Origin of the sequence: Acinetobacter sp. SCLZS86 (assembly GCF_021560715.1) — a bacterium.
GTDB classification, from domain to species: Bacteria; Pseudomonadota; Gammaproteobacteria; order Pseudomonadales; family Moraxellaceae; genus Acinetobacter; species Acinetobacter towneri_A.
Genome location: NZ_CP090864.1, coordinates 1,785,930 through 1,843,600, shown reverse-complemented (window position 1 = coordinate 1,843,600; position 57,671 = coordinate 1,785,930). Strand labels below are relative to the sequence as shown.

Annotated in this window: 52 protein-coding genes and 3 pseudogenes (2 of these 55 cut by a window edge); 20 read left to right on the top strand and 35 right to left on the bottom strand. The window is 40.9% G+C overall.

Going from position 1 to position 57,671, the window contains the following annotated elements:
* The 3 genes from purD to fis form a co-directional block, all read right to left on the bottom strand.
* Nucleotides 1-1,116: the 5' portion of a phosphoribosylamine--glycine ligase gene (gene purD / locus LZP46_RS08865; protein WP_236093614.1), read on the bottom strand. It extends 168 nt beyond the left edge of the window; the window shows 1,116 of its 1,284 coding nt (coding positions 1-1,116); its start codon is at nucleotides 1,114-1,116; its stop codon lies beyond the left edge, outside the window.
* 171 nt (nucleotides 1,117-1,287) lie between these two features.
* A complete protein-coding gene (purH, locus tag LZP46_RS08860) occupies nucleotides 1,288-2,862 on the bottom strand; it encodes a bifunctional phosphoribosylaminoimidazolecarboxamide formyltransferase/IMP cyclohydrolase (RefSeq protein WP_236093613.1) in 1,575 nt (524 codons plus the stop codon).
* Between the two features lie 92 nt (nucleotides 2,863-2,954).
* Nucleotides 2,955-3,224 (bottom strand): DNA-binding transcriptional regulator Fis, encoded by a 270-nt coding sequence (gene fis / locus LZP46_RS08855; protein ID WP_001086304.1) that lies wholly within the window; start codon nucleotides 3,222-3,224, stop codon nucleotides 2,955-2,957.
* 424 nt (nucleotides 3,225-3,648) lie between these two features.
* Here fis and LZP46_RS08850 point away from each other — a divergent pair.
* Nucleotides 3,649-4,739 (top strand): IS4-like element ISAba1 family transposase gene (locus LZP46_RS08850; RefSeq protein WP_085940413.1). Its coding sequence is split into 2 segments (ribosomal slippage): nucleotides 3,649-4,189 and nucleotides 4,189-4,739, totalling 1,092 coding nucleotides; the frame shifts between segments, so codons are not numbered across the junction.
* A gap of 64 nt (nucleotides 4,740-4,803) precedes the next feature.
* Here LZP46_RS08850 and LZP46_RS08845 read toward each other — a convergent pair.
* From LZP46_RS08845 to LZP46_RS08825, 5 genes are all read right to left on the bottom strand, one after another.
* Nucleotides 4,804-5,658 carry a DUF3426 domain-containing protein gene (locus LZP46_RS08845; RefSeq protein WP_236093612.1) on the bottom strand — a complete coding sequence of 285 codons (855 nt, stop codon included), beginning with the start codon at nucleotides 5,656-5,658 and terminating at the stop codon, nucleotides 4,804-4,806.
* A gap of 16 nt (nucleotides 5,659-5,674) precedes the next feature.
* On the bottom strand, nucleotides 5,675-6,577 hold the full coding sequence (gene prmA, locus LZP46_RS08840) for a 50S ribosomal protein L11 methyltransferase (protein ID WP_236093611.1): 903 nt from the start codon (nucleotides 6,575-6,577) through the stop codon (nucleotides 5,675-5,677).
* Nucleotides 6,578-6,832: 255 nt separating this feature from the next.
* A complete protein-coding gene (locus LZP46_RS08835; RefSeq protein ID WP_236093610.1) occupies nucleotides 6,833-7,714 on the bottom strand; it encodes a bile acid:sodium symporter family protein in 882 nt (293 codons plus the stop codon).
* An 88-nt stretch (nucleotides 7,715-7,802) separates the two neighbouring features.
* Entirely contained in the window at nucleotides 7,803-8,714 is a 912-nt protein-coding gene (locus LZP46_RS08830) for a bile acid:sodium symporter family protein (RefSeq protein WP_236093609.1), read from the bottom strand.
* 182 nt (nucleotides 8,715-8,896) lie between these two features.
* A complete protein-coding gene (locus LZP46_RS08825; RefSeq protein WP_236093608.1) occupies nucleotides 8,897-9,253 on the bottom strand; it encodes a hypothetical protein in 357 nt (118 codons plus the stop codon).
* A 242-nt stretch (nucleotides 9,254-9,495) separates the two neighbouring features.
* Here LZP46_RS08825 and mnmG point away from each other — a divergent pair, with 242 nt between their 5' ends.
* Nucleotides 9,496-11,376, top strand: coding sequence for a tRNA uridine-5-carboxymethylaminomethyl(34) synthesis enzyme MnmG (gene mnmG, locus LZP46_RS08820; protein ID WP_236093607.1), 1,881 nt, complete (start codon nucleotides 9,496-9,498; stop codon nucleotides 11,374-11,376).
* A 344-nt stretch (nucleotides 11,377-11,720) separates the two neighbouring features.
* Here the strand turns inward: mnmG and LZP46_RS08815 are convergent, their stop codons facing one another.
* The gene (locus tag LZP46_RS08815) at nucleotides 11,721-12,719 is read right to left on the bottom strand and encodes a helix-turn-helix transcriptional regulator (RefSeq protein WP_236093606.1); all 999 of its coding nucleotides are present in this window, start codon (nucleotides 12,717-12,719) and stop codon (nucleotides 11,721-11,723) included.
* 398 nt (nucleotides 12,720-13,117) lie between these two features.
* Here LZP46_RS08815 and LZP46_RS08810 point away from each other — a divergent pair, with 398 nt between their 5' ends.
* A complete protein-coding gene (locus LZP46_RS08810) occupies nucleotides 13,118-13,717 on the top strand; it encodes a hypothetical protein (RefSeq protein ID WP_236093605.1) in 600 nt (199 codons plus the stop codon).
* A gap of 167 nt (nucleotides 13,718-13,884) precedes the next feature.
* On the opposite strand, the gene LZP46_RS08805 is transcribed toward LZP46_RS08810, so the two are convergent.
* The 4 genes and pseudogenes from LZP46_RS08805 to phbB form a co-directional block, all read right to left on the bottom strand.
* Nucleotides 13,885-15,063, bottom strand: coding sequence for an acetyl-CoA C-acetyltransferase (locus LZP46_RS08805; protein ID WP_236093604.1), 1,179 nt, complete (start codon nucleotides 15,061-15,063; stop codon nucleotides 13,885-13,887).
* 82 nt (nucleotides 15,064-15,145) lie between these two features.
* Nucleotides 15,146-16,918 (bottom strand): class I poly(R)-hydroxyalkanoic acid synthase, encoded by a 1,773-nt coding sequence (locus LZP46_RS08800; RefSeq protein WP_236093603.1) that lies wholly within the window; start codon nucleotides 16,916-16,918, stop codon nucleotides 15,146-15,148.
* A gap of 125 nt (nucleotides 16,919-17,043) precedes the next feature.
* Nucleotides 17,044-17,361, bottom strand: coding sequence for a phasin family protein (locus LZP46_RS08795; RefSeq protein ID WP_236093602.1), 318 nt, complete (start codon nucleotides 17,359-17,361; stop codon nucleotides 17,044-17,046).
* A 78-nt stretch (nucleotides 17,362-17,439) separates the two neighbouring features.
* Nucleotides 17,440-18,012, bottom strand: a pseudogene (gene phbB, locus LZP46_RS08790) (acetoacetyl-CoA reductase); the annotation flags it as partial.
* A gap of 83 nt (nucleotides 18,013-18,095) precedes the next feature.
* Here phbB and tnpA point away from each other — a divergent pair.
* The 3 genes from tnpA (at nucleotide 18,096) to tnpC (ending at nucleotide 20,511) form a co-directional block, all read left to right on the top strand.
* Complete coding sequence (gene tnpA, locus LZP46_RS08785) at nucleotides 18,096-18,479, top strand: IS66-like element accessory protein TnpA (protein ID WP_236093601.1); 384 nt, start codon at nucleotides 18,096-18,098, stop codon at nucleotides 18,477-18,479.
* Entirely contained in the window at nucleotides 18,476-18,811 is a 336-nt protein-coding gene (gene tnpB / locus LZP46_RS08780) for an IS66 family insertion sequence element accessory protein TnpB (protein ID WP_236093600.1), read from the top strand. Before tnpA ends, tnpB begins: the two co-directional genes overlap by 4 nt.
* A 74-nt stretch (nucleotides 18,812-18,885) precedes the next feature.
* Entirely contained in the window at nucleotides 18,886-20,511 is a 1,626-nt protein-coding gene (tnpC, locus tag LZP46_RS08775; RefSeq protein ID WP_236093599.1) for an IS66 family transposase, read from the top strand.
* Nucleotides 20,512-20,541: 30 nt separating this feature from the next.
* Here tnpC and LZP46_RS08770 read toward each other — a convergent pair.
* Nucleotides 20,542-20,727: pseudogene (locus LZP46_RS08770) on the bottom strand (SDR family NAD(P)-dependent oxidoreductase); the annotation flags it as partial.
* 530 nt (nucleotides 20,728-21,257) lie between these two features.
* Nucleotides 21,258-22,334 (bottom strand): alanine racemase, encoded by a 1,077-nt coding sequence (gene alr, locus LZP46_RS08765; RefSeq protein WP_236093598.1) that lies wholly within the window; start codon nucleotides 22,332-22,334, stop codon nucleotides 21,258-21,260.
* Nucleotides 22,335-22,800: 466 nt separating this feature from the next.
* On the opposite strand from alr, the gene LZP46_RS08760 reads away from it, so the two are divergent.
* Both LZP46_RS08760 and LZP46_RS08755 read left to right on the top strand, forming a co-directional pair.
* Complete coding sequence (locus LZP46_RS08760) at nucleotides 22,801-23,367, top strand: hypothetical protein (protein ID WP_236095197.1); 567 nt, start codon at nucleotides 22,801-22,803, stop codon at nucleotides 23,365-23,367.
* 108 nt (nucleotides 23,368-23,475) lie between these two features.
* A pseudogene (locus LZP46_RS08755) lies at nucleotides 23,476-24,438 on the top strand (IS30 family transposase).
* Between the two features lie 27 nt (nucleotides 24,439-24,465).
* Here the strand turns inward: LZP46_RS08755 and dnaB are convergent.
* The 11 genes from dnaB to ppsA all read right to left on the bottom strand — a co-directional run bounded on the left by dnaB (nucleotide 24,466) and on the right by ppsA (nucleotide 36,036).
* Entirely contained in the window at nucleotides 24,466-25,911 is a 1,446-nt protein-coding gene (dnaB, locus tag LZP46_RS08750) for a replicative DNA helicase (RefSeq protein ID WP_004973149.1), read from the bottom strand.
* A 233-nt stretch (nucleotides 25,912-26,144) separates the two neighbouring features.
* Complete coding sequence (gene rplI, locus LZP46_RS08745; protein ID WP_004973150.1) at nucleotides 26,145-26,591, bottom strand: 50S ribosomal protein L9; 447 nt, start codon at nucleotides 26,589-26,591, stop codon at nucleotides 26,145-26,147.
* 9 nt (nucleotides 26,592-26,600) lie between these two features.
* Nucleotides 26,601-26,828: a 30S ribosomal protein S18 gene (rpsR, locus tag LZP46_RS08740; protein ID WP_004719336.1), complete on the bottom strand. Its 228-nt coding sequence runs from the start codon at nucleotides 26,826-26,828 to the stop codon at nucleotides 26,601-26,603.
* Between the two features lie 11 nt (nucleotides 26,829-26,839).
* On the bottom strand, nucleotides 26,840-27,229 hold the full coding sequence (rpsF, locus tag LZP46_RS08735) for a 30S ribosomal protein S6 (RefSeq protein ID WP_004973153.1): 390 nt from the start codon (nucleotides 27,227-27,229) through the stop codon (nucleotides 26,840-26,842).
* 353 nt (nucleotides 27,230-27,582) lie between these two features.
* A complete protein-coding gene (gene cyoE, locus LZP46_RS08730) occupies nucleotides 27,583-28,461 on the bottom strand; it encodes a heme o synthase (protein WP_236093597.1) in 879 nt (292 codons plus the stop codon).
* A gap of 10 nt (nucleotides 28,462-28,471) precedes the next feature.
* The gene (locus tag LZP46_RS08725) at nucleotides 28,472-28,798 is read right to left on the bottom strand and encodes a cytochrome o ubiquinol oxidase subunit IV (RefSeq protein WP_004973158.1); all 327 of its coding nucleotides are present in this window, start codon (nucleotides 28,796-28,798) and stop codon (nucleotides 28,472-28,474) included.
* The gene (cyoC, locus tag LZP46_RS08720; protein ID WP_179995125.1) at nucleotides 28,798-29,415 is read right to left on the bottom strand and encodes a cytochrome o ubiquinol oxidase subunit III; all 618 of its coding nucleotides are present in this window, start codon (nucleotides 29,413-29,415) and stop codon (nucleotides 28,798-28,800) included. The genes LZP46_RS08725 and cyoC overlap by 1 nt, the downstream gene beginning before the upstream one ends.
* Before the next feature lie 3 nt (nucleotides 29,416-29,418).
* Complete coding sequence (gene cyoB, locus LZP46_RS08715; RefSeq protein WP_236093596.1) at nucleotides 29,419-31,407, bottom strand: cytochrome o ubiquinol oxidase subunit I; 1,989 nt, start codon at nucleotides 31,405-31,407, stop codon at nucleotides 29,419-29,421.
* Between the two features lie 3 nt (nucleotides 31,408-31,410).
* The gene (gene cyoA, locus LZP46_RS08710; protein ID WP_236093595.1) at nucleotides 31,411-32,484 is read right to left on the bottom strand and encodes a ubiquinol oxidase subunit II; all 1,074 of its coding nucleotides are present in this window, start codon (nucleotides 32,482-32,484) and stop codon (nucleotides 31,411-31,413) included.
* Nucleotides 32,485-32,785: 301 nt separating this feature from the next.
* Nucleotides 32,786-33,583 carry an RDD family protein gene (locus LZP46_RS08705; RefSeq protein WP_236093594.1) on the bottom strand — a complete coding sequence of 266 codons (798 nt, stop codon included), beginning with the start codon at nucleotides 33,581-33,583 and terminating at the stop codon, nucleotides 32,786-32,788.
* 74 nt (nucleotides 33,584-33,657) lie between these two features.
* Nucleotides 33,658-36,036, bottom strand: a complete 2,379-nt coding sequence (gene ppsA, locus LZP46_RS08700) for a phosphoenolpyruvate synthase (RefSeq protein WP_236093593.1) — start codon at nucleotides 36,034-36,036, stop codon at nucleotides 33,658-33,660.
* A gap of 155 nt (nucleotides 36,037-36,191) precedes the next feature.
* Between ppsA and ppsR the strand changes: the two genes are divergently transcribed.
* A complete protein-coding gene (ppsR, locus tag LZP46_RS08695; RefSeq protein WP_019837977.1) occupies nucleotides 36,192-37,028 on the top strand; it encodes a posphoenolpyruvate synthetase regulatory kinase/phosphorylase PpsR in 837 nt (278 codons plus the stop codon).
* 114 nt (nucleotides 37,029-37,142) lie between these two features.
* Here ppsR and LZP46_RS08690 read toward each other — a convergent pair whose 3' ends face one another.
* From LZP46_RS08690 to LZP46_RS08675, 4 genes are all read right to left on the bottom strand, one after another.
* The gene (locus tag LZP46_RS08690; protein ID WP_019837976.1) at nucleotides 37,143-37,697 is read right to left on the bottom strand and encodes a hypothetical protein; all 555 of its coding nucleotides are present in this window, start codon (nucleotides 37,695-37,697) and stop codon (nucleotides 37,143-37,145) included.
* A gap of 235 nt (nucleotides 37,698-37,932) precedes the next feature.
* A complete protein-coding gene (locus tag LZP46_RS08685; protein WP_236093592.1) occupies nucleotides 37,933-38,937 on the bottom strand; it encodes an LLM class flavin-dependent oxidoreductase in 1,005 nt (334 codons plus the stop codon).
* Nucleotides 38,938-39,159: 222 nt separating this feature from the next.
* Nucleotides 39,160-39,684, bottom strand: coding sequence for a hypothetical protein (locus tag LZP46_RS08680; RefSeq protein ID WP_236093591.1), 525 nt, complete (start codon nucleotides 39,682-39,684; stop codon nucleotides 39,160-39,162).
* A gap of 245 nt (nucleotides 39,685-39,929) precedes the next feature.
* Nucleotides 39,930-40,355 (bottom strand): glycine zipper domain-containing protein, encoded by a 426-nt coding sequence (locus LZP46_RS08675; protein ID WP_236093590.1) that lies wholly within the window; start codon nucleotides 40,353-40,355, stop codon nucleotides 39,930-39,932.
* A 385-nt stretch (nucleotides 40,356-40,740) separates the two neighbouring features.
* Between LZP46_RS08675 and prfA the strand changes: the two genes are divergently transcribed.
* Both prfA and prmC read left to right on the top strand, forming a co-directional pair.
* Entirely contained in the window at nucleotides 40,741-41,829 is a 1,089-nt protein-coding gene (prfA, locus tag LZP46_RS08670) for a peptide chain release factor 1 (RefSeq protein WP_236093589.1), read from the top strand.
* On the top strand, nucleotides 41,829-42,659 hold the full coding sequence (gene prmC, locus LZP46_RS08665) for a peptide chain release factor N(5)-glutamine methyltransferase (RefSeq protein ID WP_236093588.1): 831 nt from the start codon (nucleotides 41,829-41,831) through the stop codon (nucleotides 42,657-42,659). Before prfA ends, prmC begins: the two co-directional genes overlap by 1 nt.
* Before the next feature lie 114 nt (nucleotides 42,660-42,773).
* Here prmC and LZP46_RS08660 read toward each other — a convergent pair whose 3' ends face one another.
* The 3 genes from LZP46_RS08660 to LZP46_RS08650 form a co-directional block, all read right to left on the bottom strand.
* Nucleotides 42,774-43,685 carry a bestrophin family protein gene (locus LZP46_RS08660; RefSeq protein WP_236093587.1) on the bottom strand — a complete coding sequence of 304 codons (912 nt, stop codon included), beginning with the start codon at nucleotides 43,683-43,685 and terminating at the stop codon, nucleotides 42,774-42,776.
* Nucleotides 43,686-43,887: 202 nt separating this feature from the next.
* On the bottom strand, nucleotides 43,888-44,238 hold the full coding sequence (locus LZP46_RS08655; RefSeq protein WP_236093586.1) for a hypothetical protein: 351 nt from the start codon (nucleotides 44,236-44,238) through the stop codon (nucleotides 43,888-43,890).
* A 260-nt stretch (nucleotides 44,239-44,498) separates the two neighbouring features.
* Nucleotides 44,499-45,524 (bottom strand): AraC family transcriptional regulator, encoded by a 1,026-nt coding sequence (locus LZP46_RS08650; protein WP_236093585.1) that lies wholly within the window; start codon nucleotides 45,522-45,524, stop codon nucleotides 44,499-44,501.
* Between the two features lie 142 nt (nucleotides 45,525-45,666).
* Between LZP46_RS08650 and LZP46_RS08645 the strand changes: the two genes are divergently transcribed.
* The 8 genes from LZP46_RS08645 (at nucleotide 45,667) to LZP46_RS08610 (ending at nucleotide 53,787) form a co-directional block, all read left to right on the top strand.
* Nucleotides 45,667-46,437 carry a 3-hydroxyacyl-CoA dehydrogenase gene (locus LZP46_RS08645; RefSeq protein ID WP_236093584.1) on the top strand — a complete coding sequence of 257 codons (771 nt, stop codon included), beginning with the start codon at nucleotides 45,667-45,669 and terminating at the stop codon, nucleotides 46,435-46,437.
* Nucleotides 46,438-46,585: 148 nt separating this feature from the next.
* On the top strand, nucleotides 46,586-47,722 hold the full coding sequence (locus LZP46_RS08640; protein WP_178318659.1) for an acyl-CoA dehydrogenase family protein: 1,137 nt from the start codon (nucleotides 46,586-46,588) through the stop codon (nucleotides 47,720-47,722).
* A gap of 276 nt (nucleotides 47,723-47,998) precedes the next feature.
* Nucleotides 47,999-49,645 (top strand): AMP-binding protein, encoded by a 1,647-nt coding sequence (locus LZP46_RS08635; protein WP_236093583.1) that lies wholly within the window; start codon nucleotides 47,999-48,001, stop codon nucleotides 49,643-49,645.
* Between the two features lie 255 nt (nucleotides 49,646-49,900).
* Entirely contained in the window at nucleotides 49,901-50,611 is a 711-nt protein-coding gene (locus LZP46_RS08630; protein ID WP_004973205.1) for a hypothetical protein, read from the top strand.
* Between the two features lie 163 nt (nucleotides 50,612-50,774).
* Entirely contained in the window at nucleotides 50,775-51,503 is a 729-nt protein-coding gene (locus tag LZP46_RS08625; protein WP_236095196.1) for a HesA/MoeB/ThiF family protein, read from the top strand.
* A gap of 58 nt (nucleotides 51,504-51,561) precedes the next feature.
* Nucleotides 51,562-52,860, top strand: a complete 1,299-nt coding sequence (locus LZP46_RS08620; RefSeq protein WP_236095195.1) for an ABC1 kinase family protein — start codon at nucleotides 51,562-51,564, stop codon at nucleotides 52,858-52,860.
* A 152-nt stretch (nucleotides 52,861-53,012) separates the two neighbouring features.
* Nucleotides 53,013-53,393 carry a dihydroneopterin aldolase gene (folB, locus tag LZP46_RS08615; RefSeq protein WP_070151996.1) on the top strand — a complete coding sequence of 127 codons (381 nt, stop codon included), beginning with the start codon at nucleotides 53,013-53,015 and terminating at the stop codon, nucleotides 53,391-53,393.
* Nucleotides 53,350-53,787: a 2-amino-4-hydroxy-6-hydroxymethyldihydropteridine diphosphokinase gene (locus LZP46_RS08610; protein WP_236093582.1), complete on the top strand. Its 438-nt coding sequence runs from the start codon at nucleotides 53,350-53,352 to the stop codon at nucleotides 53,785-53,787. The genes folB and LZP46_RS08610 overlap by 44 nt, the downstream gene beginning before the upstream one ends.
* Before the next feature lie 315 nt (nucleotides 53,788-54,102).
* Here LZP46_RS08610 and coq7 read toward each other — a convergent pair whose 3' ends face one another.
* Both coq7 and LZP46_RS08600 read right to left on the bottom strand, forming a co-directional pair.
* Nucleotides 54,103-54,738, bottom strand: a complete 636-nt coding sequence (gene coq7, locus LZP46_RS08605) for a 2-polyprenyl-3-methyl-6-methoxy-1,4-benzoquinone monooxygenase (RefSeq protein WP_236093581.1) — start codon at nucleotides 54,736-54,738, stop codon at nucleotides 54,103-54,105.
* A 4-nt stretch (nucleotides 54,739-54,742) separates the two neighbouring features.
* On the bottom strand, nucleotides 54,743-56,062 hold the full coding sequence (locus tag LZP46_RS08600; RefSeq protein WP_236093580.1) for an MFS transporter: 1,320 nt from the start codon (nucleotides 56,060-56,062) through the stop codon (nucleotides 54,743-54,745).
* A gap of 176 nt (nucleotides 56,063-56,238) precedes the next feature.
* On the opposite strand from LZP46_RS08600, the gene LZP46_RS08595 reads away from it, so the two are divergent.
* Nucleotides 56,239-57,671, top strand: the 5' portion of a protein-coding gene (locus tag LZP46_RS08595) for an autotransporter assembly complex protein TamA (protein ID WP_236093579.1). 1,369 nt of this gene lie beyond the right edge of the window; only the first 1,433 of its 2,802 coding nucleotides appear in the window; its start codon is at nucleotides 56,239-56,241; the stop codon falls past the right edge of the window.

Genomic DNA, 57,671 nt, shown 5'->3' with positions numbered 1-57,671 from the left:
ATTGGCATTGCTTGCTGTACCTGCATGGAATACTTTAGCATCTGCCATTTGTGTTTCTAAACCAGAAATCACATCACCTTTGCCTGAAGTTTCTGGGTAACCCGCAGTCGCCAATACGATACCTACAGTTTTGCGTTCATCCCAGTCTGCTTCGGCAGGTAAGTTGCCTGCAATACCAGCTTCAACCAAATCGACCAAAGATGACTTTAAGCGCATCATAATTGGCTGCGTTTCAGGGTCACCAAAACGGCAGTTAAACTCGATTACTTTGGGTTGACCTTTGTCGTCAATCATTAAGCCAGCGTATAAGAAACCTGTATAAACATGACCGTCTTTTTTCATACCTTCAACAGTAGGACGCATCACTTCATTCATCGTTTTTTCAAATACGTCTGCAGTCACGACAGGGGCAGGAGAGTAAGCACCCATACCGCCAGTATTTGGACCTTGGTCACCTTCAAAAATACGCTTATGGTCTTGAGATGTCGCCATTGGCAGGATGTTGTCGCCATCAATCATACAAATGAAAGAAGCTTCTTCACCTGCTAGGAATTCTTCAATAACTACACGCGAACCCGCATCACCAAATTTGTTGCCTGCCAGCATGTCATCAATCGCATCGAATGCTTCTTGATTGGTCATCGCCACGATTACGCCTTTACCTGCTGCAAGACCGTCCGCCTTGATCACGATTGGCGCGCCATTTTTCTCAACAAATGCTTTTGCAGCATCAACTTCAGTGAATACGTCGTAGAATGCAGTAGGAATGTTGTGGCGTTTTAAGAAGTGCTTGGCAAAGGCTTTAGAACCTTCAAGCTGCGCAGCAAATTGGGTTGGGCCCCAAATTTTTAAACCCGCTTCACGGCAGGCATCGACCACACCATTGACCAATGGTGCTTCAGGGCCAACAATGATTAAATCCACAGCATTATTTTTGGCAAAGTCGATAATCGCAGGGTTATTTTGAATATCTAACGCTACGTTCTCGCATTTGTTTTCTGTTGCCGTACCTGCATTACCGGGTGCAACAAAGACTTTAGCGACTTTGTCATCTTGTGCGATTTTCCATGCCAACGCATGTTCACGACCGCCACTACCTAAAACTAAAATATTCATCTAAAAATCCCTCAAAGAATAAATCCCCATAGCGAAGCGATGCTTTTCACACTAGAAAAGGAAGGGGATTGTGCATAAAAACACAGTTCCCTTACGTGAAAAGTCCCCCTTTTATAAAAAAGGGGGATTTCGGGAGGATTATTAAATACGACTTCTAATTAATGAGTTTAATTAGTGACGGAAATGACGCATGCCAGTGAAGACCATTGCAATACCAGCTTCATCGGCTGCAGCAATCGTTTCTTCATCACGCATAGAACCACCCGGTTGAATAATGCATTTGATACCAGCCTTAGCAGCGTTATCAATACCATCACGGAATGGGAAGAACGCGTCAGATGCCATAACTGCACCCTCAACTACCAAACCTGCATGTTCTGCTTTAATAGCAGCAATACGAGCAGAGTTTACACGGCTCATCTGACCTGCGCCAACCCCAATGGTCTGACGGTTTTTTGCATAAACAATTGCGTTCGATTTTACGTATTTCGCAACTTTCCAAGCAAAGATCATATCGTCAATTTCTTGTTCAGTTGGTGCACGTTTGGTCACAACTTTTAAGTCATCTTTCGTGATCATACCCAAGTCTTGGTCTTGAACCAATAAACCGCCGTTCACGCGCTTGTAATCCATTTGTGGAGCGCGTGCATCAATCGCAGGAAGCTCACCACATACCAATACACGTACGTTTTTCTTCGCGCCAGTCACTTCAAGTACGCCATCTGCAATGCTAGGCGCAATGATCACTTCAACGAATTGACGGTCTACAATCGCTTGTGCAGTGGCAACGTCTAACTCACGGTTAAACGCAATGATGCCACCGAATGCAGATTCAGGGTCAGTTGCATAAGCAAGGTCATAAGCAGCCTGAATACCATCTAAAGATACGGCAACACCACATGGGTTAGCGTGTTTTACGATTACACAAGCAGGTTTTGCAAATGATTTCACACATTCAAGTGCGGCATCGGTATCTGCAATGTTGTTATAAGATAATTCTTTACCTTGAAGCTGTTTCGCAGTAGAAACAGAAGCTTCAGTTGCAGCAGGGTCTACATAGAACGCTGCAGATTGATGCGGGTTTTCACCGTAACGTAAATCTTGCGCTTTGTTCAATTGAGTATTGAAAGTACGTGCAAATTGGTCAGCAGTACCTTCTTCTTTACCTACACGAGCACCTAAGTAAGAAGCGATCATGCCGTCGTATTGTGCAGTGTGTTCAAATGCTTTCACTGCCAAGTCAAAACGAGTTTCGTAAGACAAGGCACCGCTGTTTTTCATTTCTGCAATAACAGTCGCATAGTCAGAAGCATTTACTACAATACCTACAGAAGCATGGTTTTTCGCTGCAGCGCGAACCATAGTAGGGCCACCAATGTCGATGTTCTCAATCGCATCTGCAAGTGAACAATTTGGTTTTGCAACAGTCGCAGCAAATGGATAAAGGTTAACAACTACCAAGTCGATGGCATCAATATTGTGTTCTGCCATGACTGCTTCGTCTAGACCACGACGAGCCAAGATACCGCCATGAATTTTAGGGTGTAACGTTTTTACTCGACCATCCATCATTTCAGGGAAACCAGTATGCTCTGATACTTCTACGACAGCAATATTGTTATCTTTAAGCAACTTATAAGTACCACCAGTAGATAAAATTTCTACCCCAAGAGCAGCAAGTTCTTGTGCAAATTCAACAATTCCTGTTTTGTCAGAAACAGAGATTAAAGCGCGTTTAATAGTCATGATCTTCGTCACAGTTTTCAATTACAGATTAAAACAAACTAGCAAAATGCAGATAAAAAAAATGCCTGCGGAGGCCGCAAGCATTTTATCACTTATTCACTCATTAAACCGTGAGCTTTTAACTTTTTACGTAAAGTTCCACGGTTTAGTCCAAGAATTTCAGCAGCGCGTGTTTGGTTACCGCGAGTGTATTCGAGAACAACAGATAAAAGAGGTTTCTCCATTTCTGCTAACACCATGTCATACACTTGTGAAGGCTGTTCACCTTGTAGTTGTGCAAAATAATGGCGAACTGCGCGATCTACGTGAATACGTAAAGCAACATCAGATTGTGCAGTAAAAATAGGAGATTTGCTATTCATGCGAATTAATCCGAAAATCAGATATCACTGGGATAAAGTGATATATCAATGTGGTCTATAAAATAAATGAACTCCGTTTTAGATCCTAAAACGGGAAGTTCTAAAACTGGAACATTTAGCTTGCCACAACTCTACACATTGGTCGAAATTTAAGCGTAACAATACATTAATAATTGTTACAGACCAAAATCAAAACAAAAAAATCTACTGTGTACGCGATATATAAAAATAAAGCGCATTAGACAGATCTATATGTGTTGTGAATCTTGCGAGGAGTTTGTAGCACAAAGCTTTCGTGGCGCGTATGATACCATTGTATGAGAAAAAGTGAGCAATAAAACTGCAATTTTTTTCTCTGTACACGACAAAAATAGATAACTCATTGAAATAATGTCATAATAATTGTTTTCTAACGACGAATACTATGACACATCTCAATGAGTTATATCTTATCTTAAACAAATATCTAAAATGGAACAAGTCACATTTAAAGTGCTTTGCGCTCATCATGCTTGTGATTATTTTAAAGCAAACATGTAATCTTTCTTCTGCATCTAAAGCCTTGCCCATCAAGTGCTTACCACAATCATTTTATCGACGTATGCAGCGCTTCTTTGCAGGTCAGTATTTTGATTATCGTCAAATTTCTCAGTTGATTTTCAATATGTTTTCATTCGACCAAGTGCAACTGACTTTAGATAGAACCAATTGGAAATGGGGAAAACGAAATATTAATATCCTGATGCTCGCAATCGTTTATCGTGGAATAGCGATACCTATCCTTTGGACATTGCTTAATAAACGTGGAAATTCAGATACGAAAGAGCGTATTGCTTTGATTCAACGCTTTATAGCCATTTTTGGTAAAGACCGTATTGTGAATGTGTTCGCAGACAGAGAGTTTATCGGTGAGCAGTGGTTTACATGGTTAATTGAACAAGACATCAACTTCTGCATTCGTGTTAAAAAAACTTCATTGTCACCAATCATTTAGGAAAGAATCATAAAATTAGTGATTTATTTCGCCATCTTAAAGTTGGTCAAATTGAATGTCGTAAACGACGGATTTTGGTTGGTCGGGTGAAACTATATATAAGTGCACTACAGTTAGAAAATGGAGAGCTTTTACTCGTCGTTTCTCCTCAGTTTAATGCCAATGCTATTCAGGATTATGCATTACGCTGGGAAATTGAAACCTTATTCAGTTGTCTCAAAGGACGCGGGTTTAATCTTGAAAATACGCGCTTGACAGACCCTAGACGAGTGAAAAAATTGATTGCGGTGTTAGCTATAAGCTTCTGTTGGTGTTACTTAACGGGTGAATGGCAACATGATCAAAAAAAAGCGATAAAAATAAAGAAGCATGGACGACTCTCAATGAGTTTATTTCGCTATGGTTTAGACTATGTTCAAATGGCGATTCAGCGTTTAATTGGTTTTGGGAAAAAAGAAGAGTTTAAGGAAATTTTGGCAATTTTAAGAAGGCAGAACCCTGATAGGATAAGGGTTCTGTGAAATTTGTCGTGTACAGAGAATTTTTTTAATTTTTTTCGCTATTTTTTCACTATTTTTTTGTGAATTAAGGCTTGATAATTTCTAAAGTATAGTTATCGAAGTCGTTTCGTGACACTGGAACTAAAATGTCAAACTTATATGGACTGTTTTTAGGAATGCGTTGAATGCGCGAAAGACTTTCGATCAAATACTCCTGTGGAGAATAGATGTAAGTAGATAATGTTTGTTGTTTTTCTTTTAAAGTGATTTTGATATTAGGCAAAGCCAAGCTTTTGTCATAGTAATTGATCAGTTCACCCGTAAATTGTGTATTCACACTATCTACACGTTTCACCTTCACGCGATTTGCTGAAACTAGGCTAAAGCGTTCTTCTAAACTATTACAGTTGAAAAATTGACAGACTTGGGTAAACACAGAATTCAGTGCAGGGCTGTTATTTAAAAACTTTGGGTTAAACAACAGAATTTGAAAGATCAACAAACCAATCAATAAAAAATTAATACTTCCCCAAAGTAAGTAGTAACCATTGCCCTGCTTTTTTTCACTTTCAAGATCAGGCGCAGACAAGTTCATGGCAGGAATGTTGCCAATCGGTTCGGTACTAAAATAATTTAGGTTATTCAGATAGGTTTTCAGATCAATATTGGAATGTTCCGCTTTACGCTGAAAAATATCTAAAATATGTTGCGTTTGCGCAAGTTCAGCTGTTGCCTGAACAAAACTGTGGTTTTGAATGTGATGTAACTGTGATGTAACTGAATTTTTATTTTGTGGAAAGGCAAATACCAAATGCGAAAGAGCATTAAAGGTATTGTCGCATTTAGGACAACAAACCATCCCTTGCGCAACGGTCAGCTGCGCAACGGTTACTTTATAAACAGACTGGCATTTTGGGCACTTGGTTTGCTTGTCACTCATAACTCAAAAATTACAGTTAGTGGGGATGGCGTTTTCCAGAAATACGACACCAGTTTTCTTCACGTTTTTCGACTTGTACTATATCAAAAAATTCAGAATAAACACTAGAAACTTCAGCAACTTGCTCTTCAATTACACCTGCAAGTGCGAACTCGCCCTCAGATTTAATTAAAGTTGCAAACTCTGGCGCAAGCATCATCAATGGGCTTGCCAAAATGTTGGCAACCAAAATGTCTGCTTTTTCATTGCTAATGGTTTCATTGAATTCTTCTGGAAGTCCAACATATAAGTTTTCAAGTACGCCGTTGAGCTCAGCATTTTGTTTGGTCGCTAAAACTGCTTGCGGGTCAATATCAGTCGCATAGACTTTTTTTGCACCGAGCAACAAAGCCGCTACCCCTAAAATGCCTGAACCACAACCGTAGTCGATCACGACTTTATCTTTTACATTGGTTTTACCTAACCATTGCAGGCACAGGAACGTACTGGCATGGTTACCTGTACCAAAAGCCAAACCTGGGTCAAGTTTAATATTGACTGCATCTGCCTCAGGTGGTTCTAACCATTCAGGTACAATCCAGAATTTCTCTGCAATCTGGATTGGCTCGTAGTAATCCATCCATGAGCGTTCCCAAACCTGATCTTCCAAAAATTCACTGCGTAAAGGGGCATCTGGCATTTGCGCACGAATAAAGGTTTCTAAGGCTGCAACATCAATTTCTTCACCTTCGTCTTGTGCATAAATACCTGTCACAATGACTTTGTTCCAGAGTGGTGTTTCACCTGGCAGTGGCTCAAGTAAGTCCTGATTTTCCGCATCATCTAAGGTTACGCTGACTGCACCCAATGAACTGAGCAGGGTTTCAGTAAAATCGACTTGCGCTTGATCAACAGTAATATGTATTTGTAACCACTTCACGGAGATAACCTAAAATTTAATGCGAAAGCACTATTGTAACTGAACTGCTGCAGACGCTGTTATTTTTTATTCGGATTGCGAAAGGGAAAACTCTATGCGATTGGAAGTTTCAAATTCGCTTTAACCTTATAGTTGAATAATGTGACAAAAATATAAATCTAAAAAATATAAGCTAAGAATTTGTTTGAACCATCATCGCTCAATCATTCCCAAAACAGTCAAATTGCTGGAATGGGGATGATTGAGGGACTTGTTTTAGAATGCAGACTGCTCAGAGGCAGGAGTCGGCACAAATTGATTGAGTAAGGTGCCTAAAATTGCCGCAAAGATATACATGAAAATAGAATACACCGCAGCAGGCATGGCAATGGTAGAGCTTGCCATAACAGTTAGGGCAATGGTCATTGCAAGTGTGCTGTTGTGAATGCCAATTTCAAAGGCGCAGGCTCGGGCTTGTTGGCTATTCACACCAAAGAAACGCGGGACAAAATAACCAATCAATAAACTGCAGGCACAGAACAGGGCAGTGGCAAGTCCTACATCTGCCAAATAAAGCATGATGTTATTTCGCTCTTTGGCGATTGCGCCAATAATAATCACAATCAGAAAAACCACAGCAAAAATACGTACAGGTTTGTTTAAGCGGTCTGCCGTTTGCGGGCTAAAATGACGTACCAACATCCCTAAAGTGACAGGGATAATAATAATTAAAAACACCTGCAACACTTTGGTAAACTGTAAGCCGACTTGTTGCCCATCCTGCATAAAATGCTGAATGGCAAAGTTGACAATGAGTGGCAAGGTAAATGCTGCAATCACGGAGTTTACGGCAGTAAGGGTAATGTTTAGGGCAATATCACCTTTATATAAATAGCTAAATAAGTTGGCCGTTGGCCCACCAGGAGATGCTGCCAGTAGCATGAGTCCCACTGCAAGCAGTGGTGGTAAATTCATTAGTTTACAAATAAAAAATGCAATTGCTGTCAGGACAACTAATTGACAAAATAAAGCAATAAATACTGCTTTTGGGTGTTTGCTCACCCGTTTAAAGTCGTTAGGAGTGAGTTCTAAGCCAAGTCCAGCCATGACCACAGCCAAAGCCAGTGGCAAAAATATTGTGATTAATTCTGAATCCATAAACACTCCTTTGTTTTTATATCTACAATAATTTATTTGATATTTAACTGTTTGTTCAATCTATGGTTAATTTAATCTTGCGCACGTCTTAAATTGTGTTTTTGTTGTGGTTGAAACTCTGTTCCTGTTTGTGTCGAAGGGCAAGTTTTGCAGATTGTCTAGCCAACATATTCCCTAAAATAAAGCTGAACATATACATAAAAATGGTGTATATCGCAGAAGGAATAGCAATTTCAGTGCTTTGCAAAACCGATAGTGCAATGGTTAAAGCAACAGCAGTATTATGAATGCCAATTTCAAAACAACAAGAGCGTGCTTGTTGATCAGGCACCCCCGCTAAATACGGCACCAGATAACCAATGAGCAAACTTAAAAAGCAAAATAGTGCTGTTGCGATACCAATGGCGCTGAAATAGTCAAAAACATTGGCGCGTTCGCGGAAAAGTGCATAAAAGAATAAAACGAAAATAAAATAAATGGACATCAAACGCATAGGTTTACCCAATTGTAATGCAATTTGTGGAATCGCATTACGCACCGCCATGCCTACACAAACAGGCACAATAATCAATAAAAACACTTGCGCCATTTTTTCAATCGGCAGACCAATTTGTTGTTGGTCAGTCATAAAATATAGAAAAGATAGATTCACAATAAAAGGTAGTGTAAATGTGGCCATCACCGAGTTCATGGCTGTTAGGGTAATGTTTAAAGCAACATCACCTTTATAAACGTAGCTAAAGAGATTCGCAGTTGGACCGCCAGGGGATGCGGCCAACAACATGAGACCAATGGCCAATAATGGCGGGAGCTCTAGAAATAAACAAATTAAAAAAGCCAGAACAGGCAAAATTACTAGTTGTGAAAATAAAGTTAAAAAGATGACTTTGGGAAATTGATTGACACGAATAAAGTCCTTAGGCGTGAGTTGTAAGCCTAAACCCATCATCATGACTGCTAGGGTGAGCGGTAGAAAAAAGGTAAAAAAGCTGGAATCCATTGCACATCCTTTTATCTTTTATCGTGACATTATTCTTGTGATCCTTTTTGCAGTTTAATTGTTTTTTAATGTTGTGCAATAAACAAAGCAGTCACTTATTTTTAAGCAACTGCTTTGGGGGGTAAAAGCTACTGATCTTGTTATTAGACAGCAGATTTTAGACTAGGTTGTTTTATGCTGAATTACATCGCTTGTGGGCGTGGCGGCGTAAAGCCGAGCGCACATTTTCCTTTCAGTTCTGTGCCATTGAGTGTAATGCTAGTGGTCTGCGCATCTGCCATACAAGAACGATATAATTCAGGCTCATTGCCTTGTAATTGAATTGCTTTAGATGAACTAAAGAATTGTGGTTCGCAAGTACCATTCCAGATAATTCCGCGATAGGCAAAGCTTACAGGTGCGCCCTGAGTTTTACCTTTACAGACTTGCTGGAATTTTTGTGCGTTATAAACGGTTTCGACTTTATCATTTGCCTGCACTGCAAATGGACTGAAAAATAAGCCACAAAGCATAGAGGACAGCAAAATTTTGTTATTCATGATGTTTCCCTTTATTTCTCATATCTGTGCTATTAGGATAAAAAATGGACAAATTAAAACAACAGTGATCTGGTTAATTTTTAAGTCTAAATGTTTTTATGTGCAGTAAAAATGCAAATTTGCATTACAAAATATTAATTTTGTAGCGCCGTTAAGCGAATAAAATCGACTGAATCTGTCAACTTATGCCACAACTTTTGCTATAATATTCCGTCTTTATTTTTTATCTCTCTTTGACCATTATGCACTATCCTAAAGTTTACGATGTTATTGTTATTGGTGGCGGTCACGCGGGCACCGAAGCGGCGCTTGCAGCAGCACGTATGGGTCGTCAAACCTTACTCTTAACTCATAACATTGAGACTTTAGGGCAGATGAGCTGTAACCCTGCAATTGGTGGGATTGGTAAGTCGCATTTGGTACGTGAGATTGATGCCTTGGGCGGTGCAATGGCATTGGCTGCCGATAAAAGCGGGATTCAATTCCGTATTTTAAACTCGCGTAAAGGTGCTGCGGTTCGTGCAACACGTGCGCAGGCAGACCGTGTTCGCTTTAAAGCTGCGATTCGCGCTACTTTAGAAAACCAAGCCAATTTAGATATTTTCCAGCAAGCTGCAGATGACTTGATTGTAGAAGGCGATACCGTAAAAGGTATTGTGACCCAAATGGGCATTCGCTTTGATGCAAAAACGGTGGTATTGACTACAGGTACCTTCTTAGGTGGCGTTATTCATATTGGTTTGGAAAAATCTAGCGGTGGTCGTGCAGGCGATCCTCCATCAATTGCTTTGGCGGCGCGTTTACGTGAATTAAATTTGCCTGTTGGTCGTTTAAAAACAGGTACGCCACCACGTATTGATGCACGTTCAGTCGATTTTTCAGTCATGATTCCGCAGCCGGGTGATTTCCCATCGCCAACCATGTCATTCATGGGTGATGTGTCGATGCACCCTGAACAAGTGAACTGCTATATCACGCATACCAATGAACGTACTCACGAAATTATTCGCGGTGGTTTAGATCGTTCACCTATGTATACAGGTGTAATTGAAGGTGTTGGCCCACGTTACTGTCCATCGATTGAAGATAAAATTCACCGTTTTTCTGACAAAGACTCGCATCAGGTGTTTTTGGAGCCTGAAGGTTTAGATACACATGAGTTGTATCCAAATGGGATTTCAACGTCTTTACCGTTTGATGTGCAGTTCGAATTAGTTCGTTCAATTCGTGGTATGGAAAATGCGCATATTTTGCGTCCGGGTTATGCGATTGAATATGATTACTTCAATCCACAAGCCTTGAAATTCACTTTGGAAACCAAAGCCATTAATAATTTGTATTTTGCAGGTCAAATTAATGGCACGACTGGTTATGAAGAAGCAGGTGCGCAAGGTGTGTTGGCTGGTTTGAATGCGGCACGTCGCGCTTGGGATCAGGAGCAATGGACACCAAAACGTGATGAAGCTTATATTGGTGTGTTGGTTGATGATTTGATCACGCTAGGTACCAAAGAACCGTACCGCATGTTTACCTCACGTGCGGAATATCGTTTGATGTTGCGTGAAGACAATGCAGATCAGCGTTTGACCCCAATTGGTCGTGAACTTGGTTTGGTGGATGACACCCGTTGGGCGGCTTACTGTGAAAAAATGGAAGCAGTAGAACGTGAAACAGGGCGTTTACAGCATTTGTGGGCTGCACCGAACAACCCAATGGGCAAAAAATTTGTAGAAATGACAGGTGCAGATTTATCTAAAGAATGTTCTGCAATTGATCTATTAAAACGTCCAAATATCAGCTTTGCGCAAATTGCAGAATTAACGGGTTCAGACGTTTCTGCACAAGTGGGCGACCAAATTGAAATTGCGGTGAAATATGCAGGTTATATTAACCGTCAGCATGAAGATGTCGCACAATTAAAACGCTTGGAAGAAACCAAAATCCCTGCGGATTTTGATTATGATGCTGTGTCAGGTTTATCGCGCGAAATTACGCTGAAGTTAAAGCATGTTTTGCCTGAAACTTTGGCACAAGCCAGTCGTATTCCGGGTGTGACACCTGCTGCAGTTCAATTGGTGATGATCACCATTCGTAAAAATGCACAGTCACGTAAATCTGCATAAGATTTGCTAGATTAATGCAGAAGCCCACAATTTAAATTGCGGGCTTTTTTATTCACCAAAGTAAATCAGATGCTAAGTAAAAAAGAAGTGGAGTATAAGAAAAAAACTGATTTCTACTGCATATCTTATGATTTCACAGCTAGATCAGGAGCAGTTAAAGTGATACTTATCGACATAGATAGGGGGAAAATATGACTTTAAAAACCATTCGTTATAATACAGCTGAACTCGCATGCCTACGTTGTATGATGCCGAGTCAATTTTAATTTCAACTTTAATCAGCAATCACAATAACTAGATTTGAACGAGAACGATCATGCTATCGCCCCATATTTGGGGCTTTTTTATTCCTGAGTTTGATGCACCGCATTGGCAACTTCTACAGGTTCAATCTGAATCAGTTTTTTACCAAAACTACGCAACCACCAAACCAATTGCGAGGTAAACGGCACAGTGGCTGTCACCAACACATTACCATTTTCCATTGTTTCCATGGTTTGATCTTTGCTTAATTGGCTTTCATCGAAATAAATGGCATCAGCTTTTTGCATTGTAAGTTTGAGCTGAATATTTTCAGTAGCTTTGCTGAAATCGACTCTGAAACCCAATTCGCCAGATTCAATATAGGCATTAATATCAAAATTAACAGGATGCAGGGCGCGTGAATCTAAAACTTTGGCCGCTTTAAAACGATGCAGGGCAAAGGTTTGAATATCAGTTTTATCAAATCGGGTACAAATTAAGTAAATTACCGCACCTTTTTGCACTAAAGCCAAAGGATTCAGGACATAGGTTTTATCTTCGCCTGAACTGTTGCGTGATTGATAAATACATTCCAGTTGTTTGTCTTGCAGCAAACCCTCATAAATTGCCTGCTGTGCATTGCGGTCTACGACGGGCGGAATTAACGGTTGAGTTGCAGGCACAATTCTCACGCGGTTAATCCATTGGCGGACATTGTTTTGAGTCGACAGGCTGCGTCGTGCTAAATCAAACCATGGGTTCATTTCTTCAATCAAACTTGGTGGCAGCAGATGCTTTAAATGTTCCTCAACCATCATGAAGGTCACCGCTTGAGAGCTGGTCATGTGCGGTAAACTTTGAATCGGTGCATCTGAACGCCAGCGCCAACCTTGTGGTACGGTACCATTACTTTCAATTGGAAAGCGCTGTGAAATTTGATTTAAGTCACGTTGAATCGTACGCAAACTAATATCGATACCTTCACGTTGCAAGACATCGTGTAATTCACGTGTACCCATCCATTTACCTGTAGAAAGGCGCGATAAAATTTGCCATTGGCGATACAAACTATTCGATGTTTCTTTTTCTTGTATAGACATATTCAATATTTACTAGATCAATGCATACTGAGGAAAACTTGTTCCTCCACACAATAAGAAAACTCGGAATGTTTAGCAAGTTTTTTACTGAAAAAGGGCAAAATATAACCGCAGATTTTGCAGTAAATATCACAAAATTTGGACGGGCAAAGTTAATCAAATAATAGAAGTGAATCAGAAACTATGACCTCAAGCCATACTTGGATCAATTAGAAAAGCAAGATTGAATAGTTGTGTTTAAGTGAAAACCCGTCATTGTTTTGTATGGTAGATTCAGGTTTATGTAAATAATAGTGGTCTGCGTGGATGAGTGCTGTAGGTTAATTGGGCAAGGCGATTGAGGTGCTTTATCGCGATGAATTATCAACAGACCTTAGAGTTAGGAGGATGAAACAACCGTGAATTTATCTAGCAGCGATGCGCGAGAAATTTTTTGGTTAGCCCGTTATTTAACCCGTATTCAATATGTATGTCAGCAATTTCCGTTTAAACAAAATGACGCTGCTTTGACTTATGCACATGCTTTTTGTTTGCCAGCTTTTGATGCTGCTTCTTTAAATGAATTGATTTTAAATGAAGTACAGCCTGCCTCATTTGCGATGCAGCTTGAGCAAACACGAACAAAAATTCAAAACTTGGCACAGGTGTTTTCTAAAGCTACTTATGCTGAATTAAAGCATTGTATTCAAAATGCGTGCGATAACGCGAGTTATATTGGCGATGTGTTACAGGACTGTGAAGCAGTACTAGATGCAGAACCACAGCAGATATATTTATTTTTCCAATTGGGGCAGAGAATTGAACAATTAGACCGACAAATTCGGTTAAAGCAATCGACTGAAAAGACTCTGTTGCAATTGGAAATGATTGTGAAATGCCTGAAAGATTTAGGTTGGACGTCACTTGTAGACGCATGGCAACAGCTGAAACAGCAACCCGATACCATGCATTTTTATCACTTTAGTGATCATATTCAGCACTTACTTTCGGTGGATTAAGCAGACCTTGTCATGTCAAATTAATCGACAACAATATTATTTTAAGCTCTGTGTAGTTAAAAAAATAGTGGAAGCCGAAGCTCCCATTATGTCTTAACTTATTACTGGCTTTGAACAGCTATCAAATTCAATAGCTTTGACTCGTGCAATACTTTCGGCTCGGTTACTTAGTCGCGTTCAACCGCAAGTGCAACACCCATACCACCGCCGACGCAAAGCGTTGCGATGCCTTTTTTTGCATCACGGCGTTGCATTTCGTGTAGTAACGTCACAAGGATACGGCAACCAGAAGCACCAATCGGGTGACCGAGGGCAATTGCACCGCCATTCACGTTTACTTTATCTAAGTCTAAGCCTAGTTCTTTGGCAACGCCTAAAGCCTGAGCGGCAAAGGCTTCGTTAGCTTCAATTAAATCGACTTCATCTAAGCTCCAGCCAGCTTTATTTAAGGTTTTCTTCACTGCTTCAACCGGACCAAGACCCATAATCTCAGGCTCAATACCTGACATTGCATAGGCTTTAATGCGTGCTAAAGGTTGTAGACCTAAAGCTGCAGCTTTGTCTGCGCTCATCATTAATACTGCAGCTGCACCATCATTGATTCCAGAAGCATTACCTGCGGTTACGCTGCCCTCTTTTTTGAATGCAGGGCGCAATTTACTCAGGCTTTCAAGGGTAGTATTGGCTTTGATGTATTCATCTTCTGCAAATACAATTGGATCCCCTTTACGCTGTGGAATACTGACCGCTGCAATTTCATCTTTAAATTTACCAGCCGCTTGTGCTGCAGCCGCACGTTGTTGTGACGTGAGTGCTAATTGGTCTTGCTCTTCGCGGTTTAAACCAAGTTTTTCTACAATATTTTCTGCGGTAATGCCCATGTGATATTGGTTATAAGCATCGGTTAAGCCATCAGCCACCATGCTGTCAATTAACTGAGCATTCCCCATTTTTTGCCCGTTACGTAACTGCATATAGTGTGCGCTCTGTGACATGGATTCTTGACCACCAGCAACTACAATTTCTGCTTCATCACACTGAATCGCTTGTACAGCCAAATGTACTGCACGTAAACCTGAGCCACATACCACGTTTAGTGTTGTTGCAGGCACTTGCACAGGAATACCCGCAGCAATTGCAGCTTGACGCGCAGGGTTTTGTCCTACACCTGTAGTGAGTACATTGCCCATAATCACCTGATCAACTTGTTCAGGCTGTACTTTGGCACTGTCTAATACCGCACGAATTGCTATTTGCCCCAATTGTGGTGCAGATAAAGAAGCGAGGCTACCCAAAAAACTACCAATTGCAGTACGTTTTGCAGCTACAATGACAACATCGTTCATTTTATATCCTTAAATCTTATGTTCACGTTTCTGTGGATGCACATGATATATAGCATGTGTATTACTGATGTTATATGACTGCTTAAAATAAATTTACCAAAACATAGCGACTTGGTGCTGCTTCTATTGTTGGATATTGTGCATTACCTAAGGCACGGGCAGGGAATTGTTGGCCTGCATACGGTGTAACCCAAGCCTGCCAGCGTAGCCACCAAGACTCAGGATGATACTCTGCACCATCTAGCCATTGCTTGGTATTTTCAAACTTGGCAGAGTTGGTATAGCAGCCGTATTTATTACGACTTGGCGGATTCACAATGCCTGCCACGTGTCCAGATTCACCAAGTACCAGTGTAGATTCACCGCCTAAGTAATCTGCACCACGGAAGCTTGTATCCCAAAGTGCGATATGATCTTCCTGCGTTGCAATAAAGAAGCTTGGTGTTTTGACACGAGAAAGGTTGAGTCCAACACCGTTTACTTTCACTGCGTTTGGTGAAATCAATTCATTATTCAAATACAAATTACGCAATAAGAAATTATGAATTTTGGCAGGAATATTGGTGCCGTCGCTGTTCCAATACAAAATATCGAAATCTGAAGGCTCTTTGCCTTTTAAATAGTTCTCGATGTAGTAGTTCCAGTACAGGGTATTTTCACGTAACAAACTGAACGTAACTGCCAATTGGCGACCATCAAAATAACCGAATTGATTATTTAAGGTTTCTAAACCATTAATCACAGGTTCATTAATAAATACGCCTAAGCTGCCTGGGTTTTCAAAGTCGATAATGGTTGCCATATACGTGGCAGATTTCACATGACTTTTCAGGCGTTTTGCCACGTAATAGGCTTGAGTCGCAGCAAGTAACGTACCGCCAATACAGTAGCCAATGCAGTTGGCCTCTTTTTCACCGGTAATTTCTTCAATTACACGCAAAGCTTCTACTGCACCTTGTGTAATGAGATCAGCAAAAGTCAGTTCTTTCTGTTCGGCATTTGGGTTACACCAAGACATTAAAAAGACCGTATGACCTTGCTGACGCAACCAGTTCACTAAAGAGTTTTGTTCGCGTAAATCCAGCACATAATATTTATTGATAAACGGTGGTACGACTAGAATAGGGGTTTGATATACATTTTCAGTAGTTGCTTCATATTGCAATAATTGGAAAAAGTCATTTTCAAAGACGACTGCACCAGGGGTATACGCCAAATCTTTGCCCAAGCTGAAAGAGTCGCTATTCACCATACGAATAGATAAATACTTGCCGCTGTTCATGACATCATCATGGAAAACCTGCATGCCACGGACTAAGTTTTCACCTTGTTCAGCGACGGTTTGCTGAATCACTTCTGGATTAGTCCACAGAAAGTTACTTGGAGATAACGCATTGATCATTTGACGGGTAAAGAAGTGAATGCGATAGCGAACTTTGTCTGGAACGCCTTCGACCACATCTACCATGTTTTGCACTAACTGGCTAAACAGTAAATAAGACTGCGATAACAGGTCAAAATTGGGTTGTTCTTGCCATAATGGGCTGTTAAAACGACGATCACCACTTTCAGGTTGAATGAATGGTTCGATGTCTTTTGCCACACTGCGCATCATCACATTTTGGTAGATTTGCATTTGACCTTGCCACCAGCTCCATTGCATTTCCATCAAGCGTGCTGGATTTTTAGACAAAGCTTCAAAGAACATAGACATATCTTCTTTGTTGAGCTGTGTTAAGGCGTCATTAATAGGGCTTTGCCCATAATAAAATTCTTGTAGTTTTTTCCAGATATCATCGTGGCTAGAGAAAAATTGTAATATATTTTCTTTGAATTGAAATGAGTTCTGTTTCATTTCATCGCTCCATAGCGCATGGCTTTTAGCAATCAAATTGAGTGCAAGGCTGAAACTAAAACGGGGAAAATTTCACACTTCCCCGTAACATTCGTCCTGATAACGCATGGTTTTCAGAGCAGTGTTTATTTATTATTTGGCATTGAATCGCTGACTAACTTTTCAAATTCTGCTTTGACTTCTGAAGTCAGTGTTGCTAATTTTTTGCCATCTTCAATCATTTGCTGACTGAGTTTGTTCATAGTTTCTAATTGCTTGGTGGTGCAGTTCACCATGCTTTGCATGTCTTTCACTTCGCTATTGGCAAACATTTGTGCTAAACCAATGTTGGCATAGTTGCGTGCTGCTTCTAATTGTAGGTTGGTTAAGTTAGCAAAATTTTTTGCAACTATACTGTTGAATTTAGTGTACGGTTCAAACACGTTTTTGTATTGAGCATTCATGTTTGAAAATAAGTCGCCGTATAGCATGGGTGTCACTCCAGTAAATAAACTTGTAGATTAAAATGAGGTGTTACACGCTTAGTGCATGTATAAGCCGCCGTTGATTGATAAGGTTTCGCCTGTTACGTATGCAGCATGATCACTCACTAAATACATAACTGCTGCCGCAATTTCGGTAGGGGCGGCAAGACGTTGCAGAGGAATTTGTGCTTCAATGCTTTTAATTACTTCTTCGCGCATGGCTGTGACCATCGGGGTTGCGGTATAACCTGGTGCAACGACGTTCACGCAGATATTTGAACGTGCGCCTTCTTGCGCCAAAGCTTTGCTAAAGCCGATGATGCCTGCCTTAGTTGCAGAGTAGTTGGCTTGACCAAATTGACCTTTTAAACCGTTCACCGAACTAATGTTCACAATGCGACCAGACTTTTGTTCTAACATTTTGTTAAATACAGGCTGAGTCACGGTAAAAAGTGTTTTTAAGTTGGTTTCAATCACTTCAGACCACTGCGTATAGCTCATTTTTTTGAAAGTTGCATCGCGGGTAATACCAGCATTGTTGACCAACACATCTACACGACCTTCAGCATCAATTGCTTCTTGAATGGCTGCTGTAGCCGCTTCATGCTCATTTAAGTTGGTTAAAACGTAAGCGTCCGCTGAACACACCTTATGAATTCATCCTATAAGCCTTAATTTAGTCCCCACTTAAAAACAAGTGGGTACTAAAATTTATGACTACAAATCACCAGACATCCATCGCATCTCTTGCGAAAAAACGAAGAACATACAGTGCTGAATTTAAACAGCAGATCGTTCAGGCTTGTAAAGCACCGGACGTTTCAATTGCTTCGGTCGCTTTGCAACATGGATTGAATACAAATCTTGTATCCAAATGGATTCGCTTAATTGATGCTAAGCCAGGGAGTGATCGCTCACCACTACCGAATAAACCTGCATTTATTGCCTTATCTTGCTCTGCACCATTAGATCCTACTCCTACTGACATGTTAACGGTTCAAATTACTTTACCCCACTCAAAAGCAGAAATTGGCTTGAAATGGCAAGTATCAGAAATATCTGCTTTAGCAGAATTACTCAAGGTACTTGCAACATGATCCGCATTGATGAAATCTGGCTCTCCACCCAACCTCTGGATATGCGAGCAGGGATGGATACGGTCATGGCTCAGGTGGTGAGAGCCTTTGGCTACATTAAACCGCATTGTGCTTACCTGTTCTGTAATAAACGTGGCCATCGTATGAAAGTGCTGGTACATGATGGACTGGGCATCTGGCTGTGTGCCAGGCGGTTGGAACAGGGAAAATTCCACTGGACTAAAGTTCATCAGGGTGAAACCCTGGCACTCAGTCCAGAACAGTTACAGGCACTGATCCAGGGTTTGCCTTGGCAGCGCATTGGACGACAGCAATTGGTCACAATGCTCTAAACTAGCTTGGTCCATTCTGCTATTCTCCAAACGTTCTATTTCATTCTTCTCATGACCTCAGGCATACTGCGGTCATGAATACACTGCCTGATTTAAGCCAACTGACCCATGAACAACTGCTGGAATTTACTAGACAGTTGGCAATGCAGCATCAGTCTCTGGCACAATCAAACCAGCAATTAGATGCCAAAGTTCAACATCTTGAAGTATCCAATCAGCAATTAGATGCTCAAGTTCAACATCTTTCTATTCTCAACCAAAAATACGAGCATGAACTGGCGCTGTTTAAAAAGCACAAATTCGGCAGTAAAAACGAACATCTCACCGCAAAACAAATCCATCTGTGGGATGAAGCGGTCGAAGAAGATATTGCCGCTGTTGATCTGGAACTGGAACGGCTGAATGCAGATAAAACCGATGCAGCGACACAGAAAGCCACAGTCAACAAACCTAAACGTCGACTGCTACCCGATCATCTACACACCATCCGTATTGAGCATGAACCTGCATCAACCCAATGCAGTTGTGGCTGCCAGTTACGTCGTATCGGCGAAGATATCAGTGAAAAACTGCATTTCAGACCGGCACAGTTCTATAAGGAACAGCATGTGCGTGGCAAATGGGTCTGTGATCAGTGCGACACTCTGACTCAGCAAGCGATGCCTGCCTATGTGATTGATAAAGGCATTGCTTCACCTGAACTGCTCAGCCATGTTCTGGTATCGAAGTATGCCGATCATTTGCCGCTGTACCGTCAACGTCTGATCTATCAGCGGGCGGGAATCGAACTTTCTAGATCAACTTTATCTGACTGGATAGGTCGCTGCGGTGTAGAACTGGAACCTCTGGCCAATGCCTTAAAAGAGGTGGTACTACAACAGCAGGTGCTGCATGCAGATGAAACACCGGTCACCATCATGCGGATGGGTGATGATGAGAAAAAACCGAAGAAAGGTTATGTCTGGGCCTATGCCACTACACAGTACAATCCAGTTCAGGCGGTGATCTATGACTTTCAGGATAGTCGTTCAGGCCAGCATGCAGAAGAGTTCTTGAAAGGCTGGCAGGGCTATCTAGTCTGTGATGATTACAGTGGTTATAAAGCACGCTTTAAATCAGGCCAGGTCATAGAGGTGGGCTGCATGGCGCATGCACGTCGTAAATTCCATGAGCTACATGTGACTGGGAAAAGTCAGATCGCTGAACAGGCATTACTGATGATTCAGAAACTGTATGCGATAGAAGCAGAACTCAGGAAAAAGACCGATAGTACAGCAGAACACCGCCGCGAATACCGACAACAGCACAGCCAACCGGTGATGCAACAACTGTATGAATGGCTCAACCAACATTATCTGACGGTGCCATCGAGTTCTCCAACCGCCAAGGCCATCAATTACACTCTGAAGCGTTGGCCAGCCTTAAGCCGCTATCTGGATGATGGCAATCTACCCATTGACAATAACTGGGCAGAGAACTCAATGCGTCCCTGGGCATTGGGCCGTAAGAACTGGTTGTTTGCAGGTTCGCTGCGCAGTGGTCAGCGAGCGGCAAACATCATGACTTTAATCCAGTCAGCAAAGCTGAATGGCTTGGATCCGTATGCCTATTTAAGTGATGTGCTGAAAAGGTTGCCGACACATAAAGTGAGCCAAATAGAAGAATTGCTGCCGCACCGCTGGAAATCCAACTCAAATTAAAAAATAGGCATGGGGTTCAGCGGACGCTTACGTTAAAACAAAGCGCACATCACTTTCTGTAAAGCCTTCGTCTTTAAGCCATTGCTTTTCGCGATCTTCTTCTCTTGGTACAACCGTTGCAATAATTTTATAGCCTGCTGTAACCAGTTGACGGCAAATCTCACTGCCAATACCACCTAATGCACCCGTCACTAAAGCTACTTTTTGTTCAGACATATTCTTTTCCTAAGCAGAATAAGGTTATAAAAATTAAGGAGTTTTTCCTCTTTATTCTTGTTTAGAAATTAAGCGTTTTATATTTCAAAGAGGCTGCAGTTTGATGATGCTTTGAAGTCAAAAGTAAACAAATATTGGTAATAGATTATTTTCTTATCATGTGGATGCTTTTATAAATGGCTTAAATAGTCGTGAAGTCATTGATTCATCGTAGCGCGCAGCACAAACTTCTGAGAACTGGTGAAATGTGATTAATCCATGAATTTGAAGCGATGTGGCAGTTTAAAGACAGTGCGCGAGCATATTGTTTTTTCTTGAGATTTTGAGTGTGATTTTCAGCTAAATATTTGGATGACTGTAAAGCGCTAAATGCAAATGTGGGTGACCACAAATTTTTATCAATATGAATGGAAATAAAGTGAATTTAAGAAAATAAAAAGCGAAAAGAAAAATATAAGAAAGAAAAAGAGAATGGCTTAGACGATTGCATGCAGCAAAACTGCTACATGCAATAGGTCGAAAAAAGAAAGTTAAATGCTGGTTGCCTTACGCTGTGGACGAGGGCTTAAACGACATAATAACTCATAACCAATCGTGCCATTGGCCGTGGCAACATCATCCACCAATCGATGTTTACCCCATAATTCAACTTGTGTGCCTAATTCAACGTCCAAACCTGTGACATCAATGGCAATCATATCCATCGATACACGACCAAGCACGGGCGTTAATTTTGAACCAATCGCAACAAAATTCGGCTGCACAAATGTACGTGGATAGCCATCACCATAGCCAATTGAAACAATAGCGATTCGCATGGTTTGTTCTGCAGTAAAGGTTGAACCGTAGCCAACGTGTTCACCTGCATCAATTTCATTGAGTGCAATGACTTCTGCATTTAAAGTCATCACAGGCTTCAAGTCTAGTGTATGCACATTATGCGCGGCATAAGGCGTTGCTCCGTAAAGCATAATGCCTGGGCGTACATAATCAAAATGCAATTCGGGATAACGATAGATTGCAGCAGAGTTGCAGCAAGAAGCAAGAATAGGACTGCAATTGTCTTTGACATGCAAAAATTGTGCAATTTGTTGATCATTTAAAGCATGGTCACCATCAGCATTTGCAAAATGCATTGTCAACACACTGGTAAAACCTTCGGCTTTGAGCATGTGAATCACATCAATAATTTCAGGAATTTTAAAACCTAAACGATTCATGCCGCTGTTGAGTTTGACCCAGACTTTTAAGCCTTGTGCGATGTAATCATCTTTATGTTGCAGTAGCCAATTGAGCTGTGCTTGATGATGCACCACGCATTCTAATTTGTGTGCCAACACACTTTGCATTTCATCGGCAGAAAAAACACCTTCAATTAGGGTGATGGGCTGCGTATATCCCAATTCACGAATTTCTAAGGCTTCTTCAACGCAAGCGACACCAAAGGCATCGCTGTCTTTTAAAGCTGCTAAGCAGTCTTTTACACCATGTCCGTAAGCATTGGCCTTGACCATGCTAACAATTTTTGCTGTTGGGGCAAGTTGTTTGACACGGTTTAAATTATATTGCAGTGCCTGACTGTCAATATAAACTGTTGCTTGGCGCACCCTAAATACTCCTTGGGAATGACAATTGGTAATTTGTGTTAGATACACTGTGGAGTGATAAATAAATACTAAAAATAGTTCTATTTAAAAATATTCACTATTGTAGACCTATCAACCTCAAATAGACATGAACATTTAAGTTTTTGATCATAAATTAATTTAAGATCGAAAAATCTATTAGGTTATTGATTGCAAGTAATTTGTAAACGTTTCAGGCTTTATTTTTCATATAAAATTATACATTCTAAAAGCTATTATGGCGTTAGATGCTCTCACTCAGGAAATTCTGAACTCTACGAGTTATGGCAAGATTCAGATGAGTGTGGAGAGTGGGTTTGTAATTTAAATGAACTCAAAGAGAGATTAAAAAATGCATTTTAAACTTGGATATGTTGAACAAATGATGAAAATATTTTGTTATCTGGGATGGACTACTTTATTTTTTTGTCAGTCAGTTAGGGCTTGTATGCCACTTTCACCCAATGACGTATTTATTGCCCGTTACCAAGATTCACTGGCAGTACAGGAGAGTTCAGACTTCATTTTTGAAATCAGTTCAGGTCAATTTATTTTTCGCTCAATACTAGATGAGGTTAAATATAAAAAGCCTACCCAATGGTACAGTGGATTTTCAGGTAAAAGTACAGCTAAAAACCAATTAATTATTGGTTTAGCTTATGCACCAGATGGTGCTAAACCCCAGCAATATCAAGTAGTTTCATTTGCAACATTAAACTGTAAGAATGACCAGCTTGTTTTATCTAAACCGATTGTCCCATTTTTAGCTTGGAATAAGCAGACCTCAAATTGTTCTACAGTCGATAGAGCAGAGGTTGGGATTTTAGATGGTTTTATAGACTATGATCAGACACATTATTTGGCGCAACTGCAACAAAAGTATCCGACATGCAAGCAATTAAATAAAGCATTTCTTTCACTTGAAATGAAAGAAAATAGCCAAGATTGGAATTTACTCTCAAGCTGGAAACTATGGTGGGCAAAGTTAATAAGTCAGATTAAAACATGGTTTTAATAAACGCAGATTCAAATTTCAAGTGCAACACATTTGTAGTTAGTTGAAAAAGTTAGGTGTATTCATAGAATCATTAGACTTTTTCAACCCGCAATTGGAAAGCACACAATGAAGAAATACACCCAACTTTCTCAAGATGAAAGATACGAAATTTATGCTACTTTGAAAAGTTAAAGTTCAATCGCTACCCTTGCTCGGGAGTTAGGACGTTCACGATCAACCATCTACCGTGAATTAAAAAGAAATTCTGGGCAACGTGGATATAGAGCTCAACAGTCAGCTAAATTTGCAAGTCAAAGACGGTACCGTCCTTCATCATCAATGACAGCATTTGCCTTCGCTTATATTGATTATTTGATTGGTTTGGACTGGTCACCAGAACAAATTTTAGGTGCTTTAACACAACGCGGTTGGCTGGATGTACCTTCACATGAGTGGATTTACCAGTACATTTATCAAGATAAATCAAAAGGCGGTAAACTACATCTACACTTAAGGCATCAGAAGAAATATCGAAAACGAGGTTACAAAAACACGGATCGTAGGGGTCAAATCATTGATAAAACAAGTATTCACTGCAGAGACCAGGTCATTGATCAACGACAACGTTTAGGAGATTTCGAAGGTGACACGGTGATTGGTAAATATCATAAAGGTGCTTTATTGACTCTCGTTGATCGAAAGAGCCTGTATGTACATATTGTTCATTTAGGGCCAACGAGAGCATCCTCTCAAACGATTACTTGTGCATTAGATCGTTTACAAATGAGCCATGCTTATAGTGTGACATTTGATAATGGCAAAGAATTTTCCGAACACAAAAGAATTACTGATGCTGGCATAGAGACGTATTTTGCTGATCCTTACAAGTCTATTCAGCGAGCTAGAAATGAAAATACGAATGGTTTAATCCGGCAATATCTGCCAAAATCATCATCGTTTGATGACGTGTCAAACGAACAAATAGAGCAGATAGAATTTGCACTCAACCATCGTCCTAGAAAAACCCTAGGTTGGTATACACCGAGTGAAGTTATGTCTGGTTTTTATACTGTTGCACTTGCCGCTTGAATCCGCCAAAAAAGAGCAATGCAAGCATTACTCTTCATCATCATACTGAGCATAATACTCAGGAGATAAGTTACTAAAACGCGTGTATTGTCCTTCAAAGGCAAGACGTACCGTACCAATGGGGCCGTTACGCTGTTTACCAATAATAATTTCGGCAGTGCCAGCTTCTTTAGATTCTTTATTATAAACTTCGTCGCGGTAAATAAACATGATTAAGTCCGCATCCTGCTCAATCGCACCAGATTCACGCAAGTCAGACATTACAGGGCGTTTATTAGGTCGGTTCTCCAAGGAACGGTTCAGCTGCGACAAAGCAATCACAGGGCAGTTCATCTCTTTGGCCAAGGCTTTTAAGCTACGTGAAATTTCTGAGATTTCGCCGACACGGTTATCGCCCATGCCTGGAACTTTCATTAACTGCAAGTAATCGACCATGATGCAGCCAATTTTACCGCCATGTTGTTTGGCAATGCGTCGTGCACGTGCACGTACTTCCGTAGGGGGTAGGGCAGATGAGTCATCAATATACAAATGCTTTTCTTGCAGTTGTAAAATCGTGCCTGTGACTTTTGACCATTCATCGCCACTGAGTTTGCCTGAACGTAAATTCCCCTGATGGACTTTGCCGTAAGCAGAAATCAAACGCATTGCAATTGAGTCTGCAGGCATTTCCATAGAGTAGACAAGAGCAGGCAAGTCATTGTTAAACAAAACACTTTCGACCAAATTCATGGCAAACGTGGTTTTACCCATAGATGGACGCGCAGCGACAATAATCAAATCACCCGCTTGCATGCCTGAGGTTTTATTATCTAACTCTACAAAACCTGTGGTTAAGCCTGTGATGTTACCTTCCATTTTAGAAAGTTCATCAAGTTTGTCGAATACGTCGGCAACGACACTCGATATGGCTTTTGGGCCTTGTGCTTTTGCATTGTTATTGTGTTGTTCGGCAATTTGGAAAATATTAGTTTCAGCCAAGTCTAAAATTTCACTCACGCTACGACCTTTGGTGTCATAGGCATTTTGTAAAATTTCAGAACTGACTTTAATCATGTTTCTGAGGGTCGAGAATTCTTTAATTTTCGTGGCATAGGTTTCTAGGTTATAAAAGCTAGAAGGTGAGTCCGCCATGAGCTGCATTAAATACTCTTCACCGCCCGCAGCTTCAAGCAAATTTTGTTTAATCAGCCAGTCATTCACCAATACGGCATCATAAGGTGAGTTTTCTTTAGACAAAGAATCAATAGCACGGAAAATATATTTATGGCGTGTCGCGTAGAAATCAGACTCTTGTAACACATCACCCACTTGTTCAAAAGATTCGGCCACAGTCATCAACGCAGCCAAAACAGCTTGTTCAATGGCTAAGTTGTGTGGTGGGGTACGAAACTCTTTAAGCGGGCTGTTCTCATTTGGTTTTAGATCAGACTTTGCAGTATGTTGCTTTGCGCTAGCAGTCGCCTGTGACATATAAATCCCTGATTTTTAAAACAGTAAATGCTGAATAATGCACGGGGGATAGAATTTGAAACTCATATTCTTTCCACTTCCCGATGATACGCCCTCTAGAAAAAAAAGCGAGTAGATTTTGGCGAAGGAGAAGTCAAAGCGTGCAGGACTATTTAGGAAATTTGTACTAATCGTATATTCTAAAGATAAAAAAAGAGCATGCGATTAGGCATGCTCTTTTCTTTTGCAGAAAATTACTCAGATACGATAGTAACGAGAACTTCAGCAACAACATCATGGTGCAATTGGATTGCGATGTTAAATTCACCAGTGTGACGAAGCGCACCGTTTGGTAAACGAACTTCTGCACGGTCAACTTCAAGACCAGCATTCGTTAACGCGTCAGCGATGTCACGAGTACCGATAGAACCGAAAAGTTTACCTTCATCACCAGCTTTAGCAGTGATTACGATGTTAACTTCGTTCAATTGGTCAGCACGTGCTTGAGCAGCAGCTAAAATTTCAGCTTCTTGTTTCTCAAGTTCAGCACGACGAGCTTCAAATGCAGCAGTGTTTGCTTCAGTTGCAGCAACTGCTTTACCTTGAGGGATCAAGTAGTTACGACCGTAACCAGCTTTAACTGAAACTTTATCGCCTAATTTACCAAGGTTCTTAATGCGTTGTAATAAGATAATATCCACAGCTCAACCTCACTTATGATTGTCAGTGTAAGGGATCAACGCTAAGTAGCGAGCTTGTTTAATAGCAAGCGCTAATTGACGTTGGTAACGAGCTTTAGTACCTGTAATACGGCTAGGAACAATCTTGCCATTTTCAGTGATGTACTGTTTTAGTGTATCGATATCTTTGTAGTCGATGTACGTAACGTTCTCAGCTGTAAAGCGGCAGAACTTGCGACGACGGTAAAAACGTGCCATTGATGTTCTCCTTAAGCTTCAGCAGAGTCTTGGTTAGCGTGTTGTGCTTCTTCACGTTGAGCTTTACGCGCACGTTTTTCTTCAGCACTCTTAGCCAATAATGACTCTTCAGTGATAGCGTTTTCACGACGGATGATCAAGCTACGAAGGATCGCGTCGTTATAACGGAACAATTCTTCTAACTCATCAAGCGTAGTTTGACCACATTCAACATTCATAAGAATGTAGTGCGCTTTATGAATTTTGTTAATTGGGTAAGCCAATTGACGACGGCCCCAATCTTCTAAACGGTGAATTTGACCTTCAGCTTCTTTGATGTGAGTTAGGTAACGTTCTACCATACCCACAACTTGATCGCTTTGGTCTGGGTGTACCAAAAGTACGATTTCGTAGTGACGCATTGTCAGCTCCTTACGGTTTATGCAGCCCCTGACTAATTGAGCCAGAAGCAAGGAGTCACAACCGAAGTTGTGTCGCAAAATTGCGAAGCGTCAATTTTAGTGCTTTTGCCAAGTAAATACAAGGCTTGGTCTAAGAAAAGATCGGCTTGGGTAAAAAGGGAATGTAATATTTTGCATCTATGATTGGAATTTAAATTTTATGCTTTGTATTTGTATGTCACTAACTTTTAGAGTGTTTAATGCAAAAATTATTAAGGACGAATAATTCAAAGACAGATAAATTGTTATTATTTAAATATTGAAGTGTGGAGAGGGCAGGTACTCCATTAAAAGATAGAGCTAAACTCTATCTTTTAAAAAAGTATGATTTGCGTGCTTGGTGCGGTTGCTGTAAAGCTAAAACATAAACTCACAACCGTAATTAAAATAACCGAAAATAGGAAAAAGCGTTTTGCCCATAATTGATCATTTTTTGCTTTGAATCCAATGACGCCAATATAGAACCAATAAATACAAAGTGCATTTAAAATAACCAGATACAGCCAGTTTGCATAATCAAATACAAACAGTCCATTCATGGCAATAGTAAATAACACCACATAAACCAGTGATTCAATTTTCGTTCGTAAAATTGAACGAGCAACTGGCAAAATTGGAATACCCGCATTTTTGTAATCATCAAAACGGTAAATTGCAATCGCCCAAGAGTGGGGCATTTGCCAAAGTGCATAACCTAAAAAGATAAGTAGTGCAGCTAAGTCAAATTGATTTGCAACAGCAGTATAACCAATGACAGGTGGGCTTGCGCCAGAAATACTGCCAATAATGGTTTGATGAATTGTTGTGCGTTTGGTCCATAGACTGTAAAAGCCGACATAAACCACGAAACCAATCAGTGCAAAAAGAAAAGCGTATGCGTTAACTCCAAACCATAAAATGCTAAAACCAATGACGCACAATACTACTGAATAAATCAGCGCTATAGGAACAGAAACAGTTTTTTGCACTAAAGCACGGTTTTGTGTGCGTTGCATTTTTTGGTCGATGTCTTGATCAATAATATTGTTGACCACACATCCCGAGGCCACAACAAGCGTTGTACCAAGCAGAGTAAGCAGTAGGAGAAGGAAGTCTACAGAACCTTGGGTAGCTACAAAGTAGCCACCCAAAGTGGTAATAAAATTACCAAAGAGAATTCCTGGCTTTGTCAGGAATAAATACTTTTTTAGCATGACAACCAGTTTAGATCATCATGTTGTAGTGTAGATAGTTCATGATCCATACAGATCCAACCAAAAGGATGGCAATGGTCAGAATGGTATACACGAATGCAATCACGTTCCAACGTTGCTCTGAAGAAGAATTCATATGCAAGAAATAAATTAATTGAATAAGAATCTGAGCAACTGCTGTAATCGAAATAACAGTAATTAAAATACCGCGGCCAAAACCACCTGCCATAACCATACCAAAAGGAATAATGGTAAGGATAACAGAAAGGATAAAGCCAATCGTATATTGCTTAGTGTTACCGTGTGATGCACCAGCAGAGTTGTGATCGTGACTCATTAGAGAACTCCCATCAAGTAAACTACGCTGAATACACAGATCCAAACGATGTCAAGGAAGTGCCAGAACAAGCTTAGGCAAGCTAAACGACGCATGTTCGGAATAGTCAAACCATATTTCTTGATTTGAACCATCAACACGATCATCCAAACTAAACCTGAAGTTACGTGAATACCGTGCGTACCAACCAAAGTAAAGAACGCAGATAAGAACGCACTCGCACTAGGTCCATGTCCAGCATGAACTAAATGGTTGAACTCGTAAAGTTCCATACCAATAAAGATCGCGCCGAAAACCCATGTCACGCCTAACCAAGTTAGAACTTTGGCAACATCTTTCTTGTAAGCAGCTAAAACAGCAAAACCGAAAGTTACAGAAGAAATCAACAGGGCAAAAGTTTCTGTTAAAACAAAGCCTAATGACTCGCCAAACAAATCTTTAGCTGTTGGAGTGCCTACTGGAACGTGGCTACTTAATACAGCGAACGCGATGAAGAGTGTACCGAAAAGTACAAGGTCACTCATCAAATAGGTCCAGAAACCAAAGACGGTGATGTCTGTATCATCGTGGTGATGATCATCATGTCCGTGGTTGTCGTGATGAAGTACTTCAGCCATGTCTTAGTCCTTCTTCAAGTGTTTTTCAAGGAGCGCATAGCGTTCGTTTTCAATACGCTCAACTTCAGCAGCAGGAACATAGTAGTCCACTTTCTTCGTGAAAGAGCTCACAATGAAGCTGATGATTGCAGCGATAAAGGTAACGAATACTAACCACCAAATATGCCAGATTAACGCGAAGCCCATAGTTGTAATAAACATTGCAATAATGAAACCAGCTGCACGGTTGGTTGGCATGTGGATGTCTTCATACTTCGTTGGACGCGCGTATGCAACACCATTTTCTTTGTCAGTCCAGAAAGTATCAATACCATTGATCTTTGGAAGGTGAGCAAAGTTATAGAACGGTGCTGGAGAAGAAGTCGCCCATTCAAGCGTACGACCATCCCATGGATCGCCTGTAAGGTCTAAACGTTGGTTGCGTTGTAAGAAACCAACTACGATCTGCATAACGAAGCAGAATAGACCAATAGCAATTAACACAGAACCAAAGAATGCAATTGCCAAGTATGGATCCCATTCAGGGTTGTCATAAGTATTCAAACGACGTGTCATACCCATGAAACCAAGGATATAAAGTGGCATGAATGCAAAGTAGAAACCGAAGAACCAGAACCAGAATGCTGCTTTACCCCAAGTCTCATTCAGTCTCCAACCAAACATTTTTGGCCAGTAGAAAATGATACCTGCGAACATCGCGAATACAACACCACCAATAATTACGTTATGGAAGTGAGCAATCAAGAATAAAGAGTTGTGTACAAGGAAGTCCGCTGGTGGAACTGCCATTAATACACCTGTTAAACCACCGATACCGAAAGTCACAAGGAAGCCAAGTGTCCATAGCATTGGGGTAGTGTAGGTAATACGACCCTTGTACATAGTGAATAACCAAGAGAAGATTTTCACACCAGTAGGAATCGCAATAATCATGGTCATGATACCGAAGAACGCGTTAACGTTGGCACCTGCACCCATGGTAAAGAAGTGGTGAACCCATACAACAAGTGATAACACACCAATTGCAACGGTTGCGTACACCATTGATTTGTAACCGAACAAAGTTTTGCGCGCAAAAGTCGCAGTTACTTCAGAGTAAATACCAAATGCTGGTAATACTAAGATATATACTTCTGGGTGACCCCATGTCCAAATCAAGTTTACATACAACATTGGGCTACCACCCATGTCGTTGGTAAAGAAGTGGAAACCGAAGTAACGGTCAAGCGTTAACATCGCAATTGTCGCAGTTAAAACTGGGAAAGTTGCAATGATAAGTACCGCAGTAACTAATGCTGTCCAAGTGAAAATAGGCATGTCCATAAGTTTCATGCCAGGCGCACGCATTTTGATGATGGTAACAAAGAAGTTAACACCCGTAAGAAGCGTACCTAGACCAGAAACCTGAAGTGCCCAAATATAGTAGTCAACACCAACACCTGGAGAGTATTCGATACCAGATAGAGGAGGATAAGCCATCCAACCTGTCGCAGCGAACTCACCTAATGCAAGTGAAACCATCATTAAACCTGCAGCACCAGCGAATAACCAGAAGCTTAAAGAGTTTAATAATGGAAAGGCTACGTCACGAGCACCAATCTGTAATGGTACAGAAATGTTCATTAAGCCAACAACAAGACCCATTGCCACGAAGAAGATCATGATTACACCATGGGCGGTGAAAATCTGGTCATAGTGTTCTGGGTGCAAATAGCCTTCACCACCACCTTTTGCAAGGAACAGTTGAAGACGCATCATAATCGCATCTGCAAAGCCACGCAGTAGCATGACTACAGATACAAAGATATACATAATACCAATTTTTTTATGGTCTACAGATGTGAACCATTCGTTCCACAGGTAGCCCCATTTTTTGAAGTAGGTAATACCAGCAATCGCTGCGATACCGCCTAAGATCATCATTGCAACAGTAACCAATACGATTGGATCGTAAGGAATTGCATCTGGACCTAACTTACCTAATAAGTTCATGTCTTATTCCCCTTGAGAAGCAGTCGCATGTTCAACTGCTACATGAGTTTCAGAAGCAGGCGCTTCACCAGCCACTACAGGAGCTGAATGGTCAGCACCATGGTAGTTACTCATATAGTTATTGATCACTGATTCAAACAAGCCTTGCTCAACAGAAGAGTAATAAGTCACAGGATGTGGCTGAGTCTTATATGGACCTTCTTTTAAAGCTGTTGCAGCAAGTTTTTTCTCTAACTCAGTTTTGGCGTTACGAACCATTGCATCAATTTGTTTCTGTGAACGGTTACCGTCACGTAAAGAAGCAAATTCAGCTTGATCTAAAACTGTTTTTTGAACAGCTTGAGGATTGATAGTCGTACCTTGACCTGCTTTAACAGCTGCTACCCATTGCTCAAAATCAGCTTGAGTTACAGAGTGAGCTTTAAAGCGCATTTGCGAGAAACCATAACCTGAGTAGTTAGATGAGAAACCACGGAATTCGCCCGTGTTGTCTGCTAAAACGTTCAAGTGAGTTTGCATACCCGCCATTGCATAAATCTGACCAGATAATGCAGGGATAAAGAACGAGTTCATTGTGAAGTTAGATGTTAAACGTAAGCTTACAGGCGTTTGCTCTGGGAAGCGCAATTCGTTAACAGTCGCAATGTTCTGTTCTGGGTAGATGAAGATCCATTTAAATTGTTCAGCAATAACTTGAACAGTTAAAGGAGCTTTTTCGGATTCTAGCGGACGGTAAGGGTCGTACTTGTGGGAACCCCACCAAGTTAACCAAGCTAAAATACAAATAATAATAACAGGTATACCCCATACTACAATTTCAATTGCAGTAGAGTGTGACCATGTTGGTTGATAGTCTGCGTCTTTATTCGATGCGCGATATTTCCAACCGAACCACAATGCCATAATTGCAGATGGAATAACCACCAATAGCATTAGGTAAATCGCAGTCATCATCAGGTTACTTTGACCTGCTGCAACTGGACCTTTTGAGTTCAGAAGTACTAAATCACCGCCACACCCAGTTAAGAGTGCAGCCATCGTAGATAAAGACAATACAGCTAAAATCGTTTGTCTCATTTTACAACCTCGGTGAAGAGTCCCATTCCCTAATTTAATATGGGATAGCGATTAAAGTGTCACATGATTAAAAAGACATCAAAAAGATGAAAAAGTCTTCTTAATCATCGGACACCGCTACGTTGTAGGGCATTATGCCTGATATCGACAAACTAAGCTACACATAAAGCGGCTTTAAGTGGAAGGAATAAAAACCAATTTTTATACTCGGAATTATTTGTGCTAATTTTAATTTATTTATATTTATCAATGCTGTAAGAAAAAAGGGATGATCAATCATCCCTGAGTAAATAAAATCAAATTATTGCTTTACTACTTTGGTTTTGGCAAGTTTATCGTGTAACGCTTGTCGTTTTGCACCAAATGCAAAGCCATAATCTAAAATTGTGATAAAGGGCATAAACATCATATTCAAAATAATGAAAATGATAGAGCGAATAGTAAACACACGCATTAGGCTGACTTTTTCATCGGTTTCGGCATCGACAATTTTAATTTTAGTCAGACGTTTGCCAATACTTTGTCCAGTTTTAGCCAATAGGAAGGCTTGTATGCCCAGCATAATCAATAAGTAAATTGCCACGGCTTGCCAAGCTTGCATTGGAATCAGCTGAAAGAGTTCAGTTTGCAATTGCATGGCTTGATCAGACGTTGTAGCTGTCTGCATTTTTTGTTGCAAACCAGACAATTGTTCAAACTGGTCAGCATTTAAGAAAAAAAAGGGAAGCGCTGCTGCAGGCAACCATAACAACATATCTATTATTTTGGCTAAAGCACGTTGGTTAATGCTCGCCAATTCATTTTTCGTTGCCTGTGTTCTTAAATTTGACGATGCTGAATTTGGTCGTGATGTGTTTGTAGCCGTATAATTTGTATTTTGAAAAGGTGAGTGTTCAGGGGCAGGTGGCGTGCTGACATAGCCTTGTGGTTCATATACAAGTTTACCTTGGGTGAGTTCACCTAAAGCTTTCCATTCGCTCATGCCTTGGTGCCAAGCCAAATCTGTCAGCAACACCTGTTGGCTTGCGAGCATTTGGTTGAGCTGCTCTAAGGTGTATGGCCCAGCTTGTTGATTATTTCGTGCCAAGTAAATTTGCATAAATATAAAATCTCAAAAAATGAATTTGAAAAAAAACCCACGCAGGTGCATGGGTTTTCTTTTAACACGTTTTATTACGCTTGTTGAGCTTTTTCTTCAGAAAGGAAGAACCAAGTGTCTAAAACTGAGTCTGGGTTTAAAGATACAGATTCAATACCTTGTTCCATCAACCAACGCGCAAGGTCAGGGTGATCTGAAGGACCTTGACCACAGATACCGACATATTTACCTGCTTTACGGCATGCGTGAATTGCCATAGAAAGTAATGCTTTCACAGCAGGGTCACGTTCATCAAACAGGTGAGAAACAATGCCTGAGTCACGGTCTAAACCAAGTGTTAACTGAGTTAAGTCATTTGAACCGATAGAGAAACCATCGAAATGCTCAAGGAATTGTTCAGCCAACAATGCATTGGTTGGTAATTCACACATCATGATCACTTTTAGACCATTTTCACCACGTTTTAAACCATTTAGCGTAAGCAATTCGATCACACGTTTTGCTTCAGCAACGGTACGTACAAATGGAATCATAATTTGTACGTTGGTTAAGCCCATTTCGTCACGTACTTTTTTCAAGGCACGACATTCAAGCTCGAAGCAGTCACGGAAATTGTCAGACACATAGCGGCTTGCACCACGGAAGCCCAACATTGGGTTTTCTTCTTCAGGCTCGTATAACTTACCGCCAATTAAGTTTGCGTATTCGTTTGATTTGAAGTCAGACATACGCACAATCACTGGTTTGTCAGCGAATGCAGCAGCAAGGGTAGAAATACCTTCAACTAATTTTTCTACATAGAATTCGATTGGTGATGAATAACCCGCAGTACGCGCCATAACTGCCGCACGTGTTTCACGTGGCAAGCTGTCAATGTTAAGTAATGCTTTAGGATGCACGCCAATCATACGGTTGATGATGAATTCTAAACGTGCAAGACCAATACCTTCGTTTGGAATTTGAGCAAAGTCAAATGCGCGGTCTGGGTTGCCGACGTTCATCATGATTTTGAACGGAAGTTTAGGCATAGATTCGATAGAGTTCTTTTGAACTTCAAAATCTAAAGCACCTTCATAAATGAAACCTGTGTCGCCTTCGGCACAAGAAACAGTAACTTCCTGACCATCAGTCAAAACTTCAGTTGCATTACCACAACCTACAATTGCAGGTACACCTAATTCACGTGCAATAATTGCAGCGTGACAAGTACGACCACCACGGTTAGTGACAATTGCCGCAGCACGTTTCATTACTGGTTCCCAGTCTGGGTCAGTCATGTCTGAAACAAGTACGTCACCTTCCTGAACTTTGTCCATTTCTTTAATAGACGTTACAACGCGAACTTTACCAGAACCGATACGCTGACCAATTGAACGACCTTCACAAATGACCGTACCTTTTTGTTTTAATAGGTAGCGTTCCATAGTGCCGACGTTTTCACGGCTTTTTACAGTTTCAGGACGTGCTTGAACGATGTAGATTTGACCGTCATCACCATCTTTTGCCCATTCAATATCCATAGGCGCTTGATAGTGTTCCTCAATAATTAAAGCTTGTTTTGCTAATTCTTGAAGTTCATGATCATTTAAAGAGAATTGTTGGCGATCTTGTTTTTCAACATCGACCACAACTACAGATTTACCAGCCGCGCCTTCTTCACCATAAATCATTTTTTGGTGTTTAGAGCCAAGGTTACGACGTAAAACTGAGTGTTTGCCTGCTTTTAATAAAGGCTTAGAAATATAGAATTCATCTGGGTTAACCGCACCCTGAACCACCATTTCACCCAAACCATAAGAAGCTGTGATGAATACGGCATCCCGGAAGCCAGATTCTGTGTCTAGGGTAAACATAACACCCGCTGCGCCTGTTTCTGAACGCACCATACGTTGTACGCCTGCAGATAAAGCAACGACATCGTGGTCAAAGTTTTGGTGTACACGGTAAGAAATCGCGCGGTCGTTGTACAAAGATGCAAAAACTTCTTTAATGGCAATTAATACGTTGTCGATGCCACGGATGTTGAGGAATGTTTCTTGCTGACCTGCGAAAGATGCGTCTGGTAGATCTTCTGCAGTTGCAGATGAACGAACGGCAACCGCGATGTTTGGGTTGCCGTTAGAGAGTGCTTCAAAAGCAACTCGAATTTCTTGTTCTAGTGATGCAGTAAGCGGAGTGTCGACAATCCATTGACGAATTTTTGCACCAGTTTCAGCAAGCGCATTCACGTCATCTACATTGAGTGTTTTTAGCTCTGCTTGAATTTTAGCGTTTAGGCCACTTTGCTCGAGAAATTCACGATAAGCAGCAGCTGTTGTTGCAAAGCCACCTGGTACAGATACACCAGCATTAGATAAGTGGCTGATCATTTCGCCCAAAGATGAGTTTTTCCCACCCACGAGCTCAACATCGTGTTTCCCTAATTTTTCCAGACCAATTACGCGCGCTTCCAAAGTTGTTACTCCACTTTTGCAGTATTAATCACTATCTTGTCATGAAATTATAATAAATCTACTTAGCAATTTGGTTTTACTAAGCGACAGTCATGTAAGATCGGTTTACTATAAAGATTATATAGCACTAAGACAAATATTTAAGGAGAATTTTAATGTCAGAAGGTAAACAATTTAAGCGGAGTGTTTTTTTTATTTCTGATGGAACTGCAATAACGGCTGAAACCCTAGGACATTCTCTTTTAGCGCAATTTCCAAATGTGGACTTTGATATTCATATTCATCCTTATATTACGTCTGAAGAAGCGGCTATGAATGTGGTGGCAGAAATTAATGCTCGAGCACAAAAAGATGGTCAATTACCTTTGGTGTTTGATACCTTGGTTGACCTATATGTGCGTGACATTATAAACACCGCTAAAGCGATTAATTTAGATGTATTTGAAGGCTTAATCAGTAAGCTTTCGGAAGAGTTAGGAACACCGCCAACTACTTTAGTCGGGCAGACGCATGCCGTAACAGATTCTGAATCTTACAAGGCACGTATTGATGCGGTGCATTTCGCCTTAGATAACGATGATGGCGCACGAACACGTCATTATGATAAGGCTGATCTGATTCTGATTGGAGTGTCGCGTTCGGGTAAAACACCGACTTCCATCTACCTTTCTTTACAGTTCGGGATTCGCGTGGCCAACTATCCACTCACTGAAGAAGATCTAGATGACAACCGTTTGCCAGCTGTACTGAAACCGCATAAACATAAGTTATTTGGCTTAATGATTGATGCTGAACGCCTTGTGGCGATCCGTACTGAACGTAAAGCCAATAGCCGTTATGCAAGTTTTAATCAGTGCCAAATGGAATTGCGTGCCATTGAGGGTATTTATATTTCAGAAGGGATTAAATATTTAAATGTATCTGAAATGTCGATTGAAGAAATTTCAACTCGTATTTTACAAATGACAGGTTTAAAACGTCGTATTGGTTAAACAAACTATATGTATTTAAAGAGCCAAAAGATTATTTTGGCTCTTTTTTATTGGATTTTAATAGAATAAAAACCAATCTACTATTTATTTATATGATATAGCTTTTAGCGTGACTTAAAATGTAGTGATAATGGTATCAATTGGATGTTCTTGCCCATCAATACTATGCACACTATTTGCGCAGACTTTAACAATTGGCCAAGTAATCAAATGGCAATTTTCACGTTGTAAAGCTAAATAATAATGATCAGATTTGAAATAGTGTTGATGAGTATCAGCAATGTTGGGTGTGAGTTGACGTTTGAGCCAAGTGTCTTTGATTTGAGCATCTAAAAAGCGCAAAGCCAAAATATTTTTGACGCGGTTATTAAATAAACGTCGATTTTTAAACATCAAAGGATGGCTAATTAGACGATGGATACCACGCTCGGTACTAGGTAAGACAAAATGCGGTGCAATTTGAAAGACTTGAACAGATGTTGCCTGCTGACAAAGTCTGTCGAGTTGTGCCACGCTGTCCTGATTTGCGCCAATAACTGCAACGCGTAAACCAGTGAAATCATGGTGTTTGATTTCAGTTGCAGGAATACATTTGCCTTGGAACTCTTGAAAATCTGTCAAACAGTTTTGAAAAGCGTGTCTATGAACGTCGTGTTTAGGACTGACCATGCTGAATCTCTTGATTTATTCATTTTATAAATTAGAACGTTTGCTCTATTTTGTTGGGGCAGTGCTGTTTGGTAAAGTCTTTTGTGCAGGCGAGCCAGTCATTCCTAAAGATTGAAAATTAATTCGACGGAGATTTAAGTAGCAGAAAACAAGAAAATGGATTTAAGTTTTTTATTTTAAATGCTTTTAATTGATTGAACCTTGCAGCTCAATGGAGCTGCAAGGTTGAAGCTAATTAAGTATCTAACTTCATTTGCATAAGCAAATCAAAGTTGTATAAGCGTTTTTCTGTGTCATAGATATCACAGGAAAAAATAAACTCATCGACATCATACTTTGCCAATAAGTTTTCTAATCCTGCTTTGACTGTAGCCTTAGAACCAATTTGTGCCATACCATAAAAACTATCGACAGACATTTTTTCTGCAGGCGACCACAAACCTTCCATACTTTCGACTGGAGCTTTGAGTTTTAGGCTTTGTCCACGCATTAACCCTAAAACACGCTGATAGGCACTGGTCGCTAAAAATTCTGCTTCGTGATCGGTATCTGCAACCACCGTTGGCACACCCATTGACACATAAGGTCGTTCTAAATATTCCGAAGGCTCAAAATTGTCCCGATATAACTGAATGGCTTGAGCAAGCATACGTGGGGCAAAGTGTGAGGCAAATGAGTAGGGTAGTCCTAATTTTGCAGCTAGCTGTGCGCTAAATAAACTTGAACCGAGTAACCATACAGGAACGTGTGTACCTTGTCCTGGCGTAGCAACAATACGTTGTTGTGGTTCAGCATCTTTAAAATAATGAAGAATTTCTAAAACATCTTGCGGAAATTGATCTTCAGTTTCTTGGCGACCACGACGCAGTGCACGCATAGTAACTTGATCAGTGCCTGGTGCCCGACCTAAACCCAGCTCAATACGATTAGGATATAGAGTCGCTAAAGTTCCAAACTGTTCAGCGACCACTAACGGAGCGTGGTTGGGGAGCATAATACCGCCCGAACCGAGTCTAATTTTTTTCGTATTTGCTAATAAATAACCCAAAAGTACAGCTGTTGCGGAGCTGGCAATGCCATCCATATTATGATGTTCTGCCAACCAAAAACGATCATAGCCGAGTTGTTCTGCGTGTCGAGCTAATTCAAGTGCATGATGCAGCGAAAACTGTACTGACTGATCATCACGTACAGGCGCGAGCTCAAGAATGGCAAATTTTGTGTCTTGTAGGGAACGCATCATTTATTCCAGCTTGATAAAGATAGTTTTATCATACGATGCTGCACTGGTTTTGTATATCGAAAATTTTCGATATATGGGTGAGTCATGAGATATTGCCATTTAACAACGCGCGACATTCATCCAAAAAGCACGCTTTATAAAAAAACATTTATCCAAGCAAGTCGTCAGCAAACAAAAAGCACCCGAAGGTGCTGAAGAAGTTTGAAATATCGTGAGAAATTAACGACGTTTACCATTTTTATAGTGACCTAAATGCAAGCCATTGTCTTTGCGATAACGGTCATTATAACGGTAATCATTGTAACGGTAGCCACGGCTATCATAGCGGCGGTCATAACGATCATTGTAGCGTTTGTTGTCATAGCGGTCATCACGACGGTCTTCGCTAACTTTTTGACCTAATACTGCACCACCTGCTGAACCGAGCCCTGCACCGACATAGCCACCATTGTTGCCCGCCATATTGCGACCAACGCTATATCCACCAGCCCCACCTAAAGCAGCACCAATCATGGCACCATTACGGTCACGTTTGTTGGCTGCTGCTGCTGCACCACCTGCACCACCAATGGCAGACCCAATCATCGCGCCAGTTTGTCCGCCCATTTGCTGACCAATCGCAGCGCCGACAGCACCACCCAAGGCAGAACTTACAGCAACACGAGTATCGTTGGCATGTGCAGTACCCATAAGCAAGGCAGAACTTGCGATAACACTACCTAATAAAACACGATTAAGTTTCATGCGGATGCTCCAAATATTGATTAATATGCTATGTAATGAAGATATAGAAACAGATGGCAAAGATCGTGAAGGGTAATGAGGTCAATTTGCAAAGTTTGGTAAAGACTTTGTAATTGAACTCCTAAATTTCTTCATATTGATTATGGTCGTTTTTTTGAACTGATATATGAAGAAAAATTAATCCTATAAAAAAGCATCAAACCTGTGTTGATGCTTTTTTGCTGCTCTATGCCTATCGTTCAAGATTAACGACGATTGCGTTTTTTCTTCCATTTACGTTCTTGGTAACGGTCATATTCTTTATCTTTTGAGATTTTATTGCCGAGTGCGGCACCACCGGCTGCACCTAAAGCTGAACCAATATATCCACCATTGGTGCCGCCCATATTTTTACCAACGGTATAACCAGCACCACCACCCAAAGCACCACCAATTGCAGATTCAGTACGATGACGTTTATTACTCGCCACAGCTGCACCACCTGCACCGCCTAATGCAGCACCTATTGTTGCTCCCGTAGTACCGCCCATATTTTTACCAATTGCTGTACCTGCAACACTGCCTAAAGCACTAGCTGCGGCAACGCGCGTGGTATTGTCTGCATAGACATTGGCACTGAGCATAGAAGCTGAGGTTAAAGCTGCAGTCATTAACATTGCATTAAGTTTCATGTTGAACTCCATGTCCTTTTACAGGACTTATTTATGATCAATTTCGATGGGCTCAATTTAACAAAGCGCCGCTTTTAAAATGTGGAGAGTACAGACGAGATTGATGTGCTTTGGTGTGGGCTTTGTATGAGTTTGATTAAAATTGCAAAAAAAATGTCCAAATGCGGATGCTAATTGCGGTACTTGGTGAGTTGTACATTCACCGCAATGCACAGCATCATCAAGCAGAAATACTGCTAGAACATCTGCAGATAGGCATTTCAAGCATCGTACAGACGTAATAATGATGTTATTTGGATGGCAGAATCGGTAAACTATGCGCAATTTTTATTTCGCTGTGCTGCGTGTTGCATGTAACAGCCTTTGCATTGAGATTTTTTAAACAATGAAAGAATCGTTGCGTTTACGATTAGATCAGCTTTCTGACCGGCATGAAGAGTTGACTGCTTTATTGGCAGATATTGAAGTGATTTCAGATAACAAGCGTTTTCGTGAATTATCACGTGAACACAGTGACTTAGAAGAAATTACGGCAGTGTGGTCACAATACACACAAGCCGAAGCTGATATTGAAACAGCTGAAGCGATGTTGTCTGATCCTGACTTTAAGGAAATGGCGCAAGAAGAAATTAAAGAGAATAAAGCACTGATTCAGCAACTTGAAGCTGATTTAAATATTTTAATGATTCCAAAAGACCCGAATGATGCTAACTCGGCTTATTTAGAGATTCGCGCAGGGACAGGTGGTGATGAAGCCGCGATTTTCTCGGGTGACTTATTCCGCATGTATAGCAAATATGCAGAAAGTCAGGGCTGGAGAATCGAAATTTTATCTGAAAATGAAGGCGAACACGGCGGATATAAAGAAGTCATTTGCTTGGTGAATGGCGAAGGTGTATATGGCCGTTTGAAGTTTGAAAGTGGTGCGCATCGGGTGCAACGTGTTCCTGCGACTGAATCGCAAGGTCGAGTGCATACATCTGCATGTACCGTTGCAATTTTACCTGAAGTAGATGTAGATACTACGGTAGATATTAATCCTGCCGATTTGCGAATTGACACCTATCGCGCATCGGGTGCCGGTGGTCAGCACGTCAACAAAACTGACTCTGCAGTGCGTATTACCCACATTCCGACGGGGACTGTGGTGGAATGTCAGGAAGAGCGGTCACAGCATAAAAACAAAGCTAAAGCGATGGCGTTGTTGGCATCGCGTTTAGAAAATGCCAAACGTGCAGCGGCAGATGCAGCGACTTCAGAAATGCGACGAGATTTGGTGGGTTCGGGTGACCGTTCTGAGCGAATTCGTACCTATAACTATCCGCAAGGACGTATAACAGATCATCGAATTAACCTGACTTTATATAAGTTGGATGCGGTGATGGAAGGTGATTTAACTGAATTGTTAGATAGTCTGCATCGTGAATATCAGGCAGATCAGTTGGCGATGCTTGCACAACAAAACGGTGGTTAATGAATATTGCACAAGCCTTGGCGCTACGTGGTGAAGTCGATAGTTACGAGCGTCAAGAAAATATTTGGTTGCTAGAGCATTTTTTAGGACTGAGTGCGCTGGAATTAAAGTATCGTGCAGATCAGGAATTGAGTGCCGAACAAGAGCAAATGTACGTGCAGGCTTTAGCACGTATAGCAGCAGGCGAGCCTTTGGCGTATATCACAGGTTCTCAGCCTTTTTGGACACTGGATTTGAAAGTCACGCACGATACTTTGGTGCCAAGACCTGACACTGAGGTTTTGGTTGAAACTGTATTGTCTTTGTCATTACAACGTCATGCTGTTGTTGTCGATTTAGGTACAGGTACAGGGGCAATTGCTTTGGCTTTAGCATCTGAACGTCCAGATTGGCAGGTAACTGCAACTGATATTTACCTGCCAACGCTTGCAGTTGCCCAAGAAAATGCAAGTAAATATGCTTTAAATCAGGTGCAATTTGCCTGTGGTGCATGGTTTGAAGCATTAGCTTCTGAAGCTGAACCACGTTTTGATTTGATTGTATCTAATCCTCCGTATATAGATGCTAATGATGCACACATATCTGCTTTAGCAGCAGAGCCTGAACGTGCTTTGGTGGCGGCAGATCAGGGATTGGCAGATATTGTGCAGATTATTTCGCAGGGTAAGTATTGGCTAAAAGCAAATGCTTGGATTGCACTAGAACATGGTTATGACCAAGCATTAGCCGTGCAAGCGATTTTTGCAGAACACGGTTTTTCGGAAATTCGTACAGTCAAAGATTATGCAGGCAATGATCGGGTGACTTTGGCGCAATGGCTTGCTGGCTGATGTGTTATATCAGTTAAAAATCTTGTGAGATCTATTTATCAGCTTGCAAACATAGACGAATGATTAGCAAAGTTTAAGTGCAAGACCAATTTATGAGCCTCAACTCAAATGATTTCAGCTTAGGTTGCCTTTCACTGCCAAAATTGCAGGCGGTAATTCTTCGCCAAGTGAACTCAGCATTTCTCGTTCAATTAAACGCACCATAGAGTTGAGTGGCAAATCATTGTCTTGCAAGCCAAAAGGTTCTTCAAGTTGTTCGCTGAGTGCATCTAAACCTAAGAATAAATAGGCAATTAAACCCACTAAAATGGGTGTCCAGATTCCTAAACTTGCTTCTAAACTAAAAGGCAAAATAAAACAGAAGCAATACACAGTGCGGTGTAACAAGACTGAATAAGAAAAAGGCAAGGGGGTGCTGAGAATTCGATCACAACCTGCTTGCACATTACCCAATTCAACAATATGTTGATTCAAGCCTTGATAAATAATATCGGAAATTTCACCTGTTTTAAGTGCGCGGACTAACTCTTTTTGAATGCTTTCTAAAATAAACTGTGCAGCATTGATATGTGGAAATAAAGCATCATAATCTGCAGGTGTGAGATTGACTTTGTTTTGGTAAAAATCAATGGGTTGGTTTTGATTGCGTAAACGGTTGCGCAATAAATTACTAAACAGCATGACCCGATACATCAAGACTCGACGCTGCTGATCTGGCAATACGTATGAGTCACGTGAAATATGCCGTGATGTTGCGATTAACGTCCCCCATAATTTTCGACCTTCCCACCAACGCTCATAACTGGCGTTATTTCTAAAACTGAGGAAGATAGACAAAATAATCCCGAAAATAGTAAAGCCAATAGCAGGTACGCTAGGCACTTGAAAAAAGTGGTGGGAAGATAAATACACTAAGACCGTAGAAAGGATGACCACAATTGCAAGTGCCGGTAATACCGTGGGCAAAATTGTCCCATACCATGCAAACAGGAGAGTAAAGCTGTTGTTTTTATTGCGAATAATCATCTTGATCCATCCTTAAAGCTTCCTTAGTGTTTCATAGACAAACAACGCTTGGCAAGATGATAGCTAGCTTTTGATTCAAAAAGCAGCAAGCGGCTTAAAGTCAATTTTTCTTATTTATTATTGCAACAGCCAATAAAAAAGTGATGCCATGAAGACATCACTTTTTAAATACTTTCAGCAAATGAATACCCGAAGTTTTAGTTTACATCGGGTAATCTTGCAAACAGTCAGGAATCTCAACGTGTGCCAAACTGTCTGTTTCTAAAGCTAAACATAGCGCAACAATTTTAGCGGTATCGCACAGGTGTTCATCTTTAAGTGCCAAACCCGCTTGCAAAGATTGCAAATCTTCTTGACAAATATCTAGGGCTTGCGCTGTTTCAAGTGCATCTTCTCGTTTGAAAAACGCAGACATGACTTTATGTAACTGCTCTTCTGAGGTATCTAGAATACTTTGATTAAGTAATTCGTCTAATTGGTCAGAAGCTTGGTTGAGAGAGTGAGAGAAATTTTGAACTAGATTGTGTTCAAGTACATCCATCATCTTAAGCATGGGTAAACCTCCAAAGATGCTCGTACATTTAATATTACAGGGGGAGTATGACAGCCGAAGTGCATAAAATTTATGCTTTAAATAGATTGAAAAGTAAACTATATTTCATCCTTTGGCAATGCTGCGCCGATGAACGTTCAGTTCACTGCTAAACCTTGAAATCACAGCTTTGAGTTTTCTTTTATAATTAAGTTGTTTGTAAAATATACAAGATAGTGGCTGAGTAGTAGGTGATAAGTCACGCAATTATGAGCGTTCAGTTATGAGCTTTTAGTACATTGTCGAGATGCCCCATGATTGACCCCTGTCCATTTTTTAAATGTACGATGAATAGTACGAGGATCATGGAAATTTACTTGATCGCTAATTTCTTGAAATGATTGTTGGGTTTTGCTCAACAATTCGATTGCCGTATCTCGACGGATTTCATTTTTTAATTGCTGATAGCTAGTGCCTTCCTGCTTTAAACGCCGTTGGAACGTCGCTTCAGACATATTGAAATGCTGGGTTAATTCGTTCAGCTCTAACCATTCACTCGGCGGCAATCGCATTAATTGTTTACGAATTTTATGACTCAGCGCATGTGGGTTTTTATAACGCACTAAAAGATTAAAAGGCGTTTGTTTTAAAAAGCGTTTCCAGCTTTTTTTATCCTGCTTGATGTTTAAATCAAGATGTTTTGCCTCAAAATAAATCTTATGCGTTGTACACGCATATTCAATTTGGTCACAGAAACGGACACGATAATCAGCATCATCCTGCGGAGCAGCACATTTGAGTTGCATGTTTAAAATAGCGATACGTTGTCCTGTCAGCCAGCACATCAAGCCATGAATCAGCATTAAATAAGTGGCATAACTAAACATCGGTTTCACTTGATCTTTATCGTGAATGGTTAAGATTGCATATTCACCATCTACGTTTAATTCACCTGAAAAATCATCCAGTATTAAATTAAAGAAATTTAAAATGTCCTGTAATGCGGCCTTTAAATGCTCTGCTTGGTACACCCATTTAGACAAGAGTTGATAACTGCCACGACGCATAGCATGGCTGTCCATGCCAAAAAATTCATCGTTCATGGCATCTGCCAGTGCAATCCACAATTGACCATATTGCAGAATTGACACCCTCGCTTTGTTGGAATGTAACAGCTCTGCAGGAATACCCGCCGTCTGCAAAATCGCATGCGTATCCATACCGCGTTGCTGTGCAGTATGCAAAGCTTTATAGACTAAAGCAATTGAAATTGAAGCTTTGCTGTACGCGAGCTGAGTTGCATTCATGGGATGGCGTGGTATTCCATTTACAAGTTGAGTGTTCAGATCCATCATAGTCGATGCAGGGTTTGGAAAGTGTACTCTAGCTTGAGTGTGATTAATCTGTTTCTTAAGTTGTATTAAATTGAAAATTTATAAGGAAAATATAATGAAAATTCAAGGAAAAGTCTGTGTCGTCACGGGTGGTGCATCGGGTTTAGGTGCTGCGACTGCACAACATTTAGTTGCGCAAGGTGCAAAAGTTATTTTGGTTGATATGAATCAGGAACTTGGGCAGCAACTTCAACAGCAATTGGGCGAAAATGCAGATTTCGTGGCTGTAGATGTAACCGATGAAAACCAAGTACAGCAGCTTTTTAACCATATCGAGCATAAATACGGACAGTTAAATGGTTTGGTTAATTGTGCAGGCATTGCACCATCAGCCAAAGTCTTGGGACGTGATGGTTTGCATGATTTGGCGATGTTCCAAAAAGTGCTGAATATTAATGTCGCGGGCAGTTTTAATATGATTCGTTTTGCAGTACAACTTATGGCGAAATATGACTTAGTCGCCGATGAAGAAGAGCGTGGCGTGATTGTGAATACTGCTTCTGTTGCTGCGTTTGATGGGCAAATTGGACAAAGTGCGTATTCTGCATCAAAAGGTGCAATTGTGGGAATGACATTGCCTTTAGCACGTGAACTGGCACGTGAAGCTATTCGAGTAATGACGATTGCACCTGGTATTATGGAAACCCCGATGCTGAAAGCATTGCCACAGCAAGTACAAGATGCTTTAGGGCAAATGGTGCCATTTCCACCACGTTTGGCAAAACCCGAAGAATTTGCACATTTGGTAGGCCATATTTTTGAAAATAGTTATTTAAATGGTGAGGTGATTCGTTTAGATGGCGCAATTCGTATGCAACCGAAATAAGTTATGACGATGCTATCTCCATAAAATAGCCTAAGCAAAAATTCAAGTATTGAAAAACTGGATACTAAAAAATCGTTGCAATACAGCACAAGGATGTTGCGCGCATTTCTGACAAAAACAACATCTACCATATACACAGAGGGTCACCATGATTTTAAGCCATGAACAAAAAATGATTCAGGATATGCTGCGCAGTTATGCACAGGAAAAGCTTAAGCCAACTGCAGCAGCACGTGATAAAACTGCTGAATTCCCTGCAAAGGAGTTAAAGGAACTAGGTGAGCTAGGTGCTTTGGGCATGACCGTTGCAGAAGAATGGGGCGGTGCAGGTTTAGATTATGTATCTCTCGTTTTAGCCTTAGAAGAAATTGCTGCGGGTGATGGTGCAGTTTCAACGATTGTGAGTGTGCAAAACTCATTGCCATGCGGAATTACACAACGCTACGGCACAGAGGCGCAAAAACAAAAATATTTAACTAAACTGGCAACAGGCGAATGGTTAGGCTGCTTTTGTTTAACTGAACCACAAGTCGGCTCTGATGCCAGCGCGATTGAATGTAAAGCTGAAAAAGATGGCGAGGATTGGGTTTTAAATGGCACCAAGCAGTTTATCACCACAGGCAAATATGCAGATGTTGCTTTAGTTTTTGCTGTAACGGACAAAACTGCGGGTAAAAAAGGCATTTCCTGCTTTTTAGTCCCGACGAACACACCAGGTTATATCGTGGCACGTTTAGAAGACAAAATGGGACAGCACTGTTCCGATACCGCCACCATCGTGTTGGAAAACTGCCGTATTCCTGCAGAAAACCTATTGGGGCAAGAAGGTGAAGGCTACAAAATTGCACTCTCTAATTTAGAGTCGGGGCGTATTGGTATTGCCGCGCAATCGGTGGGTATGGCGCGAGCAGCTTTAGATGCAGCCGTGGACTATGCCAATGAGCGTAAAGCTTTTGGAGTTGAAATTGTGCAACATCAGGCAGTCGCGTTTCGCTTGGCAGATATGGCAACACAGATTGAAGCTGCACGACAGCTTATTCTACATGCCGCAAGCCTCAAAGATGCAGGCTTACCGTGTTTAAAAGAAGCATCTATGGCCAAGCTTTTTGCTTCAACCATGGCAGAGCGTGTGTGTTCAGATGCGATTCAAATACATGGGGGCTATGGCTATGTATCTGATTTCCCAGTTGAACGTATTTACCGCGATGTGCGCGTTAGCCAAATTTATGAAGGTGCATCCGATATTCAGCGTTTGGTGATTGCACGTGAAGTGACTAAGCGTTAAAGCTGAGTATCTAAAACTTTAGTCGGTGTCCAAAGCTTGCAAGGTTATTGCAGGATGTGGAAATTGAGAAAATGTTCAAATCATGTTTAGCTAACTTGATTGAAAAATACGCGAAGATCATGTCGTGATTGCGTTGCATGATCGACTTCAACACAGCAAACCTAATTTAAATTTTAAAGAGCGATTCAATCCTAACTTGTAAAAACGGTTAAAACAATAACGCATATTGCTGCAAATGAATTGCAGTGTCATCAGTTTAAGACGGAGCTTAAAAGAATGAAAACTTTGCAAGATGCATATCAGGCTTTTGACCTAGAGCGGCTCATTCAAACCCAATTGGCAGGAACGCCAACGGCACTTAATGCCTATGAAGAATGTTGCGGACGCTATACGGGTACTCAACAAACTGCCTTAATTTGGGAAGGCAAACACGGTCAAACTGCATCGTGGACATTTGATCAACTGGCAGAAGCATCTGGAAAATTGGCAAATTATTTTACTCAACTGGGCTTAAAAGCAGGTGATTGTATTGCAGGATTATTGCCGCGTACGCCTGAATTGTTAATTACGGTTTTTGCCACATGGCGCATTGGGGCAGTGTATCAGCCTTTATTTACAGCCTTTGAATCTAAAGCGATTGAGCACCGTATTCAAACTGCAAAGACGCAGCTCATTGTGACCAATACTGAGCAGCGTCCAAAACTAAATGCCTTGTCTAATGTGAAAATTTTAACTGTGGACGCAGCAAATCAAGCTCAAAACCATGATACAGATTTTTGGCAAGTTCTAAGCACTCAAGACACTTACTTTGAAACCGTGTATCGCAGTTTTGAAGATGATTTTCTGATGATGTTTACATCAGGCACTACGGGTTTAGCTAAATCTGTACCTGTGCCTTTAAAAGCCATTGTGGCATTTAAAGGTTATATGCAGCATGCAGTCGATTTAAGAGCAGAAGATTCATTTTGGAATTTAGCCGACCCTGGTTGGGCTTATGGCTTGTATTACGGTATTACAGGGCCACTGAGTTTGGGGCATAGCATTATTATGGATGAACGTCCATTTAGTGTTGATCATGCACTGGAAATTATCCGTAAATATCAGGTGAGTAATTTAACAGGTTCACCAACCGCATTTAGAATGTTCTTTGGTTTTAAAGAAAAGTTTGATGGTGATATTCAACGACATCTGCGTGTGGTTAGCAGTGCAGGCGAGCCGCTCACACCAGAAGTGATTCATTGGTTTAAGCATGATTTACAAGTCAATATTTATGATCAATATGGACAAACCGAATTGGGGATGGTGATTGCCAATCATCATGCACTGGAACATCAGAAAAAAGTAGGTTCTGCGGGTTATGCTATTCCCGGACATCGTTTCGCGGTTTTAAATGCACAGCATCAGGAAGTCGCTCACGGCGAAATTGGCACACTTGCACTGGATGAATCACAATCGCCTTTAATGTGGTTCAAAGGTTACGATGGGGATGACCGTAAATCATTTGTGGGACAGTATTATTTAACGGGTGATACGGTACGTTTAAATGAATTTGGTGGGATTGATTTTATTGGTCGTGCAGACGATGTCATTACAACTTCGGGTTATCGTGTCGGGCCTTTTGATGTAGAAAGTACTTTGCTTGAATGTGAGGAAGTGCTTGAATCCGCAGTAATTGGTAAGCCAGACCCAGAGCGTACAGAAGTGGTAAAAGCCTTTGTGGTGTTAAAAAATCAATATCAACCAAGCACTGCATTGCAGGAAAAGCTGCAACAGTATGTGCGTTCACGCTTATCGAAACATGCCTATCCTAAAGAAATTGAATTTGTCAGCAGTTTGCCTAAAACATCCAGTGGAAAAATTCAGCGTAATTTATTGAAGCAACAAGAAATTGCAAAACAAAATGCTTTTAAAAAAGTGAGCTAAATTCAGCCAATAGGCCCTGTTAATTATTGCGCCATAAGAAAAACGCCATTCATACAGATTGGCGTTTTTTTAAATCTGTATTCTTTATTTAAACCACCCGATTATGCAAGCACGAACTCAATCGATAGAAAATGTGTGCATCATATTGGTGATGTGATATTTTCAACTTTATGCTGACACAATGAACAAGGCTGCATGTACTTCGATTACGATAAAAGCATGTAGGCAGCGCAATACATATTGGGGGAGAACATCATGGTAACAGCTCATTTAAATTTCACGCAGCCGTCAAAGCGGATATTTACGAAGTCGATATGGATGGGCGCAGCTTTACTGTTGTGTGCCTCTGGCAGTTATGCACAAAACTGGAACCCAGCGCCAACTGCTGAAAGTACAGCCTATTCCAGCTATCCAGCAGCAAAAACGCCACAAAAAAATTATGCAGTCTTTGCCGAATACGCCAATTTTGAAGCAGATTTTGACAGTGGCGATACAGTAGAACTAGATGGTTTTGCTTTGGGTGTTTCCACCACGCCACATCGCTCAGGTTTTTATGGCAGATTGGAATTCTTAAAAAACAATGAATACGATTTGGATTATTATGAATTCAATATGGGCGGGAATTTAAACCTGATCAGCTATCATGGTTTTTATTTCAATACATACGCAGGTCTAGGTTATAGCGGCGCAAGTTCAAAGCTGCTTGCCAATGATGTCAATTTTGTCACTTTACCTGTGGGCGTAGAAGTCGGTTTGAACTTTGTTCCTGATTTCTCGATTTACGCCACTGCCGGTTATAAATGGTTATATGACAGCACCTCGAATACCACCTGTAAAGATGGGACAACCTCAGACAAAGTCGGGAATACGGCATGTTACTGGAATGGTGGAATTGCCTATTATAATGAATATATAGGCGATGCCGATGGCGTTACTTATAACGTAGGCATGCGGATGCACTTTTGAGCAAGTCGCTGCACATCTCCATCTGTTTAAATACGCAACAATTCAACCACCGTCATGACGGTTTGCTTTGAATAGCCGTTATACTTAACGTTTTGGTTTTGCAGCATAGGGCATTTTCTTGGAAAGCGTATTCGATACTCAGTTAGAATTGAGTGATGCAGAAATGCATCTATATAGCCGACAAATTTTATTGGATGGCTGGGATATTGAAGCACAAGAAAAATTAAAACTTGCCAATGTGCTTGTTGTGGGGTGTGGCGGGATTGGCTGTTTAAGTGCAGAATTACTAGCACGTGCAGGCGTGGGTAAAATCACACTAATTGATGCCGATGTGATTGAAACCAGTAATTTACAACGACAAATGGCTTATACCCCCGCAGATTTAGGCTTTTATAAAGCTGAAATTCTTGCAAAAAGACTAATGCAAATTAACCCTTATATCGAAATTGTTAGTTTAACCACGCTGTTAGATGCGAAAAATGCAGGTACTTTAATTGCCCAACAAGATCTGGTTTTAGATGGTTGTGATAATTTCAGCACCCGCTATCTAGTTAATCAATATTGCCGACAATTCAATGTGCCTTTACTCAGTGCCTCTGCCATTGGTTTTCATGGGCAAATGTTTATGGTTGAAGGGGACTCAGCGTGTTATGAATGTCTGTTTCCGAAAGAACAACATGCCAATGAAAGTTTGCGCTGCGCCGACAGTGGCGTATTGGCAACCACTCCCAACGTCATGGCTAGTTTACAAGCCCATCATGCTTTGTTGTACTTGGGTTTAGGCAACACCGCACTGAAACAAAAGTTATTGCTATGGGATGGTTTAAGCATGAAACAACGCTTATTGTCTTTTGATCACGATCACAACTGTCCAGTTTGTCAGGCAAGATAGCCTTTTTAGTTGGCAATTTTTTGTTAAACTCACACTACTTTTATATGACTCAGACATGATGAAAAATAATATCTGGTTAGATGGTTTACGTTCAGTTGCTCGCATGGGTGAAACTGCCGTAGTGGCAGCCAAAGCAGGCATTAAATATGCCACTGAAAAGCCAAGTAATGCCAAACTCATGCGCGAAACATTTGAATCTTTAGGTTCAACCTACATTAAACTTGGGCAGTTTATTGCCAGTACACCGTCATTGTTCCCGCGTGAATATGTCGAAGAGTTTCAAGGTTGTTTAGACCAAACACCAACTTTACCGTTTAGCTATGTGCAGCAAGTATTGGCATCTGAATTTGCAGGGCGCAATTTAGATGAAATATTTGCCTCAATAGATGAAAAGCCTTTAGCTTCAGCATCTATCGCACAAGTGCATGCTGCAAAATTGGTAAGTGGTGAAGATGTGGTGATTAAAGTGCAAAAACCGGGGGTAGAAACTATTCTCTATACCGATTTAAACGTCTTGCACTGGGCGACTAAACTGCTCGAAAAAGCTGTGCCCAAAGTCAAATTTGCGTCATTGGCCGATATTGTCGAAGAAATCAAAACCCGTATGGTGCGTGAAGTCGATTTTATTGAAGAAGCGCGTAACCTAGATGATTTTATTAATTATCTGAATTTGACCCAAAACAAAAAAGCTACTGCACCTAAGGTCTATCATCAATATTCCACCCGTCGCGTATTGACCATGCAGCGTTTGTATGGCGTACCTTTGACCGATTTTGACGTGGTGAAACAAGTATCTAACGATCCATCGCAAGTGTTGATTACTGCCATGAATACATGGTTTGGTAGCTTGATGATGTGTAACAGTTTCCATGCCGATTTACACGCAGGCAACCTGATGTTGCTTGAAGATGGGCGTGTCGGCTTTATTGATTTTGGTATTGTTGGACAGCTGAATCCTGAAGTGTGGACTGCATGTATGGCTTTTATGGATGCCTTGCAAAATACCAACTACACGCTTATGGCTGAAAATATGCTCAAAATGGGCATGACCGACAAGCAAATTGATACTCAGGTTTTGGCAGCAGATTTAGAGCGTTTATTTAGTGGCGTATTGCTGGCCGATCCTCAAGAGTTGCTGACTTCTAACCCTGCCGATTTAAATGACATTATGCTCGATATGGTTGCTGTGGGTGAGCGTCATGGGATTTGTTTCCCGCGTGACTTTGCTTTACTGTTCAAGCAAATGCTGTACTTTGACCGTTTCATGCGCGTTTTAGCACCTTATACCGATATTTATGCCGATCAACGATTGCAGATGGTACAAAGCATTGATCCGAACTTGTTGTTAAAGCATTAATTATCCATATTGGTCGAATCAAGCATTCTGTTTGCATATTTTAAAGCCACCGATCTTTTGTTTTATAAATTCAGTGTGGCTTTAAAATAGGGTAAACATCTCTTTTAGTAGACAGAGATCGAAGGCTTTAAAATGAAATATAGAGTGTGATCATGGACGCAATTATAATTGAAGGATTAAAGGTAGAAACAGTCGTGGGCTGTTTTGCATGGGAGCGTCAGATTCAACAACCGCTCATGTTGGATTTGATCATTGCCACCAATTTAAGCCAAGCTGCAGCTTCAGATGAGCTGCAAAACACGCTCAATTATGCAGAAATTTGCAGCATTTCAGCGCAAGTGATTCAGCAGGCTGCGCCAAAATTGATTGAGCATGCCGCACAATTGGTTGTGGATGCACTTTTTACGACTTTTGCAGCTATTGAATCCATTACCATCACCATTCGTAAACCTGCCATTATTCCAGAAGCCAATTCTGTAGGAATTCGTCTTGAACGCCACCGAAACGATTTTTGCCCTCGCACTGGCGAGTAACTGCGAAGCACCGCGTCAATTTAAAAACGCCTATCAGCAAATTGCAGCTTTGGGCGAAGTGCAATTTTCGCACATTTATCTGATTCCATGTCGTGATGGGATTGGTGCAGACTATTGGAATTCCGCTTGTTTGCTAAAAAGTCTTTTAAGCTTTGAGGAGCTGAACATCATTCTCAAGGAGTTGGAAGTCGCAGCAGGGCGTATACGTCCATCACATGATATTCCACTGGATATTGATATTATTGCGTGGGGTGAAAATTTAGCTCAAATGCAATTCAATCCGAAAAAACTGCCACTGGCTTTAGATGTTAAAATTCCAATGTGGGATATTTGGCAAGATGAGGCTTTTGTGCATCCAGAGCATGACTACCCAATTGTGAGTTGTGAAGAATAAATCAGCCAATAAAAGGGGTAGATTCGTACTACACATCTTTAAATTTTGGCTGTGATCTGTGATCTCGTTTCGGTTGACATCACCGTGTCATATCTTGCTGATATATTTGTATGAAAAACCATCAAAAACAATATTTTTCTGTATTTATAGGGCTTTGCACTTAAAAACTATCCACAAAATCTGCGGATAAATCTTGGGATAACTCACAATCGGCTCTTTCTCTGTTATGTCTTGATCGTTTTAATTGAGATGTTTTGTATTCCAATGACATAAAAAAACGCCCACAATCATGAGCGTTTAAGTGTTATCAATTCATTAAATATAATAACTGGTCTTGGTCATGAGTTTGGAAATCGCAGTCATGGTCAAACGTACTGGCACAGGTAAATCTACACCCCCTGCCTTGAGCGCCGTATCACGATGATGCAATTCATCTTCATTCATTTGGACTAGAATTTTACGTGAACGATCATCTTGTTCGGGTAACTGGCTGATATGATGTTCTAAATGCAAGCTCACTTGACGTTCAGTTTCTGCGACAAAACCCAAACTGTATTTATCACCTGCAATACCTGCTATTGCACCCATCCCAAAAGATAAACCATACCATACAGGATTAAGCAAACTGGTGTGGCTGTCTAACTCTTTTAATCGGTCTTCGCACCATGCTAAATGGTCTTGTTCTTCGATCGCAGCTTGTTCCATTTCACGACGTACATTAGGCAATTTCGCAGTTAAAGCTTGACCGTGATATAGGGCTTGCGCACAGACTTCGCCACTATGGTTTACCCGCATTAAGCCTGCAACATGACGTGCTTCACTCACTGCCAATTTGGTTTCAACCGTATTGCCTGGGTTTTCACGTTGAGCCGAAGTTGTGCCAGGTACTAAACTACGCAAGGCTTGGTCAAATGAATGAATAAACTTGTCGATGTCTGTGTAATGACGCATGAAATTAATCCTCCAAAGAGTCTTGTGCAGTATCTAACATTGGCTTGAGCTTTAACAAGAGCCAAAAGGTGAAAACAGCACTTAAAACAGCAGTAATACTAAATAGAATTTTTAAATCAATTTCTAAGACGCTTAAAATTAAAATCGAAAAAATGGCTGATGACACCATAAATACCGCATTTAAAATATTATTGGCAGCAACCACACGTGCACGGTGCGAACGAGGGGAATAAGCTTGCATTATGGCATATAAGGGTACAATGTAAAAACCGCCACTAATGCCCAGCAAAGTGACTGCGCACATGACATGATAATAGCTCCAGTCTTGCTGAAAGACTTCGGCTAAGCCCAAAAGTGCCCCCGTTTTTTCCGGTACAAAAGCCAATGCGCCCGCCAAATAAAAAGCAAAAATGGTTAAACCGACTGCGCCAATAGGCACCATTTTAATATTGACCTCTGTACCGCCTATTTTACGGCACAGCAAAGAACCTAAACCTATACCGACAGAAAATAGCGTCAGTAGTAAACTCACCACGTTTTCAGAGGCATGCAAGTTTTGTTGAGTGAGTTGTGGAATTTGGGTTAAATAAGTTGCCCCATAAAACCAGTACCAAGAATTGCCCAATAAAATGAGAAAAATCATGGGTAGGCTTTTGGCATATTTTAATGTCTGAAAACTGGTACGGAAAAAATTCCAGTCAATTTGAATATCGGGTGCCGTGACGCGCTGCGTCAGTACAAAACGGCTTGAGGCATAACCAATCAGTGCAATTATCACCACAGTTAAGCTAATCCAGACTAAATTTCCTGCAGATACTGAAATCACTGCACCGCCTAGAATCATCCCTAATAAAATTGCAATAGATGTACCTGACTGGAAAATTGCATTCCCCGACATCAGTTCATGCGGTTTTAGCACTTCAGGCAAAATGGCATATTTAATTGGACCAAAAAAGGTCGATTGTGCGCCCATTAAAAATAAGGCAGTCAGCAACAACCACAAACTTCCTAAAATAAAACCAACGGTACCAATCAGCATGATAATAATTTCCAGCAATTTGATGGCACGTACCAATTGGGCACGTTCATACTTGTCTGCTAATTGTCCTGCGGTGGCAGAAAAAATGAAATAGGGCAAAATAAACAGCAAGGCGGCCAAATTGTTCAGGGTGCTGACATTTGCAGATTGCTGGCTAATCAGACCATAGGTAAAAACCAAAAGCAGCGCTTGTTTATATACATTATCATTGAGTGCGCCAAAGAATTGGGTGAGAAACATCGGCAAAAAGCGACGACTCTTTAACAAATGTTCATTTTTTTTCATGCGTGATTAACTTCGTTTAGTTTTATTAAGAAATGTGACCGCTTGATATAATTGTACAGAAAATCATGTATGATGTTTTAAGTCTTTTCACTGATGAAAAAATCAAATAAATTGGTGTTTATACGCGGGTTGATTGGGGTTTTTCCATAAAAATTAAATCAGTTTAGAGTTTTTTTATGCTTGTAAATACAAACTTTAAAAAATCAGTACTGTGTTCCAGTATGCATGCCATTTTATGCTGGAATATGCCGAAAAAGCTCGGATTAAGTCTGTTTTTAGGTTTAGTTGCATCTTCAAGTTTTGCAGAAAGTCTTAAGGTACCTAACTCCAACACCCAACTCGCTGAAAATCGTACATTACTGCAGACTCCAACTGCAGAAGAAGCACAAAATTTAGCGGAAGAAATTAAACAATTGGCTGCAGCACAAGGAAAAGACAGTGCCGAAGATCTGCAAAAAATTGAAGAAGCTTTAGAGCAAACACAAACGCCTGAATTTAATAGTCTAGAAATGCTGAAACAGCAACAACAGGCAGGGGCATCTTTCGCTGAATTTCAGCCTATCGAGTTTGAAGACTTAGAAGATTTACCCATTGCACCTGTAGATCAGGGGCTTGCCAATGAAATTTTTCAAGTGGCAGAACAAGCTAAACAAGAAGCGATGCTAGACCGCAATGGTCAAGAGCCTGAAACATTGGTGCAAGATGCGACACAGCAGGAGCTACTGCAAATTGATCAAGCGCCTGTAAATGTTGATCAACTCATAACCAATATTCAGGCAGACAGAAATTTTGTAGTGGAAGCCAATCCTAACGATACCTTAATGACTGAATTGGGTTGGATGACGCAGGTCGAAAATGCCGATAAACCCGGTTTTTTCAGACGTTTACTGTATAGAGTCCGTCCACCGCGTGAGCTAAACACAGCTAAAGTGCCGCGTATTAGTGCTGATGTAGTCATTACCGCAAAAGGCGCTAATGGTACACAAGACTCAATTGGAGAAGTGTCGCCCAATGCTTATCGTACAGCGGTAGATCAGTTAAGTGCCAATATTAAGGCTAAATTGTCCAGTTTTACCCAGGAATCTTTTGCAGATTTTCCATCTGCATTGCCACAATTACGTACGCTGTCAAATCAGGCTGCGCAAGCGGTGGGTTTTTATAATGCCGAGTTTAAGTTTGAAAAACTCAGCGAAAGCCGCGTGCGAGTGCATGTTGTGCCAAATCCACCTGTGGCGATTAAACAGCAAAATATTGAATTTACAGGCGAAGGACAATACGAGGCACAATTTCAGGTTATTGGTGTCTTGCCTGATCAAGAAGTAGATGATGTGTTTAATCATGGTTTGTATGAACAAACCAAAAAACGTATTACCGATGCGGCTTCAGATAACGGTTATTTTGACAGTTACTGGCGTCTGCATGACGTGAAAGTCGCTCAACCTCAAAATACAGCCGATATCAATTTACGTTACGAAACAGGCGAGCGTTATAAACTAGGTAACGTCGAATTTCGCATGAGCGATCCAAACCAAGAATTCCCTTTGGATATGGATATTCTGCAAAGTTTGGTCACTTGGCAGGACAATGCTGACTATACTTTTTGGCGTGT

Coding starts and splice junctions, on each gene's coding strand:
- purH (WP_236093613.1), bottom strand. CDS start 2,862: ATGACTATTAAACGCGCTTTAATCTCTGTTTCTGACAAAACAGGAATT.
- fis (WP_001086304.1), bottom strand. CDS start 3,224: ATGAATAGCAAATCTCCTATTTTTACTGCACAATCTGATGTTGCTTTA.
- LZP46_RS08845 (WP_236093612.1), bottom strand. CDS start 5,658: ATGAGTGACAAGCAAACCAAGTGCCCAAAATGCCAGTCTGTTTATAAA.
- LZP46_RS08835 (WP_236093610.1), bottom strand. CDS start 7,714: ATGGATTCAGAATTAATCACAATATTTTTGCCACTGGCTTTGGCTGTG.
- LZP46_RS08830 (WP_236093609.1), bottom strand. CDS start 8,714: ATGGATTCCAGCTTTTTTACCTTTTTTCTACCGCTCACCCTAGCAGTC.
- LZP46_RS08825 (WP_236093608.1), bottom strand. CDS start 9,253: ATGAATAACAAAATTTTGCTGTCCTCTATGCTTTGTGGCTTATTTTTC.
- mnmG (WP_236093607.1), top strand. CDS start 9,496: ATGCACTATCCTAAAGTTTACGATGTTATTGTTATTGGTGGCGGTCAC.
- LZP46_RS08815 (WP_236093606.1), bottom strand. CDS start 12,719: ATGTCTATACAAGAAAAAGAAACATCGAATAGTTTGTATCGCCAATGG.
- LZP46_RS08805 (WP_236093604.1), bottom strand. CDS start 15,063: ATGAACGATGTTGTCATTGTAGCTGCAAAACGTACTGCAATTGGTAGT.
- LZP46_RS08800 (WP_236093603.1), bottom strand. CDS start 16,918: ATGAAACAGAACTCATTTCAATTCAAAGAAAATATATTACAATTTTTC.
- LZP46_RS08795 (WP_236093602.1), bottom strand. CDS start 17,361: ATGAATGCTCAATACAAAAACGTGTTTGAACCGTACACTAAATTCAAC.
- tnpA (WP_236093601.1), top strand. CDS start 18,096: ATGACTACAAATCACCAGACATCCATCGCATCTCTTGCGAAAAAACGA.
- tnpB (WP_236093600.1), top strand. CDS start 18,476: ATGATCCGCATTGATGAAATCTGGCTCTCCACCCAACCTCTGGATATG.
- tnpC (WP_236093599.1), top strand. CDS start 18,886: ATGAATACACTGCCTGATTTAAGCCAACTGACCCATGAACAACTGCTG.
- LZP46_RS08760 (WP_236095197.1), top strand. CDS start 22,801: ATGCCACTTTCACCCAATGACGTATTTATTGCCCGTTACCAAGATTCA.
- dnaB (WP_004973149.1), bottom strand. CDS start 25,911: ATGTCACAGGCGACTGCTAGCGCAAAGCAACATACTGCAAAGTCTGAT.
- rpsR (WP_004719336.1), bottom strand. CDS start 26,828: ATGGCACGTTTTTACCGTCGTCGCAAGTTCTGCCGCTTTACAGCTGAG.
- rpsF (WP_004973153.1), bottom strand. CDS start 27,229: ATGCGTCACTACGAAATCGTACTTTTGGTACACCCAGACCAAAGCGAT.
- cyoE (WP_236093597.1), bottom strand. CDS start 28,461: ATGCTAAAAAAGTATTTATTCCTGACAAAGCCAGGAATTCTCTTTGGT.
- LZP46_RS08725 (WP_004973158.1), bottom strand. CDS start 28,798: ATGAGTCACGATCACAACTCTGCTGGTGCATCACACGGTAACACTAAG.
- cyoC (WP_179995125.1), bottom strand. CDS start 29,415: ATGGCTGAAGTACTTCATCACGACAACCACGGACATGATGATCATCAC.
- cyoB (WP_236093596.1), bottom strand. CDS start 31,407: ATGAACTTATTAGGTAAGTTAGGTCCAGATGCAATTCCTTACGATCCA.
- cyoA (WP_236093595.1), bottom strand. CDS start 32,484: ATGAGACAAACGATTTTAGCTGTATTGTCTTTATCTACGATGGCTGCA.
- LZP46_RS08705 (WP_236093594.1), bottom strand. CDS start 33,583: ATGCAAATTTACTTGGCACGAAATAATCAACAAGCTGGGCCATACACC.
- ppsR (WP_019837977.1), top strand. CDS start 36,192: ATGTCAGAAGGTAAACAATTTAAGCGGAGTGTTTTTTTTATTTCTGAT.
- LZP46_RS08690 (WP_019837976.1), bottom strand. CDS start 37,697: ATGGTCAGTCCTAAACACGACGTTCATAGACACGCTTTTCAAAACTGT.
- LZP46_RS08685 (WP_236093592.1), bottom strand. CDS start 38,937: ATGCGTTCCCTACAAGACACAAAATTTGCCATTCTTGAGCTCGCGCCT.
- LZP46_RS08680 (WP_236093591.1), bottom strand. CDS start 39,684: ATGAAACTTAATCGTGTTTTATTAGGTAGTGTTATCGCAAGTTCTGCC.
- LZP46_RS08675 (WP_236093590.1), bottom strand. CDS start 40,355: ATGAAACTTAATGCAATGTTAATGACTGCAGCTTTAACCTCAGCTTCT.
- prfA (WP_236093589.1), top strand. CDS start 40,741: ATGAAAGAATCGTTGCGTTTACGATTAGATCAGCTTTCTGACCGGCAT.
- prmC (WP_236093588.1), top strand. CDS start 41,829: ATGAATATTGCACAAGCCTTGGCGCTACGTGGTGAAGTCGATAGTTAC.
- LZP46_RS08660 (WP_236093587.1), bottom strand. CDS start 43,685: ATGATTATTCGCAATAAAAACAACAGCTTTACTCTCCTGTTTGCATGG.
- LZP46_RS08655 (WP_236093586.1), bottom strand. CDS start 44,238: ATGCTTAAGATGATGGATGTACTTGAACACAATCTAGTTCAAAATTTC.
- LZP46_RS08650 (WP_236093585.1), bottom strand. CDS start 45,524: ATGAATGCAACTCAGCTCGCGTACAGCAAAGCTTCAATTTCAATTGCT.
- LZP46_RS08645 (WP_236093584.1), top strand. CDS start 45,667: ATGAAAATTCAAGGAAAAGTCTGTGTCGTCACGGGTGGTGCATCGGGT.
- LZP46_RS08640 (WP_178318659.1), top strand. CDS start 46,586: ATGATTTTAAGCCATGAACAAAAAATGATTCAGGATATGCTGCGCAGT.
- LZP46_RS08635 (WP_236093583.1), top strand. CDS start 47,999: ATGAAAACTTTGCAAGATGCATATCAGGCTTTTGACCTAGAGCGGCTC.
- LZP46_RS08630 (WP_004973205.1), top strand. CDS start 49,901: ATGGTAACAGCTCATTTAAATTTCACGCAGCCGTCAAAGCGGATATTT.
- LZP46_RS08625 (WP_236095196.1), top strand. CDS start 50,775: ATGCATCTATATAGCCGACAAATTTTATTGGATGGCTGGGATATTGAA.
- LZP46_RS08620 (WP_236095195.1), top strand. CDS start 51,562: ATGAAAAATAATATCTGGTTAGATGGTTTACGTTCAGTTGCTCGCATG.
- folB (WP_070151996.1), top strand. CDS start 53,013: ATGGACGCAATTATAATTGAAGGATTAAAGGTAGAAACAGTCGTGGGC.
- coq7 (WP_236093581.1), bottom strand. CDS start 54,738: ATGCGTCATTACACAGACATCGACAAGTTTATTCATTCATTTGACCAA.
- LZP46_RS08600 (WP_236093580.1), bottom strand. CDS start 56,062: ATGAAAAAAAATGAACATTTGTTAAAGAGTCGTCGCTTTTTGCCGATG.